This is a genomic window from Streptomyces rhizoryzae, assembly GCF_023155275.1.
GTDB lineage: Bacteria > Actinomycetota > Actinomycetes > Streptomycetales > Streptomycetaceae > Streptomyces > Streptomyces rhizoryzae.
Map to the genome: position 1 here is coordinate 1 of NZ_JALMUV010000029.1, position 56,607 is coordinate 56,607.

Consider the following 56,607-nt stretch of genomic DNA (forward strand, 5'->3'; position numbering starts at 1 on the left):
CCCACCCACAAGGAGTGGGCGCGGCCACCGCAACCCCCCACGGCGCCCAGCGACGACGACGTGGGGCGACCCCCAACACCCCACCCCGCCGGCACGGCGCGCAACCCCAACGAGACCGGGCCCGGCGGAACACCCGCCAAGAGAAACCACCACGCGGGAAGCGCTTCACTCCGTGAGGCCGGCCACCAACTCGTCGGCCGCCCCGTAAGGGTCCAGCTCGCCCGCCACGATGCGTTCGGCCAGTGCGTCGAGGTGGCGGTCGCCGGAGAGGTCGCCGATGCGGGAGCGCAGGGTGGTGACGGCGATCGTCTCGACCTCGCGGGCGGCGCGGGCCAGCCGGCGGCGGCCCAGCACGCCGTGCTCCTCCATCCAGGCGCGGTGCTTCTCCAGCGCTTCGACGACCTCGTCGACGCCCTCCCCGCGGGCCGCCACGGTCTTCACGATCGGCGGCCGCCAGTCGCCGGGCGAGCGCGCCTCGCCCAGGCCGAGCATGTGGTTCAGCTCGCGCGCGGTGGCGTCCGCGCCGTCCCGGTCGGCCTTGTTGACCACGTAGACGTCGCCGATCTCCAGGATCCCGGCCTTGGCGGCCTGGATGCCGTCGCCCATCCCGGGGGCCAGCAGCACCACGCTGGTGTCCGCCTGCGAGGCGATCTCCACCTCGGACTGGCCGACGCCCACGGTCTCCACCAGGACCACCTCGCAGCCGGCCGCGTCCAGGACGCGGATCGCCTGCGGGGCGGCCCAGGCGAGCCCGCCCAGATGGCCGCGGGTGGCCATCGAGCGGATGTAGACGCCGGGGTCGGAGGCGTGCTCGCTCATCCGGACCCGGTCGCCGAGCAGCGCGCCGCCGGAGAACGGCGAGGACGGGTCGACGGCGAGCACGCCGACCCGCTTGCCGGCCTTGCGGTACGCGGTGACCAGGGCGGAGGTGGTGGTGGACTTCCCGACACCGGGCGAGCCGGTCAGCCCGACCACGTAGGCGTTGCCGGTGAGCGGCGCCAGCGCCGCCATCACTTCGCGCAGCTCCGGCGCCGCTCCCTCGACGAGGGAGATCAGCCGGGCCACCGCCCTCGGCCGGCCCTGCCGGGCCTGTTCCACCAGCTGGGGGACGTCCACCATCGCGCTCGGCTCCTTCGCCTCGATCGACTGACTCGCTCGTACCGCCGCCGTACCCGCCGAGCGGTTACCTGCCCGGTACGCGGATGATCAGCGCATCGCCCTGGCCGCCGCCCCCGCACAGCGCCGCCGCGCCGGTGCCGCCGCCGCGGCGCCGCAGCTCCAGCGCGAGGTGCAGCACGATACGGGCGCCGGACATGCCGATCGGGTGGCCGAGCGCGATGGCCCCGCCGTTGACATTCACCTTTTCCGGGGAAACCCCGAGGTCCTTCATTGACTGCACGGCGACCGCCGCGAACGCCTCGTTGATCTCGATCAGATCGAGGTCCTCGACGCCCAGGCCGTCCTTGGCCAGGGCGTGCCGGATGGCGTTGGACGGCTGCGACTGGAGGGAGTTGTCGGGGCCGGCGACGTTGCCGTGCGCGCCGATCTCGGCGATCCAGGACAGGCCCAGTTCCTCCGCCTTGGCCCTGCTCATCACGACCACCGCGGCGGCGCCGTCGGAGATCTGCGAGGAGCTGCCGGCGGTGATCGTGCCGTCCTTGGCGAAGGCCGGCCGCAGCCTGCCGAGGGTCTCGGCGGTGGTCTCCCCGCGGATGCCCTCGTCCTGGCTGAAGATCACCGGATCGCCCTTGCGCTGCGGGATCTCCACGGGGGTGATCTCGGCCTCGAACAGGCCGTTCTTCTGGGCGGCGGCGGCCCGCTGGTGGGAGCGCGCGGCGACCTCGTCCTGCTCGGCGCGGCCGATGCCCAGGCGGGTGTTGTGCTTCTCGGTCGACTCGCCCATGGCGATGTTCTCGAACGCGTCGGTGAGGCCGTCGTGCGCCATCGCGTCGAGCATCTCCACCGCGCCGTACTTGAAGCCCTCGCGGGACTTGGGCAGCAGGTGCGGGGCGTTGGTCATGGACTCCTGGCCGCCGGCGACGATGACGTCGAACTCGCCGGCGCGGATCAGCTGGTCGGCCAGCGCGATGGCGTCCAGGCCGGAGAGGCAGACCTTGTTGACGGTCAGCGCGGGGACGTTCATGGGGATGCCGGCCTTGACCGCGGCCTGGCGCGCCGGGATCTGGCCGGCGCCGGCCTGGAGCACCTGGCCCATGATCACGTACTGCACCTGGTCGCCGCCGATCCCCGCGCGGTCCAGTGCCGCCTTGATGGCCACACCGCCCAGGTCGGCCCCGGAGAAGCTGCGCAGCGATCCCAGGAGCCGGCCCATGGGGGTGCGCGCTCCGGCCACGATGACAGAGGTGGTGCCGTTCCTGCCGTTCGATGCAGACATAGGGTGCGGCCTTCCTTTGCAGGGAAGTTAACGAGGGTTCCCGTCAATGTACTGAGGGGTAGTCGCCGGGTCACCGGCAAGCGGGTGTGATCGCGCGCACGTTGCGTAACCAGCCGTGCGAGGGGTGCACTGGAGCCATGCTGACGCGAATCGACCACATCGGAATCGCCTGTCACGACCTGGACCGGACCGTCGAGTTCTACCGTGCCACGTACGGCTTCGAGGTGTTCCACACCGAGGTCAACGAGGAGCAGGGGGTCCGCGAGGCGATGCTCAAAATCAATGGGACGTCCGACGGCGGCGCCTCCTACCTCCAGCTGCTGGAGCCGATCCGGGAGGACTCCGCGGTCGGGAAATGGCTGGCGAAGAACGGTGAGGGCGTGCACCACATCGCCTTCGGCACCGCCGACGTCGACGGCGACGCGGAGGCCATCCGCGGCAAGGGCGTCCGGGTGCTCTACGACGAGCCGCGGCGGGGCTCGATGGGGTCGCGGATCACCTTCCTGCACCCCAAGGACTGCCACGGTGTGCTGACCGAACTCGTCACCGCGGCGCCCCCGGAGGCGACTGACCACTGACCTTCCCCTCCCCCGGCCGGTAGAGTGCAGCCTCGGCCGGGGTACGGGAGTGGGGCCGGTCCATACTCTGCCGATGATCTGACACCATTTCTTCGGAAGGGTCAGCTCCGAGGGGTGTGAGTCCGGTGCGCCGTACGGCGTGCGGGGCCCGCGCCGCAGGGTCCGGAGCCGGCCGCCGCCATGACCAGGGGACGGATGGGACCGCGCAGTGCGGGGCAACGAGCGCCAGGAGCGTCAGTGGGCTGAGACCGACCACCTCTCGCAGTTCGAGGCCGAGATGGAGCGGCTGAAGACCGAGCGGGACAAGGCCGTCCAGCACGCCGATGACCTCGGTTACCAGGTCGAGGTGTTGCGCGCCAAGCTCCACGAGGCGCGCCGCAACCTCGCGTCCCGGCCTGCCTACGACAACCTCAGTCACCAGGCCGAACAGCTGCTGCGCAACGCGCAGATCCAGGCCGACCAGCTCCGCTCGGACGCCGAGCGGGAGCTGCGCGAGGCGCGGGCGCAGACCCAGCGGCTGCTCCAGGAGGCGGCCGAGCGGCAGGCCCGGATGGACGCCGAGCTGCACGCCGAGGCGGTCAGCCGGCGGCAGCGGCTCGACGAGGAGCTGAACGAGCGCCGCCAGACGGTCGAGTCGCACGTCAACGAGAACGTGGCGTGGGCGGAGCAGCTGCGGGCGCGGACCGAGTCGCAGGCCCGGCGGCTGATGGAGGAGTCCCGGGCGGAGGCCGAGCAGGTCCTCGCGGCGGCCCGGGCCGAGGCCCAGCGGCTGGCGGACCGGGCGCGGGAGCGGCTGGGCACGGCGGCCGAGGAGGCGCGGGCGGAAGCCGAATCCATCCTGCGCCGGGCGCGTACGGACGCCGAGCGGCTGCTGAACGCCGCGTCGAGCCAGGCGCAGGAGGCCACCGACCAGGCGGAGCAGCTGCGTTCGGCGGCCGGCGCCGAGTCGGAGGACGCCCGCCGGCAGGCCGCGGAGCTGACCCGGACCGCCGAGGCGCGGGTGCAGGAGGCCGATACGGCGCTGCGCGAGGCGCGGGCCAAGGCCGAGAAGCTGGTCGAGGAGGCGCAGCAGTCCGCGGCGAAGCGGCTGTCGGCCGCGGAGTCGGAGAACGAGCAGCGCACCCGTACGGCGAAGGCGGAGGTCGCGCGGCTGGTCGCGGAGGCGACCAAGGAGGCCGAGGCGCTGCGGGCGGAGGCCGAGCAGCTGCGGGCGGATGCCCGGGCGGAGTCCGAGCGGCTGGTGGCCACGGCGCAGGAGGCGGCCCGGTCGAAGGCCGCGGAGGACTCGGCGGCGCAGCTGGCGAAGGCGGCGCGGGCCGCCGAGGAGATGATGACCAAGGCGTCCGAGGACGCCAAGGCCGTCACCAAGGCCGCCGCCGAGGAGGCGGAGCGGCTGCGCCGGGAGGCCGAGGCCGAGGCGGACCGGCTGCGCGAGCAGGCGCACGACACCGCCGAGCAGCTCAAGGGCGCGGCGAAGAACGACACCAAGGAGTACCGCGCCAAGACCGCCGAACTCCAGGAGGAGGCGCGGCGGCTGCGCGGTGAGGCCGAGCAGCTGCGGGCGGACGCGGTCGCCGAGGGCGAGCGGATCCGCAGTGAGGCGCGCCGGGAGGCCGTCCAGCAGATCGAGGAGGCGGCCGGGACCGCCGAGGAGCTGCTGGCGAAGGCGAAGTCCGATGCCGAGGAGACCCGTTCGGGCGCGGTCGCGGAGAGCGAGCGGGTGCGGACGGAGGCCATCGAGCGGGCCGCCGCGCTGCGCCGGCAGGCCGAGGAGGCGCTGGAGCGGGCCCGTGCCGAGGCCGAGCAGCTGCTGCTGGAGGGCACGCAGGCCGCCGAGGAGCTGACCGGCGAGGCGGAGCGGAGCGCGGCGGCGCTGCGCGCGGAGGCCGAGGAGGCCGCCGAGGAGCGGCGCGCGGAGGCCCAGGCGGAGCTGGACCGGCTGCGCGGCGAGGCCGAGGAGAAGCTGGCGGCGGCCGAGGAGGCGCTGCGCGAGGCCCGCGCGGAGGCCGAGCGGCTGCGCCGGGAGACGCAGGAGGAGGCGGCCCGCCTCAAGGCCGAGGCGGCGGAGCGGCGGCGCGCCCTCCAGCAGCAGGCCGAGGAGGAGGCCGAGCGGCTGCGGGCGGAGGCGGCCCAGGACGCCTCGGCGGCGCGGGCCGAGGCCGAGTCCGCGTCGGCGCGGCTGCGCGCCGACGCCGCCGCGGAGGCCGAGCGGCTCAAGGCGGAGGCGCAGGAGACCGCGGACCGGGTGCGGGCCGAGGCGGCGGCGGCCGCCGAGCGGACGGGCACCGAGGCCGCCCAGGCGCTGGCCGAGGCGCAGGAGGAGGCCGCGCGGCGCCGCCGGGAGGCCGAGCAGCTGCTGGGCGAGGCGCGCGAGGAGGCCCACCAGGAGCGGACCGCCGCGCGGGAGCAGAGCGAGGAGCTGCTGGCGTCGGCCCGTACGCGGGTCAGCGAGGCGCAGGAGGAGGCCGACCGGCTGGTCGAGGAGGCGGACCGGCGGGCGGCCGAGCTGGTGGCGGCGGCCGAGCAGACCGCACAGCAGGTGCGGGACGCGGTCGCCGGGCTGCACGAGCAGGCCGGCGAGGAGATCGCCGGGCTGCGTTCGGCGGCCGAGCACGCCGCGGAGCGCACGCGGACCGAGGCCCAGGAGGAGGCCGACCGGGTCCGCGCGGACGCCTACGCCGAGCGGGAGCGGGCGTCGGAGGACGCGGCCCGGATGCGCCAGGAGGCCCAGGAGAACACCGAGGCGGCCGCGGCGCTGGCCGAGCGGACGATGGCGGAGGCCGTCGAGGAGGGCGACCGGCTGCGGTCGGAGGCGGCCGGCGTGCTGGACGAGGCGCGGCGGGACGCCAACACCGCGCGGACGGAGGCTGCCGAGCAGGCCGACCGGCTGGTCGGCGAGGCCACCGCGGAGGCCGAGAAGCTCCTCGCGGACGCCACCGCGAAGGCCGAGAAGCTGGTCGGCGACGCCACGGCGAAGGCCCAGCAGCTGCGGACCGACGCCTCGGACGCGCTGGCGTCGGCCGAGCAGGACGCGGCGCGGACCCGCGCGCAGGCGCGGGACGACGCCAACCGCATCCGGTCGGAGGCGGCCGAGCAGACCGACCGGCTGCTCACCGAGGCCCGTGCGGAGGCCGAACGGATCGTCACCGAGGCGGCCGAGCTGACGTCTTCGGCGCAGGACGACGCGGACCGCACCGTCCGGGAGGGCCAGGAGGCCGCGGAGCGGCTGCGCGCGGAGGGCGAGCAGACCGCGCAGCGGATGGTGGCGGAGGCCACCGAGGCGGCGGAGCGGCTGCGGGCCGAGGCGGCCGAGGTCCTGGAGAACGCCCGGGCGGACGCCGAGCGGACCGCCGACGAGGCGCGCAAGGCGGCGAACAAGACCCGCGCGGACGCCGCGGCGCAGGCCGACGAGCTGGTGGCCGAGGCGGCCGGCGAGGCGGAGCGGCTGCGTTCGGAGGCCGCGGAGCGGACCGCGGAGGCCGAGCGGGACGCGGACCGCACCCGCGCCGACGCCCGGGAGCAGGCGGACCGGATGGTGGCGACGGCCACCGCGGAGGCCGACCGGCTGCGGGCCGAGGCGGCGGAGACCGTCACCGCGGCGCAGGAGCACGCCAACCGCACCCGGACGGAGTCGGCGCAGGTCAAGGAGGACGCCGAGGCGGCCGCCGAGCGGACGCGGACCGAGGCGCAGGAGGAGGCCGACCGGCTGCTGGACGAGGCCCGCAAGGACGCGGCCAAGCGGCGCGGGGACGCCGCGGAGCAGGCGGACCAGCTGATCGCCAAGGCGCAGGAGGAGGCGCTGAAGACGGCGACCGGCGCCGAGGAGCAGGCCGACACGATGGTCGGGGCGGCCCGGAAGGAGGCCGACCGGATCGTCCGGGAGGCCACCGCGGAGGGCAACGCGCGGGTGGAGAAGGCCCGTACGGACGCCGACACGCTGCTGGGCGAGGCCCGGCGGGACGCCACCGCCATAAGGGACCGGGCGGAGGAGCTGCGGGTCCGGGTCGAGACCGAGGTCGAGGAGCTGCACGAGCGGGCCCGCCGGGAGTCGTCGGAGGCGATGAAGAACGCCGGCGAGCGGGTCGACAAGCTGATCGCGCAGGCCACCGCGCAGCAGGTGGAGGCCGAGGAGAAGGCCGACAAGCTGATGGCGGACGCCAACAGCGAGGCGAGCAAGGTGCGGATCGCCGCGGTGAAGAAGGCCGAGGGCCTGATCAAGGAGGCCGAGAACAAGAAGGCCGCCGCGGTGCGGGACGCGGAGAAGATGCGTACCGAGGCGAAGGAGGAGGCCGCCCGGATCGTGGCGGAGGGCCGGCGCGAGCTGGAGGTGCTGGCGCGCCGCCGGGAGGACATCAACGCCGAGATCTCCCGGGTGCAGGACGTCCTGGAGGCGCTGGAGTCGTTCGAGGTGCCCGCGCAGGGCGGGGAGGCCAAGGGCGGGGCGGTGAAGGCCGCCGCGGGCGCCGGGACAACTCGTTCGAGTGGCAAGCCGTCTGAGGGGTAGCCACTCAAATGAGGGGTCATTCTCCACTTCAAACGCGCAATGACTCGATGACACGCCGTTAAGACCCCTAGGATTCTCCTTATCACCTCACCGGTCTCTTTCGACAGGAACCCCATGAGCGACACTTCCTCCCCCTTCGGCTTCGAGCTCGTGCGGCGTGGGTACGACCGCGGTCAGGTGGATGACCGCATCACGAAACTGGTCGCCGACCGCGACAGCGCGCTGGCCCGCATCACCTCGCTGGAGAAGCGCATCGAGGAGCTGCACCTCGAAACGCAGAACGCCCAGGCTCAGGTCACTGACGCCGAGCCGTCCTACGCGGGCCTCGGAGCGCGCGTGGAGAAGATCCTCCGCCTCGCGGAGGAGGAGGCCAAGGAGCTGCGTGAGGAGGCCCGCCGGGCCGCCGAGCAGCACCGCGAGCTGGCCGAGTCGGCGGCCCAGCAGGTCCGGAACGACGCCGAGCAGTTCGCCGTCGACCGCAAGGCCAAGGCCGAGGACGAGGGCTCCCGGATCGTCGAGAAGGCCAAGGGCGAGGCGGCCACGCTGCGCGCCGAAGCGCAGAAGGACGCCCAGTCCAAGCGCGAGGAGGCGGACGCCCTCTTCGAGGAGACCCGCGCCAAGGCCGCGCAGGCCGCCGCGGACTTCGAGACCAACCTCGCCAAGCGCCGCGAGCAGTCGGAGCGCGACCTGGCCTCGCGTCAGGCGAAGGCGGAGAAGCGGCTGGCGGAGATCGAGCACCGGGCCGAGCAGCTGCGCCTGGAGGCGGAGAAGCTGCGCACGGACGCCGAGCGCCGGGCCCGCCAGACGGTGGAGACCGCGCAGCGCCAGGCCGAGGACATCGTGGCGGACGCCAACGCCAAGGCCGACCGGATCCGCAGCGAATCGGAGCGCGAGCTGGCGGCGCTCACCAACCGCCGCGACTCGATCAACGCGCAGCTGACCAACGTCCGCGAGATGCTGGCGACGCTGACCGGCGCGGCGGTGGCCGCGGCCGGTGCGCCCGGCGACGACGAGTCGGTCTCCCGCGGGGTGCCCGCGCAGCAGAGCCGCTGAGGCAGCCGCCGGACGTTCCGCGCTCCGCCCGTGCCGGGGCCGGGGTGGTCCTCCGGGCGGCCCCGCCCCGGTGGCGGTGCGGTCCGGGCGCGCCTAGCGTTTCGGACATGATCGAGCTCAGGGAGCTGACCAAGCATTACGGGGACACGGTGGCGGTGGACCGGCTGACGTTCACCGTGCGGCCGGGCGTCGTCACCGGTTTTCTGGGCCCCAACGGTGCGGGGAAGTCCACCACCATGCGGATGGTGCTCGGTCTGGACAATCCGACGGCCGGCTCGGTGCGGATCGACGGCCGGCACTACCGGCAGCTGCGGAATCCGCTGACGTATGTCGGGGCGCTGCTGGACGCCAAGGCGATGCACGGTGGCCGGCGCGCCGACCACCATCTGCTGTGCCTGGCGCAGAGCAACGGCATTCCGCGGTCCCGGGTCGCCGAGGTGCTGGACCTGGTGGGGCTGACGTCGGTGGCCCGGAAGCGGACGAAGGGGTTCTCGCTCGGGATGGGGCAGCGGCTGGGCATCGCCGCGGCGCTGCTCGGCGACCCGCGGATCCTGATGTTCGACGAGCCGGTCAACGGGCTGGACCCGGAGGGCATCCACTGGATCCGCAACCTGATGAAGAACCTCGCGTCCCAGGGCCGGACCGTCTTCGTCTCCTCGCACCTGATGAGCGAAATGGCGCTGACCGCCGACCACTTGGTGGTGATCGGGCAGGGCCGGCTGCTGGCGGACACCTCGATGGCGGAGTTCATCCGCGAGAACTCGCGGTCGTACGTGCGGGTGCGGTCCCCGGAGCGGGAGCGGCTGCTGGACGTGCTGAACGGCGCGGGGGTGCGGGCGGCGGCCGGACGGGACGGGGCGCTGGAGGTCGACGGGGTGCCCGCCGAGCGGCTGGGCGAACTGGCCGCCGAGCACCGGCTGGTGCTGCACGAACTGAGCCCGCAGCAGGCGTCGTTGGAGGAGGCGTTCATGCAGCTCACGGCCGGGGCGGTGGAGTACCACGCGCGGCCCGGCGGGCCGGCCGCGGTGCCGGGCGGTCCGCCGCCGCGGCCGGCGGTCCCGGAAGGCGCGCTGTCCGGCGGCCCGGCACCGGGCGGCTGGGGCGCGGACTGGCAGCAGCGGAAGAGGAGCTGACGGATGGCTGTCGTCGGGCAGGTCCTGCGGTCGGAGTGGACCAAGATCCGGTCGGTGCGGTCCACGGTGTGGACGCTGGCCACCGCGGTGGTGGTGACGGTCGCGGTGGGGGTGCTGATCTGCACCCTGGCCCGGAAGGACTTCGGGTCGATGCCGGACGAGCGGCGGCTGGCCTTCGACCCCACCAACACCAGCTTCGCCGGGATGGGTCTGGGCCAGCTGGCGATGATCGTCTTCGGGGTGCTGGTGGTGACGAACGAGTACAGCACCGGGATGATCCGCACCTCGCTGGCCGCCGTACCGCAGCGCGGGGTGTTCCTCTTCTGCAAGCTGCTGGTGGCCACCGCGCTGGTCTTCGCGGTCGGCCTGGCGACCAGCTTCGCGGCGTTCTTCGCGGGGCAGGCGGCGCTGGGTGCGCACCGGGCGCACCTCGGTGATCCGGGGGTGCTGCGGGCGGTGGTCGGCGGCGGGCTCTACATGACGATGATCGCGCTGTTCTCGATGGCGGTGGCCGCGATGCTGCGCAGTCCGATGCTGTCGCTGGGCATCCTGATGCCGTTCTTCTTCCTGATCTCCAACATCCTCGGGAACGTCTCGGCGACCCGGAAGGTCGGCCGCTACCTCCCCGACCAGGCCGGCTCGAAGATCATGCAGGTGGTGGCGCCGGTCAACGACGAGACGCCGTACGGCCCGTGGGGCGGCTTCGCCATCATGGCGGCCTGGACGGCGGCGGCGTTGGTCGGCGGCTATGTGCTGCTGAACAAGCGCGACGCCTGACCCCGCGGCGGTTTTTGACGGGAACCGTCAACGTGCGGATAGCCTCGTTACCCTCACGGGGGCACGAGGGCGCCTGGTGCCCCGACCATCGTGCGAGGGGCGGAGAATGATCGAGGCAGTCGGCCTGACCAAGCGCTACGGGCCCAGGACGGCCGTGCAGAATCTGTCGTTCCAGGTGCGCCCCGGCACGGTCACCGGCTTCCTGGGGCCCAACGGCTCCGGCAAGTCGACGACGATGCGGATGATCCTGGGGCTGGACTCCCCCACCGCGGGCCGGGCCACCATCGGCGGCCGCCCGTTCCGCCCGAACCCCCACGCCGCGCGCCAGGTGGGCGCGCTGCTGGACGCCAAGGCGGTGCACGGCGGCCGGAGCGCGCGGGCGCATCTGCTGTCGCTGGCGCAGCTGGCGGGGCTCCCGGCCCGGCGGGTGGACGAGGTGCTGGCCATGGTCGGCCTCCAGGACGTCGCCCACCGCCGGGCGAAGGGCTTCTCGCTCGGGATGGGGCAGCGGCTGGGGATCGCCGCGGCGCTGCTCGGCGATCCCCAGGTGCTGCTCTTCGACGAGCCGGTCAACGGCCTGGACCCCGAGGGCATCCTGTGGGTCCGCAACCTCATGAAGCAGCTGGCCGCCGAGGGGCGGACGGTCTTCGTCTCCTCGCACCTGATGAGCGAGATGGCGCTGACGGCCGAGCACCTGATCGTCATCGGGCGCGGGCAGCTGCTCGCGGACATGCCGGTCAAGGACTTCATCTCGGCCCACTCCGCGGACTTCGCGCGGGTGCGGACGCCGGACGGTGCGGCGGAGCAGCGGGAGAAGCTGGCCGCGGCGATCGCCGAGGCGGGCGGCGCGGCGGCGCCGGAGCCGGACGGCGCGCTGCGGGTGACCGGGCTGCCGCTGCCGCGGATCAGCGACCTCGCGCACACCGCCGGCGTCCGGCTGTGGGAGCTGTCGCCGCACCAGGCGTCGCTGGAGGAGGCGTACATGCGGATGACGCAGGGCGCCGTCGACTACCGCGCCGCGGCCGCCGGTCCGGCCGGTCCCCCGGCGCCCGGCGGGTACGGGCCGCAGGGCGCGGTGCCGCCGGGGTACGCGCCGGGCCCGCCGCCCGGGGTGCCCGCGCCGCCGCCGAACCCGTACGCCCAGCCGGACCCCGCCGGGCAGCCCGGTCCGTACGCGCCGCCCCAGGGCCACCCGTACGGGACCCCCGGGCCGTACGGCGCGCCCCAGCCGTACGGGCCGCCCCAGCCGTACGGCCAGCAGCCGCCCGCCGCCCCCGCCGACCCGACCGTGCCGCACCCCCAGGACGTCCGATGACCAGCCCTCAGCAACCGCAGCCCCAGCAGCCGCAGTCCCGGCCGGAGCCGCAGCCGGAGCCCGCCGCTCCCCGGAGCGCGGCGCAGCCGCTGCCGCCCGCCGCCCCCGCGCCGGCCGGCCCCCCGCCCACCGCCGGACCGATGCCGCCGGCCGCGCCGCAGCCGCCCGCGGTCGGCGAGGCGGGCACGATGATGCTCCAGGCGCAGCCGCCCGCCCCGGCCGGGGAGGCCGGCACGATGATGCTCCAGGCGCAGCCGCCGGCCGGCGGCCACCCCGAGCCGCGGCCGCTGGCGGCGCACGGTCCGGGCAAGGAGCCCGGGACGATGATGCTGACCGTCCCGCCGGCCGCGCACCCCCAGCCGCCGCACCAGCCCCCGGCCCCGCCCCAGCAGCCGCCCCCGCCGCCGCAGCAGCAGCCGGCCGCCGCCAACGGGCAGGCGGGCGCGCCCGGTTACGTCTCGCCCCTGCCGCTCCGCCCGCCCCACCTCGGCCATGCGCTGGCCGCCGAGTGGACCAAGATCCGTTCGGTGCGCTCGACGCTGTGGACGCTGGGCGTGATGCTGCTGCTGATCCTTGGCATCGGGCTGCTGACGACCCTGGTGCTGGGCTCCGAGCGGAAGGTCGCACCGCTGCTCGCGATCGGCTTCGTCGGGGTGCTGCTGGGCAGCCTGTGCGTGATCACGCTGGGCGTGCTGTCGATCACCTCCGAGTACGGCACCGGCCTGATCCGCACGACGCTGATCACGTGCCCCGGCCGGGCCCGGGTGCTGACCGCCAAGGCCGTCGTCTTCTTCGGCCTGGCGCTGGTGCTGACCACGCTCGCCACCACCGTGGTCGCGCTCCTCAACTACGCGCTGCTCAACGGCCCGGAGCCGACCGCCGACCAGTGGCTGCGCAGCACGCTCGGCGCCGGTCTGTACGTCGCGCTGCTGGGTCTGCTGGCGCTGTCGGTGGGTGCGCTGCTGCGCCACTCGGCGGGCGCCCTGAGTCTGATGACGGGCCTGGTGCTGATGCCGATGCTGCTGGCGCTGTTCCTCCAGGGCGCGGCGCTGCGGGACGTCCAGCACGCGATGATCGCGTACTCGGTGCCCAACGCCCTCGCGGCGCTGTACGACATCCCGTTCCTGGCGTCCGGCCCGTCGGGGTGGGAGCCGGTGCTGATCCTGGCCGGGGTGACCGCGGTGGCGCTGGGCGGCGCCTACGCGGCGCTGCACCAGCGGGACGTGTGACCGCCGGGCGCCGCCGCCCTCTTCGTGCCGCGCTCAGTACCGGGGCGCGTTCCGGGACCGCTGGAGCCGTGCGCTCCGGCGGTTCCGTGCGCTCCAGCAGGCTTTGTGCCAGTGCCGGCGGTCGTCGACGCCGCCGTGCCGCGGCCAGGTGACGACGTGCGGGACGCCCGGCGGGATCTCCTGGTCGCAGCCGGGGCAGCGGTAGTGCTTGGCCGCGCCGGCGGCACCGACCGGGCGGACCACCCAGTCCTCCCCGCGCCACTCCTCGGTGGTCTCCAGACCGTAGCGGCCCGGCCCCGCGTGGTCGGCGGGATTCGCACCGCGCTGGCGGTTTCGACGCGGGGACACAAGCACACCTCGGCAGGTCGACGGAGCGGAGCGCTCGGGGGAGGGCTGTCACCAGCGTACGCGGCGCGGTCAGGGACAAACGCCTGCCGTCACGTTTCTGCGATGATCTGGAAATTTCGCGTCAGGCCGTGCCCTGGGCAGTTGTCGCACGTTGTTGCCGGGTGAGGGGGGACGCGTCGGCTGCAAGGAGGCAGAGAGCGATGCGCGTTGGGGCTTTCATCCTGGCGGCCCAGTTCCCCGGTCAGGGGCAGGGGGAGGCACTGCACCGCGCGGTGCGCTCCGCGGAGGTGGCGGAGCAGGCCGGACTCCATGAAGTCTGGCTGGCCGAGCACCACTTCGTCCCGTACGGCGTGTGCCCGCAGGCGGCGACGCTGGCCGCGCTGCTGCTGGGCCGGACGCGGCGGATCGGGGTGGGCACGGCGGTGAGTGTGCTGCCGACCCAGCATCCGGTCGCGCTCGGCGAGCAGGCGGCGCTGCTGCACCTGACGTCGGAGGGGCGGTTCACGCTCGGCGTCGGCCGCGGCGGCCCCTGGGTGGATCTGGAGGTCTTCGGCTCCGGTCTGGCGGCGTACGACCGCGGCTTCCCCGAGGCGCTCGACCTGCTGCTGCGCTGGCTGCGCGAGCCGCGGGTCGGGGCGCGGGGCGAGCGCTACGCCTTCCGGGAGGTGGCGGTGGTGCCGCGGGCGGCCGAGGCGCTGGCCGATCCGGACGACCCGCGCGGGCTGACGGCGGGCCCGCCGGTGGTGGTGGCGTGCACCTCGCCCGCGTCGGTCCGGCTGGCCGCCGCGCGCGGGCTGCCGATGCTGCTGGGCATGCACTGCGGCGACGAGGAGAAGGCGGAGATGGTCGCGCTGTGGCGGTCCGCGGCGCTGGCGGCCGGCCGGGACCCCGGCGAGGTCGCGGCGGCGGAGCACGTCTCGGCGGGCGTGGTGCAGATCGCCGACGACCGGGACGCGGCGGTGGAGACGCTGACCAAGGCGATGCCCGGCTGGCTGCGGCAGGGGCTGGGCGCGCATGTGACCGTCGACGGCCGCTACCGCACGATGCGCGATCCGCTGGCGTACACCGAGCTGCTGTGCGCGCTGCATCCGGTGGGGCCGCCGGAGCTGTGCGCGGACCGGCTGGCGGCGACGTCGGAGCGCACCGGCATCCGGCGGTTCGCGCTGCTGGTGGAGGGCTCCGGGGATCTGGCGGCCACCGAGGAGAACGTCCGGCGGCTGGGCGCGGAGGTCCTGCCGCAGCTGGGGTGACCCCGCCGGAGTGGGCGGCGGGGTCGCGCGGGGTCCGGCACGGCTGGTCGGTGGTGCTGCCGCCGGCGCGCGGACCCCGGGGGTGGTGGCCCCGGCGGACGGCTCAGCGGCAGCAACTCCGATCAGCAGTCGCGGAGTACGGGCGACTGGTTCAGCAACTGGCCGCGTACGGAGGTGAAACGGGCCAACCGCTCGTCGGCGGCCGGGTCGTGCGGGAAGACCGCGACCCGGTGGCAGTTCTGGAAGGCGAGGCGCACACCGAAGTGCCGCTCCAGCGAGCCGCGGATGGCGTCACTCGCCAGTGCGCGCAGCAGCTGGCCGCGCGCCTGCTCGTCCGGCGGCGGCGTCTGGTTGTCGGCGAACTCCCCGCCGTCCACCTTCAGCCGCTCCACCAGAGAGCTGATCATCCCCCACGCATAGGGCAGGGACGTCCGGACGCAGTCGACAAACGCGGCTTCGTCGACCTCGCCTCGCTCGGCCTGTTCGAGGAGGGCCGGTGAGACGTCGAGCGACATGAGGTTCTCCTCTCGCGGCCCCGCCGGGACGGACGGGGCCTGACGGGATGGGACAAGGAGGAATTCGCGACAGAGCGTGTTCGCCTCACGACCCCCCGCGTCAACGGTATGCCGCGCGGGGGGCGGGCACCAGGAGATTGGAAAGACAACCGGCCAAGCACGGGCGCCGGGGGTGCGGGGGTTTCCCCCGTAAAGGGAGCCCGCGCCCGGCACGAATCGCGCCGACGGCCCCGGTTCGAGTAGCGTGGCGGACCATGCGTCTCGTCATCGCCCGCTGCTCCGTGGACTACGCGGGGCGGCTCACCGCCCATCTCCCCTCCGCCCCCCGCCTCATCCTGGTGAAGGCGGACGGCTCCGTCTCCATTCACGCGGACGACCGGGCCTACAAACCCCTCAACTGGATGTCCCCGCCCTGTTCCCTGAAGGAGGGCGACGGCAGCGTCTGGACGGTGGAGAACAAGGGCGGCGAGAAGCTCATCATCACCCTGGAGGAGATCCTGCACGACTCCTCGCACGAGCTGGGCGTGGACCCCGGGCTCATCAAGGACGGGGTGGAGGCCCACCTCCAGGAGCTGCTCGCCGACCGGATCGAGACACTGGGCCAGGGCTACTCGCTGATTCGGCGTGAATACCCCACCGCCATCGGGCCGGTGGATATCTTGTGCCGGGACGCCGACGGCCAGACCGTCGCCGTGGAGATCAAGCGGCGCGGGGAGATCGACGGGGTGGAGCAGCTCACCCGCTATCTCGAACTCCTCAACCGCGATCCGCACCTGGCCCCGGTCAAGGGCGTCTTCGCAGCTCAGGAGATCAAGCCGCAGGCGCGGGTGCTGGCCACCGACCGCGGTATCGGCTGTGTGGTGCTGGACTACGACGCGCTGCGCGGCATCGAGGACGACAAGCTGCGGCTGTTCTGACCCCGCCGCCCGACCGCGGCACGACGGCCCGGTGCGCACCCGTCCGCCGCTTCGGCGGCCGGTGCGTACCGGGCCGTTGTGCTGGGGTGCCGGTGCCCCGTGTGCCGGGTGTGGCACACGGGGCGTGCGGGTCAGGCGGCGGGGCTGCCCTGGCCGGACGCCGGCTGGCCGGATGACGGCGCCGTGGAGTCCTGGCCGGTCCCGGTGGAGCCGGTGCCGGCGTTCGGGGCCACCGCGGAGCTGGATCCGGACGGGCTGCCGCCGGAGGACGAGCCCCCGGAGGACGCACCGCCCGTCGAGGAACCGCCCGAGGAGGTGCCGCCGGAGGAGGTCCCGCCGGAGGTCGGGGTCTGGCCGGTCGGCGAGCCGGTCGGGCCGGTGGGCTGCGGGTCGGTCGGCGTCCCGCTGGGCCCGGTGGGCTGCGGGTCGGGGGTGCCGGTCGGGGTCTTGGTGGGGTGGGTCGGGTGGCCGGTGGGCGAACCGGGCCCGCCGGTCGGCTGCCCGGTCGGGCCGGCGGTGGTGCCCGGGGTGGTGGGGGCGCCGGTGGTGCCGGGGGCGGACGGCGAGGTGGTGGGCCGGTGGCCCGGGGTGCCGGGGGTGCCGGGCCGGGTGCTGCCGGATCCGGTGGGCGGCAGGCCCGGGGTGCCGGACTCCAGCGCCGGGTCCTGGGTGTCGTCGCCGGGGGCCGGGGACCGGTCACTGGTGACCTTGTCGTCGTGCGGGGTGGAGCCGTCGGCGGTCATCCCGAGGGTGACGGCGGTGCCGACCACGGCGGCCAGCAGCACCCCGGCGCCGGCCGCGATGAGGTTGCGGCGGCCGGCCCGGCGGATCCCGCCCCGCAGGCCCCCGGCGGCCGAACCCGCCGAGGTGCCGGCCCCGGCCTTCGCACCGGCGGCCGCAGCCTTCGTACCGGCGGCCGCAGCCTTCGCACCGGCGGCCGCGGCGGCCTTGGCGGCCGGGACCGCCGCGGTGGCAGCGGTGGCGCCGAGGGCCGCGGCGGGCCGGGCGGTGACCGTCGTGGACGGACCTTCCGGGCGGGTGACGGCGGGCAGCTTCGTGGTCGGGACGGCGTCCGGCGACGGGCCGCCGGCGTCCGCCGCGTCCGGCGTCCCCGGGCCGGCCGGGGCCGGCGCGACGGAGGCCAGCATCGTGGTCGGTGCGTTGGCCGAGGCGGCCCGGGCGCGGTCGATGACCAGGGCGAGGGCCCGGCGTCCGGCGACCGCGCCGTCCCGGTCGGAGAGCACCCCGCGCAGCCCGATGGACGCCTCCAGCTCGGCGCGCGCCCGGTCGACCTGGCCGCCGCACAGCGCCAGCACCCCGAGGTCGTGGTGGAAGTACGCCTCCTCGGCGACCTCACCGGCCAGCCGGGCGGCCTCCTGGCCGTGCCGCAGGCTGCGCTCCCAGGCGCTCCAGTGCAGCGCCGCGGCGAACGCGGGCGCGGCGGTGCGGGCCAGCAGCACCGCGGCGGCCGGGTGGCCGTCCGCGCGGCTGCCGGTCAGCACGCCCATCGCGGCCAGCACCGCGTCGGACTCGGCGGCGGCCCGCTCGGGGGTGACCGAGGGGTGCCCGGCCCACCAGGCGTAGTGCTGGGCGGCGGTGTGCGCCCGCTCGGCGGCGTCGTCGCCGTACCCGGCGGCGGTCAGCTGGTCCCGGACGGTGCCGGCGAGCCGGTAGTGGCCGCCGGCCGGGCTGATCAGTCCGCAGCCGAGCAGTTCGCCGAGGGCGGCGTCGGCGTGGGTGTCCTGGGTGAGGGCGGGCAGGTGCGTCTGGTGCGGGACCTCGCCGCCGAGGGCGACCGCGAAGCGGAGCGCCTCCCGGGCGGCGGCGCCGAGCCGGGCGGCGAGCAGCGGGGCGGGCGCGGCGGCCGCGCCGAGGTCCGGCAGCGCCTCCGCGGTGTCCCCGTCCGCACCCTCGGGCGCGTCCGCGCCGTCCTCGGGGAAGAGCCCGTAGCCGTCGTCGAGGGCGCCCGGCGCGGTGCGGGCCCGGTCGCGCTGCCGGAGCAGGGCGGCGGCCTGGACGAACCGCAGCGGCAGGCCCTCGGACTCGAACCACAGGTCGGCGGCCCAGGACTTCTCGTCCTTGGTGAGCGGGCGCTCCACGGCGCGCTCCAGCAGCCGCACCCCGGCATCCCGGCTGATCCCGCCGACGAAGACCTCCTCGACGTGCGCGTCGGCGCTGGGGGCCGGGACGTCGGGGGTGGCAGCGAGGAGGAAGGCACACTCGGGGGTGGCGTCGAGAAGTTCGTCCAGCGCGGCGCCGCCGAACTCCAGGTCGTCCAGGACGACGACCGCGCCGACGCCGCCGAGCAGGCGCAGCAGCTCGGGCCGGTCGGGGCGGTGCTGCGGGGCGCGGTAGACCGCGGCGAACAGCGCGTACAGGACGTCGGTGACGCTGCGGTGGTAGCCGGAGAGCCGGACCACGCCGTCCGGGGCGAGGTCGGCGACCTGGCCGGCGACCTCGTCCAGCAGCCGGGTGCGGCCGGAGCCGGCCGGGCCGGTGACGCGGACCGAGCGGCCGCGGCTGAGCAGCCGGACGAGCCGGGTGGTGTCCTCCGCGCGCTCTTCGAGGGGGAGTTCGTGGCCGGCGAAGGAGAGCGGGCCGGCCGGCGCCGGGGGCCGGCCGGCGCGGGCCGCGGCGGCGCGCTCCTGCGGGTCGCGCTTCTCCGGGCGGGCCGGGCGCTCCCCGGGCGGGCAGGGCTGTATCTCGCAGCCGTCGACGGGGTTGACGGTGACGAGGTAGTCGCCGGAGACCAGCCGGACGACGCGGGCGAGCCCGCCGGATCCGCCCTGCCGGCCGGCGGACCCGGCGGCCGGCGGCCCGGCCGGCCCGCCCTGCTCGCCGAGTTCCTCGGGTCCCCGCTGGGTGTTCGGGTCCATGCTGCAAGCTCCCAGATGTGCGTGGCGTCGGTGCTTCCGGCCGTCCGCACTCCCCCGGCTCCGGCGGATCTCCTCAGCCGTCGCGTCTGGTCCGGTGCCCCGCCGCGGATGATGGCATACGGCGGGGAACCGAACCATAGACCGCTCCCCGCGGCGGGGCACCGGCGGGGTGGCACCTTGACGGAAACCCACCGGAACGGGGGAGATATCCGATCTACGGCATTCCTCCCGATCCATCCGGGGCCCGGCACGCCCCGCACGCACCCCGCCGCGCCCCGGGCGCCCCGCCGCGGCCCCGCGCACTCCACCGGGGCCCGCGGCGCTCCGCACGGCCCGCGCACCCGGCTTCCGCTCTCACACCCGGGGCAGCGACTCCGCCTCGATGCCGCCCTCGATCGCGAGGATGCGGTGGAGCCGGGTGGCGACCAGCAGGCGCTGCATCTGCGGGGGCACCCCGCGCAGCACCAGCCTGCGGTTGTTCCGGCCGGCCCGGCGGTGCGCGCCCATGATCACGCCGAGGCCGGTGGCGTCCCACGAGTCCAGCTCGGTCAGGTCCAGCACCAGATCACCGCGGCCGGAGTCCACCGCGGTGTGCAGGGCCGTACGGGCGTCCGCCGCGCTGCGGACGTCGAGGCGGCCCCCGACGACCAGCTCGACGTGGTCGCCCCTGATGTGCATATGCGCTCCCCGATGTCATGGGTTGTGATGCATTGTCGTATACCGATCTGACTGCCTCTCATACGGCGAAGTTGCCGTCTGTAAGCGAACCGATACCGAAATCACCCGGTGGGGTGACCCGCCGGAGTACCGCGCTGACGCGGCATCAGTGGGCGTAGAAGCCCTGCCCGCTCTTGCGGCCGATGTCACCCGCGTCGACCATGCGGCGCATGATCTCCGGCGGGGCGAACTTCTCGTCCTGGGACTCGGTGTAGATGTTGTCGGTGGCGTGCAGCAGGATGTCCACGCCGGTCAGGTCGGCGGTGGCCAGCGGCCCCATGGCGTGGCCGAAGCCCAGCTTGCAGGCGGTGTCGATGTCCTCGGCGGTGGCGACCCCGGACTCGTAGAGCTTGGCGGCCTCCACCACCAGGGCGGAGATCAGCCGGGTGGTGACGAAGCCGGCCACGTCGCGGTTGACCACGACGCAGGTCTTGCCGACCGACTCGGCGAACTCCCGGGCGGCGGCGAGGGTTTCGTCGCTGGTCTTGTAGCCGCGGACCAGCTCGCACAGCTGCATCAGCGGCACCGGCGAGAAGAAGTGCGTGCCCACCACCCGCTCGGGCCGGGAGGTGGCCGCGGCGATCTTGGTGATCGGGATCGCCGAGGTGTTGGAGGCGAGCACCGCCTCGTCCTTGACGAGCTTGTCCAGCGTCTGGAAGATCTCCCGCTTGACCTCGATCTTCTCGAAGACCGCCTCCACGACGAGGTCCGCGTCGGCGACGGCGTCCAGGTCGGTGGTGGTGGTGATGCGGGCCAGCGCCTGCTCCGCGGCGGACGCCTCCAGCTTGCCCTTGGCGACGAACTTCTCGTACGAGGACGCGATACCGCCCTTGCCACGGGCCAGCGCCTCGTCCGTGACGTCCCGGAGCACGACGTCCCAGCCCGCCTGGGCCGAGACCTGTGCGATACCGGAACCCATGAGTCCGGCGCCGATGACGGCAAGCTTCTTTGCCACTGCTGTCCCCTCACACCCTGTGCATTTGACGGTCGTGAGCGACGTTAGCGGTCGGCGGCGCCGGATTGGCGGCTAAGAGATACGCGTCACTCCGGCCTGTCGGCGGCCCTCCGGCCGCCCGACGAGGCCGTTCGGGCCGGGGCGCACCGGCCCATGACGGACATCACACCGCTGCCGCCCGCGGGGCCGTCAGCCGACCGCCCGCACCGCGTAGTTGAGGACCTTCTCGCTCAGCAGCTCCTCCATGTCATCCAGCAGGGCGAGCGCCTCGCGGGAGACCGCGCCGGGCTCGCGGCCGGCCATCATCTCCTGCGCGATGACGGCCATCAGGGTCTGGTGGACCCAGTTGATCTGGCCGGCCATCAGACGGGGCTCCGGGTCGCCCGGGCCGGCGCCGGCCTCCTGGCGGAGGGTGCCCTCCAGGTCGTCGTACTGCTCCTGCTGGAGGCGCCACAGGCGGGCCTGGAGGACCGCCGAGCCGTGGATGACCCGCATGAAGCGCTCGTAGCCCTCGATGAGGCCGACCTTCGGCGAGACGCAGGTCACCTCGTCGCGCAGTTCGCGCAGCACCGCGGCGGCCGCCGACTCCCCCTCCGCCCGGGCCCGTACGAAGCGGGAGAGCCGGTCGACCATGCCCTTGCTCCGGTCGAAGAAGAGGTCCTCCTTGGCCGGGAAGTAGTTGTAGACGGTGTTGACCGAGACGTCCGCGGCCTGCGCGATCTCCGCGATGGTCACCGCGTCGAAGCCGCGCTCCAGGAACAGCCCGGTGGCCACGTCCGAGATGTACTGGCGGGTCTGCCGCTTCTTCCGCTCCCTGAGCCCCTCTGCCATGGCCTCACCCTACCTCTCGTTGGGCCCTCTGAAATTTTGGGGGCGTTGCAATTTTTCAGTGTCTCTGTTTTTCTGTGGCCATGCCCGCTCTCAGCACGTCCGGCCTGGCCCGGACCTTCATGACGAAAAACGGCCCCGTCGAAGCCGTCCGCGGCATCGACCTCACCGTCGAACGCGGCGAGATCCTCGGTTTCCTCGGCCCCAACGGCGCCGGCAAGACCACCACCCTGCGGATGCTCACCACGCTGCTCGCCCCCACCGGCGGCAGCGCCACCGTCGCCGGCCGCGACCTGATCCGCGACCCGGCGGGGGTGCGCCTCGCCACCGGCTACGTCGCCCAGTCCGGCGGCGTCGACCCCCACCTGTCGGTCCACGAGGAACTGGTCACCCAGGGCCGCCTGTACCGCCTGACCAAGCACCGGGCCCGGGAGCGGGCCGAGGAGTTGGCGGACGCGCTCGGCCTGACCGGGCTGCTGGCCCGCCGGACCGCCACGCTCTCCGGGGGCCAGCGGCGCCGGCTGGACCTCGCCATGGGCCTGACCCACCGCCCGCAGGTCCTCTTCCTCGACGAACCGACCACCGGCCTCGACCCCGGCAGCCGTGCCGACCTGTGGGAGCTGGTCCGCACCCTGCGCGACACCGAGGGCACCACCGTCCTGCTGACCACCCACTACCTCGACGAGGCGGACGCACTGGCCGACCGGCTGGTCATCGTCGACCGGGGCGTGGTGGCCGCGGAAGGCACCCCGGACGCCCTCAAACGCACCCACGCCGGCTCCCCCGGCGCGTCCCTCCAGGACGCCTTCCTCGCCGTCACCGGCCGCACCCCCGCACCGCGGGACACCGCCCCGCTCGCCGTCTAGGAGACCCATGTCCCCGCTGCTCACCGACACCGCACTGGTCTTCGGCCGCTACGCGCGGCAGACCCTGCGCTCCCGCCTCCAGATGCTCTTCGGCGTCCTGATGCCGCTGCTCTACCTGGTCTTCTTCGGCCCACTGCTGACGCGCCTGCCGCTGGCCGCGCCGGGCAGCTCCTGGCAGGTACTGGTCCCCGGCCTGCTGCTCCAACTCGCCCTGTTCGGCGCCTCGTTCTGCGGTTTCGGCATCATCGTCGAGAAGCAGTACGGCGTGGTGGAACGGATGCGGGTCACGCCCGTCAGCCGGCTCGCGCTGCTGCTGGGGCGGGTGCTGCGGGACGCGCTGCTCTTCGTCTTCCAGGCGGTGCTGCTGGTGCTGGCCGCGCTGGTGATGGGGCTGCGCGCACCGCTGGGCGGCATCCTCGCCGGCTTCGCCTTCGTCGCCGTCCTGGCCGCCGCCCTGGCCTCGCTGTCGTACGCGCTGGCCATGCGGGTGCGGCTGCCGCAGGAGTTCGGCCCGGTGATCAACGCCGTCACCATGCCGTCGATGCTGCTGTCCGGGCTGATGCTGCCGATGGCCCTGGCCCCCGGCTGGCTCGACGCGCTGTCCCACGTCATGCCGCTGCGCTACCTCGTCGACGCGGTGCGGGCCGCGTTCACCGGCGACTACGGCTCCCCGGCGGTGCTGCGCGGCGCGCTGGTCGCGGCCGGTTTCACGGCCCTGGCGATGGCGCTGGGGGCCCGCGCCTTCCGGCGGGCCGCGGCGTAGTCTCGCCCGTATGGTGAATCTGACCCGCATCTACACCCGTACCGGAGACAAGGGCACCACCGCGCTCGGCGACATGAGCCGGACCGCCAAGACCGACCGCCGGATCGCGGCCTACGCGGACGCCAACGAGGCCAACGCCGCGATCGGTGTCGCGCTGGCGCTGGGCTCGCTGCCCGAGGAGGTCGCCGCGGTGCTGCTGCGGGTGCAGAACGACCTCTTCGACGTCGGCGCCGACCTGTCGACGCCCGTGGTGGCGGACCCGGAGTTCCCGCCGCTGCGGGTCGAGCAGTCCTACATCGACAAGCTGGAGGCGGACTGCGACCGCTTCCTCGCCGGCCTGGAGAAGCTCCGCAGCTTCATCCTCCCCGGCGGCACACCCGGCGCCGCCCTGCTCCACCAGGCGTGCACCGTCGTCCGCCGCGCCGAGCGCTCCACCTGGGCGGCCATGGAGGAGCACGGCGAGACCATGAACCCGCTCACCGCCACGTACCTCAACCGCCTCTCCGACCTCCTGTTCATCCTCGCCCGGACGGCGAACAAGGAGGTCGGCGACGTCCTGTGGGTCCCGGGCGGCGAGCGCTGACCGGGGCCGGCCCGCCCGGACTCAGCGCAGCGACTTCTCGCCGGGCCGGGCCGCCGCCTCCTCCTCCTGGGGCGCGGTCCGGCCACCGGGGTCCTTCTTCTGCCAGATCAGGTACGTCAGCGCGATCACCCCGTGGATCATCACGATCTTCAGGCTCATCTGCTGCCAGCTGCGCAGCGAACTGGTGTCCCCGTCCGTCCCGACGTACCAGATCGCGCACTGGAGCAGCGCCGAGCCCACCGCGGCCATCACCACGGTGCGCACCCACAGCTTGAGTTCGTGCACGAAGCGCGCCATGCCGTACCGCTTGGCCGGGCGCGGGCCGCCGGCGAAGCGGTGCGCGAAGTGCCCGTCGAACCACTTGATCGTGTAGTGGCCGTAGGCGACGGTGTAGCCGATGTAGAGGGCGGCCAGGCCGTGCTTCCAGTCCGCGGCGGCCCCGTTCTTCAGGTCGATCGCGGTGACGATCAGCAGCGCCAGCTCCAGCAGCGGCTCCAGCAGCAGGACCGCCGCACCGGTCTTCGGCATCCGCGCCAGATAGCGCAGCGCCAGACCGGCGACCAGCAGCACCCAGAAGCCGACCTCGCAGGCGATGATCAGCGTGACGACCACGGCATGTCTCCTTTCCCGCCGCCCGGCGTCCGGGACGGCCCCGGGCTCCGGCCGCGCCGGACGAACGTTTCCAGCCTCCCAGCCGCCACCGCCCGCGGCCTCGTCACCGGCGACGATCCGGAGCTGCATCTTTCGATGTAGCCGCCGGTCACGGCCGGAGGAGGCGGGCCCGGGGCGGTCGGCCGGCCGCGGCGTAGCCGGTTGCCCCGAGGTGGCGGCACCCGGCGCCGGCGCCGTGTTTGATGGAGGGGTGACCGCCCCCTCCCCCACCGCGCCCGGCCGGCCGCACCGCCTCGACGTCCTCATCGCCGGCGGCGGGCTGTCCGTGGGAGTGCTGCTGTGGGCGCTGGGCCTGCACGGCGGTCCGCCGCTGTTCGGCCTGCCCGGGCCGCTGACCCTGCTGGCGCTCACCATCATGGCGGCCGCGGAACTGCTGCGCCGCACCGCCCCGTTGACCGCGCTGGCCCTCGCGCTGCCGGCGCTCGTCCTGGACATCTGCACCGGCACCCTGGTGGCGACCGTCCTGATGTTCACCGACGTCGTCTACGCGGCGGTGCTCTACGGACCGCCGTCCGCGGCCCGCCGGCTCCCGGTGCACTCCGCGCTGGTCACGGTGCTGGCCACCGTCGTCACCGCGGCGGTCTGGCACAGCCCGCAGGTGGTGCTGGTCGGCATCGGCATCGCACTGATCACCATGGCCCCGGCCTGGACCGGCGTGATCACCCGCAACCACCGGGACGCCGCGCAGACCGCCCGGCTGCGCGCCGAACAGACCGCGCTGCTGGCCGAGATGGACCGCACCCAGGCCGTCGCCGGCGAACGTGCCCGGATGGCCCGCGAACTGCACGACCTGGTCGCCAACCACCTGTCCGCGATCGCCATCCACGCCACCGCCGCGCAGACCATCGACGACCCGCCCGCGACCCGCGCCGCGCTCGGCGTCATCCGGGAGAACAGCGTCCAGGGCCTGGCCGAAATGCGCCGCCTCATCGGCCTGCTGCGCGACCCGGAAGCCACCGCGGGCGAGGAACCGGCCGCCACCCCGACCCTGGACGGCCTGGAGGCCCTGGTCGAACAGGCCCGGGCCAACGGCGCCGCCAGCGGCCTGTCGTTCACCCTGGACGACGCCCGGCGTCCGGCCGGGCCGGGCGAGCCGAAACCACCCGCCCCGGTCGGCCTGGCCGCGTACCGCATCGTCCAGGAGTCGCTGACCAACGCCCTCAAGCACGCCGCGCCCGGCGAGGTCCTGGTACGGATCGCCGACGCGCCGGGCGGGGCGCTCACCGTCACCGTCCGCAGCCCGTACGCCGACCGGCCGGGGCCGCGCGCGCCCGGCTCCGGCGCCGGACTGGTCGGCATGCGGGAGCGGATCGCCCTGCTGGGCGGGGAGTTCGAGGCCGGCCCGGCAGGCGGGCCGGACGGAAGAGTCTGGCTGGTCCGGGCAGCGCTGCCCGCGACCGGGGAGGAAGAACAACGATGACAGGTGCCGCCGCGCAGCCGATCCGGGTCCTCGTCGCCGAGGACCAGTCCGCCGTACGGGCCGGGCTGGTCCTCATCCTGCGCTCGGCGCCCGACATCGAGGTGGTGGGGGAGGCGGTGGACGGCGAGGAGGCCGTCCGCCTGGCCGGCGCATTGCGCCCGGACCTGGTCCTGATGGACATCCAGATGCCGCGCCTGGACGGAGTCTCGGCGACCCGCCGGATCACCGAGGGGGAGCTGGCCGACGTCCTGGTGCTGACCACTTTCGACCTGGACGAGTACGTCTTCGGCGCGCTGCGCGCGGGCGCCGCCGGCTTCCTGCTCAAGGACAGCGACGCGGCCTCGCTGCTGACCGCGGTGCGGACGGTGGCGGCCGGCGAGGGGCTGATCGCGCCGGCGGTGACCCGGCGGCTGATCGCCGAGTTCGCCCGGCCCCGCCCGGCGGCCCGGCCGCCCCGCGACCGCACCGCCCCCGACCCGTCGGTCCTGGACGCCCTGACCCCCCGGGAACGGGAGGTGCTCGGCTGCCTGGGCCAGGGTCTGTCGAACGCCGATATCGCCCTGCGCCTGGCGATGGCGGAGGCCACCGTGAAGACCCACGTCAGCCGGCTGCTGGCCAAGCTGGAACTGCGCAGCCGCGTACAGGCGGCCGTCCTGGCACAGGAGTTGGGGGTCGACGGCCCGTAAGGGGGGGTCGAACGGATGCCGTAGGGGTCCAAAGCGCCCCCTTCGGGGCCTCAACGAGCGGCGGGCGGCCGCTGTTCCCGGAACCGCCCGCCACCGGCCCGCCCCGCGCCGGCCACCACCGACCGACTCCGGCGAGCCGGGGACGTTTCCGGCCACCGCCCGACCGGCTCCGGCACACTCCGACCGCCGGTGTCCGCGCCCCGACGAGGTCAGGCCACGTTGACGCGCTGCCCCGGAGGGGCCGCCTCCAGCCAAGCCAGGAAGCCGGTGAGGGCGTCCTCGCTCATCGCCAGTTCGACGCGGATGCCGTCGTGGCCGCAGGCCAGCACGATGGAGTCGGAGAGCAGGGCGAGTTCCTCCTCGCCCTGGGGGGTGCGGCGCTCCAGCACTTCGATGGCGGAGCGCTCCAGCAGGCGGCGGGGCCGGGGCGCGTACGAGAACACCCGGAACCACTCGATCCGGTCGCCGTTGTACCGCGCCACGCCGTAGATCCAGCCCTTGCCGCTGGGCTCGTCCTCCGGCACGTTCCAGCGCAGGCTGCAGTCGAAGGTGCCGCCGGACCGCTGGATGAGCCGCCGCCTCAGTCCGAAGACGAACAGCCCCAGCAGCACCAGCAGCACGACCGCGCCGCTCACGAGCAGAGCGAGGACCATCTCGACCGACCTCCTCGCCTCGGTGGGGTACCCCCGGACGCGAGCCCGGGGCGGGGAAACGCACCTGCATTGCCTCAGCCGCGGACCGCTCCGGAAGTCCGGGCGGCCCGCGGCTGAGGATCGATCTCGTCGGTGACGGGGCTCAGTGAACGCCCGCCACCGCACGCAGCCGGACATCGGCGCGGCGCTCGGCGGCCGCGTCGGCCTCCGACTTCGCCCGCTCCAGTGCCCGCTCCGCGCGCTGGACATCGATCTCGTCCGACAGTTCGGCGATCTCCGCGAGCAGAGACAGCTTGTTGTCGGCGAACGAGATGAAGCCGCCGTGCACCGCGGCGACGACGGTGCCGTCGCCGCTCTCGCCGGTCGTACGGATCGTCACCGGGCCCGACTGCAGCACGCCGAGCAGCGGCTGGTGTCCGGGCATGACGCCGATGTCGCCCGACGAGGTGCGCGCGACGACCAGGCTGGCCTCGCCGGACCAGACCTGCCGGTCCGCGGCGACCAACTCGACGTGCAGCTCAGCCACGATGGCTCCTCGGGTCTCCACCTGCCGGGTACGGCAGATGCTGGGTCAAATACTAGTGGTCGTACGGGCCGGGGACGGCCAGGGCCGCCCCCGGTCCGGGAGCACGGGTCAGGAGACGCCAAGCTCCTTGGCGTTCTTCTTGAGGTCCTCGAGACCACCGCACATGAAGAACGCCTGCTCCGGGAAGTGGTCGAACTCGCCGTCGGCGATCGCGTTGAAGGCCGCGATCGACTCGTCCAGCGGCACGTCCGAGCCGTCGACACCGGTGAACTGCTTCGCCACGTGGGTGTTCTGCGACAGGAAGCGCTCGATCCGGCGGGCGCGGTAGACCGTGAGCCGGTCCTCCTCGCTGAGCTCGTCCATACCCAGGATGGAGATGATGTCCTGGAGGTCCTTGTACTTCTGCAGGATCGACTTCACGCGCGAGGCGCAGTCGTAGTGGTCCTGCGAGATGTAGCGCGGGTCCAGGATCCGGGACGTCGAGTCCAGCGGGTCGACCGCCGGGTAGATGCCCTTCTCCGAGATCGGACGCGACAGAACGGTGGTCGCGTCCAGGTGGGCGAAGGTGGTCGCCGGGGCCGGGTCGGTCAGGTCGTCCGCGGGGACGTAGATCGCCTGCATCGAGGTGATCGAGTGACCGCGGGTCGAGGTGATGCGCTCCTGGAGCAGACCCATCTCGTCGGCGAGGTTCGGCTGGTAACCCACCGCGGACGGCATGCGGCCGAGCAGGGTGGAGACCTCGGAACCGGCCTGGGTGAAGCGGAAGATGTTGTCGATGAAGAACAGCACGTCCTGCTTCTGGACGTCGCGGAAGTACTCGGCCATGGTCAGGCCGGCCAGCGCGACGCGCAGACGGGTGCCCGGGGGCTCGTCCATCTGACCGAAGACCAGAGCGGTCTTGTCGATGACGCCCGAGTCGGTCATCTCCTCGATGAGGTCGTTGCCCTCACGGGTGCGCTCACCGACACCGGCGAACACGGAGACACCGTCGTGGTTGTTGGCGACACGGTAGATCATCTCCTGGATGAGCACCGTCTTGCCGACGCCGGCGCCGCCGAACAGGCCGATCTTGCCGCCCTTGACGTACGGGGTCAGCAGGTCGATGACCTTGATGCCGGTCTCGAACATCTCGGTCTTCGACTCGAGCTGGTCGAAGGACGGGGCCTTGCGGTGGATCGCCCAGCGCTCGGTGACCTCGGAGGTCGCCTCCGGCTTGTTGAGGATCTCGCCGAGGGTGTTGAACACCTTGCCCTTGGTGACGTCGCCGACGGGCACCATGATGCCGTTGCCGGTGTCGGTCACCGGGGCCTGGCGGACCAGGCCGTCGGTGGGCTGCATGGAGATGGCCCGGACCAGGCCCTCGCCCAGGTGCTGCGCGACCTCCAGGGTCAGCGTCTTCGTCTTGCCCTTCTCGGCGGGGTCGATGACCTCGACGGTGAGGGCGTTGTAGATGTCCGGCATCGCGTCGACGGGGAACTCCACGTCGACGACCGGGCCGATGACCCGCGAGACGCGGCCGGAGGCCACGCCGGCAGGAGCGGTCGGCTCAACAGTGGTGGTCATAGTTGTCAGTCACTCCCCGCGGTCGCGTCGGCCAGCGCGGCACTGCCACCGACGATCTCGCTGATTTCCTGGGTGATTTCGGCCTGGCGGGCCGCGTTGGCAAGCCGCGAGAGCGACTTGATGAGCTCTTCCGCGTTGTCGGTCGCCGACTTCATCGCGCGCCGGGTGGCGGCGTGCTTGGAGGCGGCGGCCTGGAGCAGCGCGTTGTAGATCCGCGACTCCACGTACCGCGGCAGCAGGGCGTCGAGGACGTCCTCCGCCGACGGCTCGAAGTCGAAGAGCGGGAGGATCTCGCCCGTCGCCTTCCCGCCGGACTCCGCGCCCTCCGCCGTGTCCAGGGACAGCGGCAGCAGGCGGTCGTCCACTGCGGTCTGCGTCATCATCGAGATGAACTCGGTGAAGACGATGTGGAGTTCGTCCACGCCGCCGTCGGCGGTGTCCTTCTGGACGGCCTCGATCAGCGGTGCGGCGATCCGCTTGGCGTCGGCGTAGGTCGGGTTGTCGGTGAAGCCCGTCCACGACTCCACGACCTTGCGCTCGCGGAAGCTGTAGTAGGACACCCCCTTGCGGCCGACGATGTAGGCGTCGACCTCCTTGCCCTCGGCCTTGAGCCGCGCGGTGAGCTGGTCCGCGGCCTTGATGACGTTGGAGGAGTAGGCGCCGGCCAGACCGCGGTCGCTCGTGATGAGCAGCAGCGCGGCGCGGGTCGGCTTCTCCGCCTCGGTCGTCAGCGGGTGCTGGGTGTTCGAACCCGTGGCAACCGCGGTCACCGCGCGGGTCAGTTCACCGGCGTACGGTGTCGATGCCGCCACCTGGCGCTGCGCCTTGACGACGCGCGAGGCGGCGATCATCTCCATCGCCCTGGTGATCTTCTTGGTCGCGGAGACGGAGCGGATGCGACGCTTGTAGACCCGGAGCGTGGCTCCCATGGATCAGGTCCCTTCCGTCGTCACTTGGCGGTGGCCGGGGTGTCCTCGCCGAGCAGCTTGCCGTCCGAGGTCTCGAACTGCCGCTTGAAGGCGTCGACGGCGTCCGAGATGGCACCGATGGTGTCATCGGACATCTTGGCGCCCTCGCGGATGCTGGTCAGCAGGTCCTTCTTCTCCCGGTGGAGGTGGTCCAGGAGCTCCCGCTCGAAGCGGCGGATGTCCTGCACCGGCACGTCGTCCATCTTGCCGTTGGTGCCGGCCCAGATGGAGACGACCTGGTCCTCGGTGGCCATCGGGGCGTACTGCTCCTGCTTGAGCAGCTCGGTCATCCGCTTGCCGCGCTCCAGCTGCTGCTTGGAGGCCGCGTCCAGGTCGGAACCGAAGGCGGCGAACGCCTCCAGCTCGCGGTACTGGGCGAGGTCGACGCGGAGCCGGCCGGACACCTGGCGGATGGCCTTGTGCTGGGCCGAGCCACCGACGCGGGAGACCGAGATACCGACGTTCAGCGCCGGACGCTGGTTGGCGTTGAACAGGTCCGACTCCAGGAAGCACTGGCCGTCGGTGATGGAGATGACGTTGGTCGGGATGAACGCCGAGACGTCGTTGGCCTTGGTCTCGACGATCGGCAGACCCGTCATCGAACCGGCGCCCATGTCGTCGGAGAGCTTGGCGCAGCGCTCCAGCAGACGCGAGTGCAGGTAGAAGACGTCGCCCGGGTACGCCTCACGGCCCGGCGGGCGGCGCAGCAGCAGGGACACGGCGCGGTAGGCGTCGGCCTGCTTCGAGAGGTCGTCGAAGACGATCAGGACGTGCTTGCCCTGGTACATCCAGTGCTGGCCGATGGCCGAGCCGGTGTAGGGCGCGAGGTACTTGAAGCCCGCCGGGTCGGACGCCGGGGCGGCGACGATGGTGGTGTACTCCAGGGCGCCGGCCTCCTCCAGCGCGCCGCGGACGGACGCGATGGTGGAGCCCTTCTGGCCGATGGCGACGTAGATGCAGCGGACCTGCTTCTTGGGGTCGCCGGAGCGCCAGTTGTCGCGCTGGTTGATGATCGTGTCGACGGCCAGCGCGGTCTTGCCGGTCTGGCGGTCGCCGATGATCAGCTGACGCTGGCCGCGGCCGATCGGGACCATGGAGTCGACGGCCTTGTAGCCGGTCTCCATGGGCTCGTGGACCGACTTGCGGACCATGACGCCGGGAGCCTGAAGCTCCAGGGCGCGGCGGCCCTCGGTCTCGATCTCGCCGAGACCGTCGATCGGGTTGCCCAGCGGGTCGACGACGCGGCCGAGGTAGCCCTCGCCCACGGCGACCGAGAGCACCTCACCGGTGCGCTGCACCGGCTGGCCCTGCTCGATGCCGCTGAACTCACCGAGGATGACCGCACCGATCTCGCGCTCTTCCAGGTTCAGCGCGAGACCGAGCGTGCCGTCCTCGAACTTCAGCAGTTCGTTCGCCATCGTCGAGGGAAGGCCCTCGACCTTCGCGATGCCGTCGCCGGCCTCGCTGACCGTCCCGACCTCTTCGCGCGAGGCCGCGTCCGGCTTGTACGCCTGGACGAAGTTCTCCAGTGCGTCCCGGATCTCCTCCGGCCGGATCGTGAGCTCCGCCATCTGGGTTCCCTGCTCTCCTTGTTGGGCCCGAAGTTACGTGCGGGCGTTCCGGGGGCGTCTCCCCCGGGGTTTCCGCTTACGGCCCAACTCGGGCCGCCGTCATGCTTGTGCTGTTCTCCGGGGCGTCGTCCGGACCACGGCCGGACCTTCGAGGTCCGGCGGGTCCGGGTTCCGGCCGCCGGGTGTGCAGCTCTTGAGTTGGTGGCTGGGTCAGCCGGCCATCCGCCGGCCCGCCTCGTCGAGGCGCTCGGCGATGGTCCCGTTGATGACCTCGTCGCCGATCCGGACCTGGACGCCGCCGAGGACCGCGGGGTCCACGTCGAGGTTCAGGTGGATCTGCCGGCCGTACAGCTTGGCCAGTGCGGCGCCGAGGCGCTGCCGCTGTCCGTCGCTGAGCGGTACCGCGGAGGTGACCACCGCGACCATGCGGTCCCGGCGGGCCGCCGCCAGCTTGGAGAGGGCGTCGAGCCCTGCCTCCAGGCTACGGCCCCGCGGCTGTGCGACAAGGCGGATCACCAGCCGCTCGGTGACCGGGTTGGCCCGGCCGCCCAGCAGCGTGCGCAGCAGGTCCGTCTTGGCGGACACCGCCGCGTTCCGGTCCGTCAGCGCCCGGCGGAGCTCGCCGCTGCCCGCGATGATCCGGCCGAACCGGAACAGCTCGTCCTCGACGTCGTCCAGGCGGCCGTCCCGCTGCGCCGCCACGAGGTCGGCGCTGTAGGCCAGCTCCTCCAGCGCGTCCGGCAGGTCGCGGGAGCGCGACCAGCGGGCCCGGACCATGCCGGTCACCAGGTCGAGGGTGCTCCCGCCGACCTGGCCGCCGAGCAGCCGCCCGGCCAGCTCGGCCCGCGCCTCGCCGGGCTGCGCCGGGTCGGTGAGGACCCGACGCAACGAGACCTCGCGGTCGAGCAGAGCGGTGACGGCAGCCAGCTCCTCGGCGAGCGTCGCGGCGTCGACGGAGGTGCTGTCCGTCAGCGCGTTGAACCGCTCGCGTGCGGAGGCGAGTGCCTCGCGGCTCGCTCCATTCATCGGCCGGCCTCAGCCTTCGTCGCGTCCGACTCCGCCTTGGCCTCGAGCTCGTCGAGGAAGCGGTCGATGGTCCGGCTCTGCCGCGCGTGGTCCTCCAGGGACTCGCCGACGAGCTTGCCGGCCAGGTCGGTGGCGAGCTTGCCCACGTCCTGGCGCAGCGACTGGGCGGCCGCCTTGCGGTCCGCCGCGATCTGGGCGTGGCCGGCGGCGATGATCTCCTCACGCTGCCGCTGGCCCTCGGCGCGCATCTCGGCGATGAGCGTCGCGCCCTGCTCCTGCGCCTCCTGACGCAGGCGCGCGGCCTCGTGGCGGGCGTCGGCGAGCTGGGCCCGGTAGTCCGCGAGAACCTGCTGGGCCTCGGCCTGAGTCGCCTCGGCATCCTCGATCCGGCCTTCGATCTGCGCCCGGCGCTCGTCCAGAACCTTGTTGATGTTCGGGAGGAGCTTCTTGGCGAGGAAGCCGAAGACGATGAAGAAAGCGATCAGGCCGATGACCAGCTCCGGAATCGGCGGGATCAGGGGGTTCTCGGGAACCTCCGCCGCCAAGTTCAGGGCGTTCACATCAGTGCCTTCCGTCTGAATGGATAGTCGATGCGGCTTCGGTTTACTTGTAGACGAAGCCCATGACGATGCCGATCAGGGCGAGCGCCTCACAGAAGGCGAAACCCATCATCTGGTTGGTGCGGATCAGGCCGGCGGCCTCGGGCTGGCGGGCCAGGGCCTGGGTGCCGTTACCGAAGATGATGCCGACGCCGACGCCGGGGCCGATGGCGGCGAGGCCGTAACCGATCGCGGCGACGTTGCCGACCACCGTGGTCTTGGCGGAGTCGCCGGCGGCGGCGAGGTGGTTGACCATCTCGAGAGCAGCGGACATGCCGTTACTTCCTTCTCGTTTCACGTACCGGTGGGGGTTGGCCACCGGACAGCTGTTGGGTGGGAGGCGAGGGTGCTCAGTGGTGCTCGGCGAGCGCGCCCTGGACGTAATTGCAGGCCAGGAGGACGAAGATGTACGCCTGGATGGCCTGGATGAACAGCTCGAAGGCCGTCATCAGGATGGTCATGAGGAACGAGGCGCCGGCGTAGGCGAAGCCGATGCCGTTCAGCAGGTACCAGCTCGCGACGGTGAACATCACGATCAGCAGGTGGCCCGCGAACATGTTCGCGAAGAGTCGGACCGCGTGGGTGAACGGCCGGATGATCAGGTTCGAGAGGAGCTCGATGACCATCAGCAGCGGCAGGACCCAGCCGAGCGACTTGTCATAGCCGGTGAAGTTCTTGAAGGCGCCGACGAAGCCGTGCTTCTTGAAGGTGAGGAAGACCCACAGGATGTAGACGAGCGCGGCGAGGCCGGCCGGGAAGGCGATGATGCCGGTCACCGGGAACTGGGCGACCGGGATGATCGACCAGAGGTTCATGATCCACACGAAGAAGAACAGCGAGACCATGAAGGGGACGTACTTGTCGCCCTCCTTCTTCCCCAGCGCGTCGTAGACGAGCCCGCGGCGCACGAAGTCATACCCCGCCTCGCCGATCATCTGGAGCTTTCCGGGAACGACCTTGGCCCGGCCGAATGCAGCCCAGAAGAACCACACCACGACGACCGTGCTGAGCAGAGCCAGCAGCATCGGCTTGTTGAACTCGAAGCCGCCGATGGTGAAGAGCGGCTCGAAGACGAAGTTATGAAGCCCGGGAGCATCAAAGCCGCACCCGGAAAAGATGTGGCAGTCGGTCTCGAAGGCGAGCATCGTTTCAGCACTCACCGCGAGCTCCTTCAGCGTGGCGCATGGGTACGGCAACCTCGTTGTGTCGGCGCGGCGTTGAACCACGGAGCGGCACTGGACTGGTGTTACGGATTAGGGGGCGGCTGGTCGGCGCGGGGCCGGACCGGATCACAGGCATCGGCCGCGAGAACGTCCCGTTCCTTCTCGGAGACTTCGGGAGCTCAGCCGCCTGCGCCATCTGCGCCGCAGTTGGCACCGGACGATAGCAGGCCCGCATGAGGCCGTTTATCTCGGCCCTACGTGTCACGTCGGTGACCCCGCCGTCTCCGCCGCCTTGGCCTCCGCGGAGTCGGGATCCACGTACAGGATCTTCGCCTTCATATGGCCGCGCGTCTGGGCGGCGATCCATACGAGCGTGGTGGCGAGCAGCGTGAACGCAAATGCCTTGGTGTCGAAGAGCGTTGTGTCCTTGAAGGCGATGAGGAACACCAACACGAACAGAATCTGCACGGTGTACAGCAGCAGGCCCATCATCTGGAACAGCTGCGGAAGCTTCTTCGCGGTCTGCTGGAGGACGACGAGTCCGGCCCCCATCACCAGCACCACCAGCGCGGTGCCGACGACGGCACCGATCGCCCCCGTCGCGCCCGCGACGACACCGCTCACGGCGACGGCGAGGGCGCCGGCGGCAAGGGTGGGCACGACGGCGTGGAGGAGTAGTCGGGCGTCATTCGACTGCATGGTGGCGCTCCGGCAATGGGTGGGGGTGTGTCGTCAGGGACGAGCGTAGACCCGGCCCGAGGATGAACCTGGGGCCAATGGACCGTCGCACTACGGTCCTTCGGCTCTGTCACCGGGTTTCGTGAACGGTATCACAAACTATTTGATGAGGTCTTTACCTGGTTCGTGTGGATCCTGTCACACGTGAGAGTGAAGCCGCACATAGGTGCACTGACGGCCTGCGGATTGTCTGGTATGGGGTCAACGATCCCGATTCTCGGCACCCTTGCGGGCGACCGCGGGACGCCTCAGTGATGACTCCCCGCCTTGCGGCGGTCCACGAAGCGTGACCGGTCGCCGATCGCGGTGGCACCGTGGATCCCGGCCGGAACCGCCGTCCGGCGCTCCTCCCCCGGCTCGCCGCCGGCCTCCACGGACGGCCCGCCGGCCGCCGGTTCGCGGACCACCCGGCGGTACCGCGGCGGCACCAGCCGCTGGGCCCACAGCGGGGCGCGCGGGGTGAACCGCGGCAGCAGGAGCAGCACCAGGCCCACCGCGCTGAGCAGCACGATGCCCAGGACGATCCACATGCTGGCGTCGTTCGCCGAGTACGCCACCGCGCCGAACGCGATCAGCGCCGACCAGAAGTACATGATCAGTACCGCGCGGCTGTGGGAATGGCCGATCTCCAACAGCCGGTGGTGCAGGTGCCCGCGGTCCGCGGCGAACGGCGACTGGCCCTGCCAGGTCCGCCGCACAATGGCCAGAAACAGGTCGGCGACCGGCACCGCGATGATCGTCAGCGGCAGCAGCAGCGGGATGTAGACCGGCACCATCGCGTGGGTCGCCTCACGCAGACCGCCCGCCTTCTGGTTGAGCAGGTCGGGGTCGACCTGACCGGTCAGCGAGACCGCCCCGGCCGCCATCACCAGGCCGATCAGCATGGAACCGGAGTCGCCCATGAAGATCCGCGCCGGGTGCATGTTGTGCGGCAGGAAGCCCAGGCACATGCCCATCAGGACGACCGAGAACAGGGTGGCGGGCGCCGCCGCCTCGATGCCGTAACCGAACCAGAGCCGGTACGTGTACATGAAGAACGCGGCCGCGGCGATGCAGACCATGCCGGAGGCCAGGCCGTCCAGGCCGTCGACGAAGTTCACCGCGTTGATGGTGATCACGACCAGCGCGACGGTCAGCAGCGTGCCCTGCATCGGGGTCAGCGCGACCGTGCCGATACCGGGGACCGGCAGGTAGAGGATCGTCAGGCCCTGGAGGACCATGACGCCCGCGGCGATCATCTGGCCGCCCAGCTTGACCAGCGCGTCCACGCCCCACTTGTCGTCCAGGACGCCGAGGATCCAGATCAGTGCGGCGCCGGAGAGCAGGGCCCGCGGCTCGTTCGTCTCGAAGACGCTCTTGAGGTTGGTCAGGTGCCCGGCCACCAGCAGCCCCGCGCACAGCCCGCCGAACATCGCGATGCCGCCCAGCCGCGGCGTCGGCTCGCGGTGCACGTCACGCGCGCGGATCTCCGGCATCGCACCGGCCGCGATCGCGAACTTCCGCACCGGACCGGTCAGCAGGTAGGTCACCGCGGCAGTGACGCACAGCGTCAGCAGGTATTCACGCACGGGCTGCCCCATCGAGATAGCTGGCCATCACAGCCCCACACCTTATGCGTGTCCGGCCCCGGGCCGTGAACACAGGGGAATACGGAGGAGGACGCGGTCACCGCGCGGACGGTTCCGGGACCGCCCGCGCCGGGGCGGAAATCAGCCCTGTTCCGGGTAGGGCGGGAACCGGCCGACCAGCCCGGCGACCGCCGCGCGCACCGACCCGTCCTCCCGCAGCGCCGCCCCGATCAGCTCGGCGATCCGGTGCATCTCGGCCACCCCCATCCCCTGGGTGGTCACCGCGGCGGTGCCCAGCCGGATGCCGGTCGGCCAGCCGCCGCCCGCCCCCGGGGCCGCGGCGCGCGGCAGCGCGCAGGTGTCCAGGACGATCCCGGCGGCCGCCAGCCGGCCGCGCGCGGTGCGCGCCTCCACGCCCAGCGGCCCGGTGTCCGCGGTGATCAGGTGGGTGTCGGTGCCGCCGGTGGTGACGGCCAGGCCCTCCGCGGCCAGCGCCCCGGCCAGCGCCCGGGCGTTGGCGACGACCTGCTGGGCGTAGGCGCGGAACGCCGGGGTGGCGGCCTCCGCGAAGGCCACCGCCTTGGCGGCGACCGCGTTCATCTGGGCGCCGCCCTGGGTGAACGGGAACACCGCCCGGTCGATCCGCTCGGCCAGCCGCGCCCGGCACAGGAGCATCCCGCCGCGCGGCCCGCGCAGCACCTTGTGGGTGGTCGCGCACACCACGTCGGCGTACGGCACCGGGCTGGGCGCCGCGCCGCCGGCGATCAGCCCCATGGGGTGCGCCACATCGGCGATCAGGTACGCGCCGGTCTCGTCGGCGATGTCGCGGAACGCGGCGTAGTCGAGGTGGCGCGGATAGGAGATCGAGCCGCAGACCAGCGCCTTGGGCCGCCGGGCCCGGGCCAGCGCGCGCAGCGCGTCGTAGTCCACCAGTCCGGTCGCGGCGTCGACGCCGTAGCCGGCGAAGTCGAACCAGCGGCCGGAGAAGTTGGCCGGTGAGCCGTGGGTGAGGTGGCCGCCGTGCGGCAGGGACATGGCCAGCACGGTGTCCCCCGGGCGCAGCAGCGCGGCGTAGGCGGCCAGGACGGCCGAAGACCCCGAGTGGGACTGGACGTTGGCGTGCTCGGCGCCGAACAGGGCCTTGGCGCGCTCCACCGCGATCCGCTCGGCGAGGTCGACGATCTCGCAGCCGCCGTGGTGCCGGGCGCCCGGGTAGCCCTCGGCGTACTTGTTGCCGAGCGGGGAGCCGAGGGCGGCCAGGACCGCGGGCGAGGCGAAGTTCTCGGCGGCGATGAGCTGGAGGCCCTCGCTCTGCCGGGCGCTCTCCGCGAGCAGCACCCCGGCGATCTCGGGGTCCTCGTGCAGCAGCGCGGCGAAGTCCGGTGAGCCGGGCGGGCGGGTGACCTCGTCGCGGGCGGCGGTGCGCGCCCGCTCCTGGGCGGTCTCGGCCGCGGCGGCGGCCCGGGGCCCGGCGGCCTGGGCGCGGCCGGCCGGGGACGTGCGGCGGGATGACGCGGTGGTGGCGGGCATCGCTGGCTCCGGGCCTCGTACGGGACCAGGGCACGTCGCACGTGCCCCCGGGGACCGTCCGGCCCTGCGTACCGGGCAGGCCCCACTGCCAATGTAGGCGCGGCCCGCGGAGCGTGCGCGACGTGCCGGCGCCAATCGGGGGGCCCGGGCCGGCCCCGCGGCCGCCACGGGGCCCTCCAGGGGCGTTCCCAGGGCCTTCGGGCCGGTCGCCGGGGCCCGGCCCGTCCGGTGCCGCCCCGGCGCTCCACCGGCCCTTACGCGGGCGCGGGGACGCCGGTGAGCGCGGTGACGACCGGGTCGAGCGCGCTGTTGATCTCCTCGCCGATGGAGCGGAAGAACGTGATCGGCGCACCGTAGGGGTCGTAGACCTCGTCGGACTCCGGGTTGGGGGCCAGCAGCCAGCCGCGCAGCGCGGCGGCCGCGCCGACCAGCGCCCGGGCCCGCTCGACCAGTCCGCCGTCGGGCAGGTCCGGGTCGGGCTCCGGGAGGGTGGCCGGGTCTATCGCCCGCACCAGGCGGTTGAACTCCTTCAGCGTGAAGGTCCGCAGCCCGGCGGAGTGGCCCATGGAGATGACCTGGGCGCGGTGGTCGCGGGTGGCGGTGAGGACCAGGTCGGCCCGGATGACGTGCTCGTCGAGCAGCTCGCGGCCGATGAAGCCGGCCGGGTCCGCGCCGTAGTCGGCCAGCACCGTCGCCGCGTGCGCCTCCATGGGAGCGCCCTCATGGCCCCAGGTGCCCGCGCTCTCCACCAGCAGGCCGCAGCCGCGGACCGCCTGCACCGAGCCCAGCCGCTCCTGGAGGGCGTGGCGGTGCAGCCGTTCGGTGATCGGCGAGCGGCAGACGTTGCCGGTGCTGACGTGGAGGATCCGGAAACAGGGCGCGGGGTCCGCCGGGGCGGAGAGGGGGACGCCGCCCGGGCCCGCTATGCCACGCCCCGGGGGCGGCATCAATTGGCCACCTCGAGCTCGGGTACGACCTTGCGGAGCTCCTCCGCGCTCAGCGCGCCCTCGCGCAGCAGCACCGGAACCGCGCCGGTGACGTCCACGATCGAGGAGGGCACCGCGGCGGGCGTCGGGCCGCCGTCGAGGTAGACCGAGACCGAGTCGCCGAGCATCTCCTGGGCCGCGTCGCAGTCCTGCGGCGAGGGGTGGCCGGTGAGGTTGGCGCTGGAGACCGCCATCGGGCCGAACTCGTTGAGCAGTTCGATGGCGACCGGGTGCAGCGGCATCCGGACCGCGACCGTGCCGCGGGTCTCGCCCAGGTCCCAGGTCAGCGACGGCTGGTGCTTGGCGACCAGGGTCAGCGCCCCCGGCCAGAACGCGTCGACCAGCTCCCACGCCTGCTCGGAGAACTCGGTGACCAGGCCGTGCAGGGTGTTGGGGGAACCGACCAGGACCGGGGAGGGCATCCCCCGGCCGCGGCCCTTGGCCTCCAGCAGGTCGCCGACCGCCTCCGGGCTGAAGGCGTCCGCGCCGATGCCGTAGACGGTGTCGGTCGGCAGCACGACCAGCTCGCCGCGGCGGACGGCCGAGGCGGCCTCACGCAGGCCGGTCGCGCGGTCGGTCGCGTCGCTGCAGTCGTATCGCCGTGCCATTAGCGGTCCTCCTCGTGCGGAACGGTTACGCGGAACGAATACTGCCGGTGCGTCGGTGGCACCGGGCGCCGGGGCGGGCGGTTCATGGCGTCGCCCGCCGCGCGGTGGCGAAACGGGGCCGGTTGTTGAGGTCGGGGTGGTCGGCCGCGTCCGCCCAGCCCTGCTCCTCGCTAAAGATCCACGGCACCTGCCCGCCCTGGGTGTCGGCGTGCTCGACGACGACCACGCCACCGGGCCGCAGCAGGCGGTGCGCGGTCCGCTCGATGCCCCGGATGGTGTCCAGGCCGTCCTCGCCCGAGAACAGCGCCAGCTCCGGGTCGTGGTCGCGGGCTTCCGGCGCCACGTGCTCCCACTCGGTGAGCGGGATGTACGGCGGATTGGAGATCACCAGGTCGACCTGCCCGTCCAGTTCGGGAAGCGCGGAGAGCGCGTCGCCGTGGTGGAGAACGACGCGGGACCCCTCGACGTTCTGGCGGGCGTACCCCAGGGCGTCCTCGGACAGCTCCACGGCATGCACCCGGGACCGCGGCACCTCCTGCGCCAGGGCCAGGGCGATCGCCCCGGAGCCGGTGCACAGGTCGACGATCAGCGGTTCGACGACGTCCATGGCGCGCACCGCGTCTATGGCCCAGCCGACCACCGACTCGGTCTCCGGGCGGGGGACGAACACCCCTGGCCCGACGGCGAGTTCGAGGTAGCGGAAGAACGCCCGGCCGGTGATGTGCTGGAGGGGTTCGCGCGCCTCGCGGCGCGCGATGGCCTCCCAGTAGCGGGCGTCGAAGTCCGCGTCGGGCACGGTGTGCAGCTGGCTGCGCTTGACGCCGTGCACGTGCGCGGCCAGTTCCTCGGCGTCGAAGCGCGGTGAGGGCACGCCGGCGTCGGCCAGCCGCTGGGTGGCCTGGGCCACCTCGGCGAGCAGCAGGTTCACGGGGGTCCTCCAGCCGTGCGGACGGGTTGTGCGGTCTTACTGGGCGGCGGCGAGCTTGGCCGCCGCGTCGGCGTCGACGCACGCCTGGATGACCGGGTCCAGCTCGCCGTCGAGCACCTGGTCGAGGTTGTACGCCTTGAAGCCGACCCGGTGGTCCGAGATGCGGTTCTCGGGGAAGTTGTAGGTGCGGATGCGCTCGGAGCGGTCGACCGTGCGCACCTGGCTGCGCCGGGCGTCGGACGCCTCCCGCTCGGCCTCCTCCTGGGCCGCGGCCAGCAGCCGGGAGCGGAGGATGCGCAGCGCCTGCTCCTTGTTCTGGAGCTGGCTCTTCTCGTTCTGGCAGGAGACCACGATGCCGGTGGGCAGGTGGGTGATGCGGACCGCGGAGTCGGTGGTGTTGACGGACTGGCCGCCGGGCCCGGAGGAGCGGTAGACGTCGATCCGCAGGTCGCCTGCGTTGATCTCCACCTCGACCTCCTCGGCCTCGGGGGTGACCAGCACGCCGGCCGCGGAGGTGTGGATCCGGCCCTGGGACTCGGTGGCGGGCACCCGCTGGACGCGGTGCACCCCGCCCTCGTACTTCAGCCGCGCCCAGACGCCCTGGCCGGGCTCGGTGCCGCCCTTGGTCTTCACCGCGACCTGGACGTCCTTGTAGCCGCCGAGGTCGGACTCGTTGGCGTCGAGGATCTCGGTCTTCCAGCCGACCCGCTCCGCGTAGCGCAGGTACATCCGCAGCAGGTCGCCGGCGAACAGCGCGGACTCCTCGCCGCCCTCGCCGGCCTTGACCTCCAGGATGACGTCCTTGTCGTCGCTGGGGTCGCGCGGGACGAGCAGCAGGCGCAGCTTCTCGGTCAGCTCCTCGCGGCGGGCGTCGAGCTCCTTGACCTCGTCGGCGAAGTCCGGGTCGTCCGCGGCCAGTTCGCGGGCGGTCTCGATGTCGTCGCCGGTCCGCTTCCACGCGCGGTACGTGGTGATGATCGGGGTCAGTTCGGCGTAGCGCTTGTGGAGCCGCATGGCCTCGCGCTGGTCCGCGTGGACCGCGGGGTCGGCCAGCCGCTTCTCGAGGCCGGCGTGCTCGCCGACCAGTTCCTCGACCGCCTCGAACATCGTGTGTTCCTCTGCTGACTGCTGGTGTGGCTTCCCGGGGCCGCGGGGCCCCGTTGCCGCGGTGCGGCGGGCCGTCCCCGGCCGGGCGGACCAAGGGTACGGACGACAAAGACGCCGGTCCGGTCCCCCCTGTCCGGGGGCGACCGGAGACCGGCGCCTTGCGGGTCGCTACTTCTTGGCGGCCTTGGCGTTCTTGCCGAAGCGGGCCTCGAAGCGGGCCACGCGGCCGCCCGTGTCCAGGATCTTCTGCTTGCCGGTGTAGAACGGGTGGCACTCGGAGCAGATGTCGGCACGGATGGTGCCGCCGGCCACGGTGCTACGGGTGGTGAACGACGCGCCGCAGGTGCAGCTGACCTGGGTCTCGACGTACTCCGGGTGGATGTCGCGCTTCAAGGGATTCTCCTAGGTTCGGGAGTGCACCGGGTCGTGGCGCGTTTTGCGTCACGTGAACCGGGGCCGACGATCCAGTCTGCCAGGACTGGCCGTATCTCCCAAAACCGGGGTACGGCCACCGGTATTCCCCGGTCCTTGCCGGGCGGCCGCGGCTACTTGACGTAGTGGGCCGTGCCGCCCTTGTCACCTGCGGAGCCCTTGGTGGCCGACGCGGGGATGGCGCGGTCGTTGCGCAGCGCGTCCCAGACGGTGCGGCTCTGTGCGGCCAGCGGCAGCACCCGGTCGGGGTTGGCCGGGTCGTAGGCGACCGGCAGGGTGACCATGTGGATGCTGTCCGAGGGGATCCCGCCGAGCTCCTTGCCCAGGCCGGTCAGCGCGGTGACCGAGTTGAGGTCGGTGTCGGTGGTGACGGCCTTGGTCGCGGTGTCGGCGATGTCGTAGAGCTTGGCCGGGTTGGAGAGCACGCCGACGCTGCGGACCTGCTTCATCAGCGCCTTGACGAAGGTCTGCTGGAGCTGGATGCGGCCCAGGTCGCTGCCGTCGCCGCCGGGGACGCCGTGCCGGGTGCGCACCAGGCCGAGGGCGTCCTCGCCGTTGAGGGTGTGGGTGCCGGGCGTCAGGTGCAGGTGGCTGTAGCGGTCGTTGATCGGCTTGGTGGTGGTGATCTCGACCCCGCCGAGCGCGTCGATGAGCTTCTTGAAGCCGGTGAAGTCGACCTCCAGGAAGTGGTCCATGCGGATCCCGCTCATCGACTCCACGGTCTTGACCGCGCAGGCCGGGCCGCCGACCTCGAAGGCGGTGTTGAACATCACCCGGCGCTGCCCGGGGACGTTGCGGCCGTTCGCGGTGCAGTCGGGCCGGGTGATCAGGGTGTCCCGGGGGATGCTGACGACGCTGGCCTTCCGGTGGCCCTGGTAGACGTGCACGACCATCGCGGTGTCGGAGCGGGCGCCGCCCTCGTCCCGGCCGTAGGAGGCGTTCTTGCCGGCCCGGGAGTCGGAGCCCATGACGAGGATGTCCATCGAGCCGTTGTCGATGTTCTTCGGCCGGTCGCGGCCGAGCGCGGCGTTGATGTCGACGCCCTTGAGGTTGCCGTTGAACTTGAAGTAGAGGTACCCCAGGCCCGCGCCGCCCAGCAGGACCGCGCTGACCAGCGCGCACAGCGTGGTGGTCAGGATCCGGCGGCGCCGGGGCGGGGACTTGCGCCGGCGGCCGGTGGGGCGTATCGCACGGCCGCGGCTGCCGTCCTGCCGTGCGCTCCGGTCGCTTGGCGCCATCTGCTCCTCAGCCCTTCGTCGGTCGACTGCTCCTCGCCGTCACCTGTGCCGTAGGCGGTTGATTGCCCAATCAGACGGGAGGCCGACCGGAAGGGTTGCACAGGGCGTTATGAGCGTTTTCTTAGAAAGACTCCCGCCCCGGCGCCGGCGCGGCCCCCGTTTCACCACTCTCACCAGGCATTTCGCCGCACCGAACGCTCCGCCGGAAACTGCGTACGCAGTACGAATCTGTGCGGAACGTCTCAAGCGGGACGCGGCGCGACGGCGGAACGGCCGGGCCCCCTCGTCCGCGGGGGACGAGGGGGCCCGGCCGTTCCGGCGCGCGGCCGCGGGCGTCAGTCGTTGCCGTTGCCCGTGGTCGGCGTCGTCTTCTGGATCTGGAGCAGGAACTCCGCGTTGGACTTCGTCTGCTTCATCTTGTCCAGCAGCAGCTCGATGGCCTGCTGCTGGTCCAGCGCGTGCAGCACCCGGCGCAGCTTCCAGACGATGGACAGCTCCTCGCTGCCCATGAGGATCTCCTCCTTGCGGGTGCTGGACGCGTCCACGTCCACCGCGGGGAAGATGCGCTTGTCGGAGAGCTTGCGATCGAGCTTGAGCTCCAGGTTGCCGGTGCCCTTGAACTCCTCGAAGATCACCTCGTCCATCCGGGAGCCGGTCTCGACCAGCGCGGTGGCCAGGATGGTCAGCGAACCGCCGTCCTCGATGTTCCGCGCGGCACCGAAGAAGCGCTTCGGCGGGTAGAGCGCGGTCGAGTCGACACCACCGGACAGGATGCGGCCGGAGGCGGGCGCCGCGAGGTTGTACGCGCGGCCCAGGCGGGTGATGGAGTCCAGCAGCACGACCACGTCGTGACCCAGCTCGACGAGGCGCTTGGCGCGCTCGATGGCCAGCTCGGCGACGGTGGTGTGGTCCTCGGCCGGGCGGTCGAAGGTCGAGGAGATGACCTCGCCCTTGACCGACCGCTGCATGTCGGTGACCTCTTCGGGACGCTCGTCGACGAGGACGACCATCAGGTGGCACTCGGGGTTGTTGCGGGTGATCGAGTTGGCGATCGCCTGCATGATCATGGTCTTGCCGGTCTTCGGCGGCGCCACGATCAGACCGCGCTGGCCCTTGCCGATCGGGGTGATCAGGTCGATGATCCGGGTCGTCAGCCCGCCCGACTCACCCTCCAGGCGCAGCCGCTCCTGCGGGTAAAGGGGCGTCAGCTTCCCGAACTCGGCGCGCTGGCGGCCCTGTTCGGGCGCCATGCTGTTGACGCTGTCCAGCCGCACCAGGGCGTTGAACTTCTCGCGCCGCTCGCCGTCCTTGGGCTGGCGGACCGCGCCGGTGACGTGGTCGCCCTTGCGCAGGCCGTTCTTGCGGACCTGGGCGAGCGAGACGTACACGTCGTTCGGCCCGGGGAGGTAGCCGGAGGTCCGGATGAACGCGTAGTTGTCGAGGATGTCGAGGATGCCCGCGACGGGGATCAGCACGTCGTCCTCGGACAGCTGCGGCTCGTTGGCGAACTCCTCGCGGCCGCGGCGGCCCCGGCGGTCGCGGTAGCGCCCGCGCCGGCCGCGCCGGCCGCCGTCGAAGTCCTCGTCGTCGCCGTCCCGGCGGTCGCGCTGGCGGTTGCCGCCCTGACCGCCGCCGTCGCCGGCGTCGCTCTTGCGGCGGTCCCCCCGGTCGCGGTCCCGCTCCCGGTCCCGGTCGCGGTCCCGCCGGCCGCGCTCGCCCTTCTGGCCGCGCTCCTGGCGGTCACCGCGCTCCTGGCGCTCGCCGCCCTTGGCGGACCGGCCGTCGCCGGCGTCCTGCGCGGCGGTCTCGGTACGGGCCTCGGTCTTGACCGCGGTGGCGGCCTCGGCCTTGGTCTCGCCCTCGGGGCTGCCCGCGGGGGCGGTGGCCCGGCGCCGGCGGCGCTCACCGGCCGGGGCCTCGTCGGTGGGGGCACCTCCCTGGTCGAGCGAAGCCGAGACCTTGGGGGACGGCTGGCCGGGGATGTCGATCTGCTGCTGGGCCCCGGCCTTCTCCCCGGTCTTGACCGCCTTGGCGGCCTTCTCGGTCTTGGCCGCCGGCTCGGCCTCCTCGCCGGTACGGGCCTTGGAGGTCGTACGGCGCTTGGGCTTGGTCTCGGTGTCGGCGGGCGCGTCGGCCTTGGCAGCGGTTCCGGAGCCGGCTGCCTGCCTCTCCTTGATGACCTCGATCAGCTGGCTCTTGCGCATCCGCGCGGTGCCCTTGATACCGAGGCCGGAGGCAACCTGCTGCAGCTCCGCCAGGACCATGCCCTCAAGGCCGGTGCCGGAACGGCGGCGCCGCGTGGTGGCAGGCGCGGCGGGAGCGTCCGTGGCGGGCGTGGTGGCACTGCCATCGGTGCGCGCGCCCATCAGATCGGTGGTGTCGCTCACGAAGGGTCCTTCCCTGGAGCGGGCGTCGGCCTGTCTGGCTCGGCGACCGGTTGTGCTGTCCGGCTGGGTCCTTGGTCTTGCGGACCGGGCCGGGGCGGTGGTCCCGCCGGATACGGCGGAAAGATCAATTCAGGGCTCCGGCGTGAAGATGTTGAGGTGTGGCTGGTGTCGTCACGCCGATTCCGGAGCTTTGCTCACTCCTGCTCAGGACAAAAGCTCCAAGCAGTTTGGGAGGCTCCCGGAAGAAAGTGGTCCCGATGGGGGACCCGAAGCACCGCGCCAGACTGGCGTCGGGTACTGACTTGAGGTTAACACTACCGGATCCAACAAACATTCCCCCTCTCCAAGACCGGCAATCGTTGATCACTCCGTGTGATCACCCGGCGAGCGGCAGCACACACGTGCCGACCGCGTCGAGGGTCAGCCGGTTGGCCGCCCACCCCTCTCCCGCCAGCGCCGCGACCTTGTCGGCCGTGGCCTCTTCCACCAGCGCGAGCACCGTGGGGCCCGCACCGGAGATGACCGCGGGGACGCCGTCCGCGCGCAGTCGGTTCACCAGGCCCACGCTCTCCGGCATCGCGGGGGCGCGGTAGTCCTGGTGAAGTCGGTCCTCGGTCGCGGCGAGCAGCAGCTCGGGGCGCCTGGTCAGGGCCTCGACGAGCAGTGCGGCGCGGCCGGCGTTGGCCGCCGCGTCCCCGTGCGGGACGGTGCGCGGCAGCAGCCCGCGGGCGGTCTCGGTCAGTACCGGCTTCCCCGGGACGAAGACCACCGGAACGACGGAAGGGGCCGGTTCCATCCGGATCGCCCGCGCGGTGCCGGTGTCCGTCCAGGCGAGCGTGAAACCGCCGAGCAGGCAGGCGGCGACGTTGTCGGGGTGGCCCTCGATCTCGTTGGCCAGCTCCAGCAGCGCGGCGTCGTCGAGCTTCTGCTCGCCGCCTATCGTCACGGCGCGGGCGGCGACGATCCCGGCGCAGATGGCGGCCGAGGAGGAGCCCAGGCCGCGGCCGTGCGGGATGCGGTTGGCGCAGACGATCTCCAGGCCGCGCGGCTGCCCCCCGAGCACGTCGAAGGCGGCGCGCATGGCCCGTACGAGCAGGTGGCTCTCGTCGCGCGGCAGCGTGTCGGCCCCCTCGCCGGCGATGTCGACGTGCAGGCCGGAGTCGGCGACCCGTACCACGACGTCGTCGTACAGGCCCAGGGAAAGACCCAGGGCATCGAAGCCGGGACCGAGATTGGCGCTGGTAGCGGGGGTGCGCACCCGGACGGCGGCGGCGCGGAACGCGGGACCGGCCATCGCTCGATGACTCTCCTTGATTGATGCTGCGGTACTGCCCCCGAGCACAGCTCCGCGGCGCCGAGGCGCCCGGACGGCTCGTGGGGTCTGTTCTGACCTGCCCTGCGCGCCACTGCGTTATGCCGTGGGGAGGGGAGTTGGGTGCCAGCCTATCGAAGGAAGGTTCTGTCGCGACATAGGGCGCACAGGAGGCGCACGATGCGTGTCGCGCGCCATGCCGTGCCCCGACGCCGCCTTTGCAGCGTTTGCTGCGTTTGCTGCGTTTGCAGCCCGCGCGGGTGCCGCCCCGCGTCGGCGGGAGCGCCCGGCGCGGGGGATGACGGGCGGCCGGCCGGCCCGTCATCCCCGTCGCGTCGCGGCAGGTCCGGGGGGTGCCCGGACCGGTCAGCCGAGGCCGAGCCGCTCGGCGGCGGCGTCCGCGTCGACCGGGACCGTGACCGGCTGCGGGGCACCGGCCACCGCCCAGTCCGGGTCCTTGAGGCCGTTGCCGGTGACGGTGCAGACGATCCGCTGGCCCGGATCGACCTTGCCCTCCTGCGCGGCCTTGAGCAGACCGGCGACCGAGGCGGCCGACGCGGGCTCCACGAAGACACCCTCCTTGGCCGCCAACAGGCGGTAGGCGGCCAGGATTTGACGGTCCGTCACCTCATCGATGAGGCCGCCGGACTCGTCCCGGGCGCGCTCGGCGAACTCCCACGAGGCGGGGTTGCCGATCCGGATCGCGGTGGCGATGGTGTGCGGGTCCTTCACGACCTCGCCGCGCACGATCGGGGCGCTGCCGGACGCCTGGAAGCCCCACATCCGCGGGGTGCGGGCGGCGAGGCCGTCGGCCGCGTACTCGCGGTAGCCCTTCCAGTAGGCGGTGATGTTGCCGGCGTTGCCGACGGGCAGCACATGGATGTCCGGGGCGTCGCCGAGCATGTCGACGATCTCGAAGGCGGCGGTCTTCTGGCCCTCGATGCGCACCGGGTTGACGGAGTTCACAAGTGCGACCGGGTACTTCTCGGAGAGGCCGCGGGCCAGCGTCAGGCAGTCGTCGAAATTTCCGTCGACCTGGAGGATCTTGGCGCCGTGCACCAGCGCCTGGCCCATCTTGCCGAGCGCGATCTTGCCCTGCGGGACCAGCACCGCGCAGACCATCTGGGCCCGGACCGCGTAGGCGGCGGCCGAGGCGGAGGTGTTGCCGGTGGAGGCGCAGATGACGGCCTTGGCGCCCTCCTCCTTGGCGCGGGTGATGGCCATCGTCATCCCGCGGTCCTTGAACGACCCGGTGGGGTTGGCACCCTCGACCTTGAGGTGCACCTCGCAGCCCGTGAGCTCGGACAGCACCTGGGCCGGCACCAGCGGCGTACCGCCCTCCCGGAGGGTGACGGCCTCGGTGGTGTCGCTGACCGGCAGCCGGTCGCGGTACTCCTCGATGATTCCGCGCCACTGACCGTTCGCGGTGGTCACGGTGGAATTGGCAGACATGGGTTCCTTTACTCCCCTTCGACCCGCATGATGCTGACGACACCGCGGACGGTGTCCAGCTCGCGCAGCGCCCCGACCGTCGAGGACAGGGCCGCGTCGGTCGCCCGGTGGGTGACGACGACGAGGTCCGCCTCTCCGTCCTTGCCCTGCTGGCGGACCGTATCGATCGATACGCCGTGTTCGGCGAAGACCGTCGCGACCTGTGCCAGAACGCCCGGCTTGTCGGCCACGTCGAGACTGATGTGGTAGCGGGTGACGACCTCACCCATCGGGCTCACGGGCAGCGCGGTGTACGCCGACTCCCCCGGCCCGGTGGCTCCGGCGAGCTTGTTGCGGCAGACCGCGACGAGGTCGCCGAGGACCGCGGAGGCGGTCGGCGAGCCGCCCGCCCCGGGCCCGTAGAACATCAGCTGGCCGGCCGCGTCGGCCTCCACGAAGACCGCGTTGTACGCCTCGCGGACGGAGGCCAGCGGATGCGACAGCGGGATCATCGCCGGGTGCACCCGCGCGGTCACCGAGCCGCCGTCCGCGGCCCGCTCACAGATCGCCAGCAGCTTGACGGTGCACCCCATCCGCTTGGCGGAGGCGATGTCGGCCGCGGTGACCTCGGTGATGCCCTCGCGGTGCACGTCGTCGATGGTGACCCGGGTGTGGAAGGCGATCCCGGCCAGGATCGCGGCCTTGGCGGCGGCGTCGAAGCCCTCGACGTCGGCGGTCGGGTCGGCCTCGGCGTAGCCCAGCGCGGTGGCCTCGTCCAGCGCCTCGCTGTAGCCGGCGCCGGTGGTGTCCATCTTGTCGAGGATGAAGTTCGTGGTGCCGTTGACGATGCCGAGGACGCGGTTGACCTTGTCGCCGGCCAGCGACTCGCGCAGCGGGCGCACCAGCGGGATCGCACCGGCGACCGCCGCCTCGTAGTACAGGTCGGCGCCGTGCTTCTCGGCCGCCGCGTGCAGCGCGGCACCGTCGGCCGCGACCAGCGCCTTGTTGGCCGACACCACGCTGGCGCCGTGCTCGAAAGCGGTGGTGATCAGGGCGCGGGCCGGTTCGATCCCGCCGATCACCTCGATGACGACGTCGATGTCACCGCGTTTGACCAGCGCGGTCGCGTCGGTGGTGATCAGCTCGGCCGGGACGCCGGCCCGCACCCGCTCCGGGCGGCGGACGGCGATCCCGGCGAGCTCCACGGGCGCCCCGATGCGGGCGGCGAGGTCGTCGGCGTGCGTCGTCATGATGCGCGCCACCTCTGAGCCGACCACACCACAGCCCAGCAGCGCCACCTTCAGCGGACGCGTACGCATCATTCGACCTCGTCTTTTCTTCGTTCCAGCGGTTTCATGCTCGGTCACGCACCAGTTTCCTGGTCGTGGTCCAGTCTCACGCACCGGATGACGGTTTCCGCCGTTCGTCCGGATGCCGAGACATTTATTTCATCCGGGGCCCGCTCCCGGCGATCCGCCCCTACCCGACATCCAACCGCAGGAGATCTTCCTCCGTCTCCCGCCGGACGATCACCCGGGCCGCACCGTCGGCGACCGCCACCACCGGCGGCCGCAGCGCGTGGTTGTAGTTGCTCGCCATGGACCGGCAGTACGCACCGGTGGCCGGCACCGCCAGCAGGTCACCGGGCGCCGTATCGGCGGGCAGGAAGGCGTCCCGGACGACGATGTCGCCGCTCTCGCAGTGCTTGCCGACCACCCGCGACAGCATCGGCTCGGCCTGCGACATCCGGGAGGCCAGCACCACGCTGTACTCCGCGTCGTAGAGCGCCGTGCGGATGTTGTCCGACATCCCGCCGTCCACCGAGACGTACGTCCGCAGGCCCTCCAGCTCCTTGACCGTACCGACCTCGTAGAGCGTGAAGGCCGTCGGCCCCACGATCGCCCGCCCCGGCTCGACCGACAGCCGCGGCACGCCCAGCCCGGCGGCCTCGCACTCCTTGCCGACGATCTCCCGCAGCGCCCGGGCGATCTCGTGCGGCTCACGCGGATCGTCGTCCGAGGTGTACGCGATGCCCAGGCCGCCGCCGAGGTCGATCTCCGGCAGCTCGATGCCGTGCTCGTCCCGCACCTCGGCCAGCAGCTGCACCACCCGCCGCGCGGAGACCTCGAAACCGGCCATGTCGAAGATCTGCGAGCCGATGTGGCTGTGCACGCCGATGAGTTCGAGCCCGTCCAGCTTCAGCGCGCGCCGCACCGCCTCGGCGGCCTGGCCGCCGGCCAGCGCGATGCCGAACTTCTGGTCCTCGTGCGCGGTGGCGATGAACTCGTGGGTGTGCGCCTCGACACCCACCGTCACCCGGATCTGCACCCGCTGCCGCTTGCCCAGCCGCTCCGCGATGTGCGCGACCCGCACGATCTCCTGGAACGAGTCGAGCACGATCCGCCCGACGCCGGCCTCGACGGCCCGGGTGATCTCCTCGGTGCTCTTGTTGTTGCCGTGCAGCGCGATCCGCTCCGCGGGCATCCCCGCGTCCAGCGCCGTCGCCAGCTCACCCCCCGAGCACACGTCGAGGTTGAGGCCCTCCTCGTGCAGCCACCGCACGATGGCCCGGGACAGGAACGCCTTGCCCGCGTAGAAGACGTCGGCGTCCGGCCCGAACGCGTCCTTCCAGGACCGGCAGCGCGCCCGGAAGTCCTCCTCGTCCAGGAAGTACGCCGGCGTGCCGAACTCCTCGGCGAGCGCGGTCACGGCCAGCCCGCCGACCGTCACCGCACCGTCGGCGTCACGCCGGACGGTGCGGGACCAGACGCGCGGGTCAAGGGAGTTGAGGTCGGCGGGCGGCGCGGTGTAGTGCCCCTCGGGCAGTACGTCGCCATGCCGGGGCCCTGCGGGATGCGCGGAACGGCTCATAACGGAAACGGTCCCCTCAAGATCGTTCAGAGGTGGTCATCAGGGCGGCGGCCGGCGGCGCGGTCCCGGCCCGGCCGCGGCGAAAGCGGCCGCTGGCGCGGGCCCCGGGCCTGACCGGCACACCATCGGGATCACACATGGTCAGGAGCAGAGATGCCGAGCAGGTGCAGGCCGTTCCCCAGCACCGTCCCGGTGGCCTCGGCAAGGGCCACCCGCGCGCGGTGCACGGCCAAGGGTTTGCACTCGCCGGCGGGCAGCGGCGGGAACTCCTCCTGCCACCGCAGATACGCGTCCGCGGTGGCCTCCAGATGCCGCACCACCCGATCCGGCGCCCACCGCCGCCCCGCGGCCGCCACGGCCGTCGGATACGTCGCGAGACACGTCTCCAGCGCCTGGAGCACGGGAGGGACGGGCTGCGCGCCCTCGTCGCCGGCGGAGGCCACCACCTGGCCGGGCTCACCGGTGACGGTCACTCCTCGGCCCGGCTCACCGCCGGTCGCCACCACCTCGCCCGGCTCGCCGGTGAAGCCCAGCTCGCCGGCGTTCCGCACCATGGCGCGGGTGCGGGCGTAGGCGTACTGCACCCGGAACCGCGGATTGTCCTCGTGCTGCACAGGGCGCTCGGGCACCCGCACCGGATCGGCCGCCGCGGGCTTCAGCAGCACCCACCGCGCCTCGTCGGCGCCCAGCTTCACGACCAGCCCGGCCAGCCCGCCGTCGTCCTCCACCGCGTCCACCGCGTCGCCGCCCCGCCCCAGGCGCGCCATCACCTCACCCGCGACGCGCTCGCGCGCCCGGGCCCACTCCCCCGCGTACCTGGCCGGCCCGGCGGGCCGGCCCGGCCCCTCCGCACCCGCCTCCGGCTCCCCGTACCGCGCGCCGCGCGCCAGTACGTCCGCCACGAGCCCGGCCGTCGCGCCCGCGCCCAGGTGGAAGTTGAGGAATCCGGGCCCGGCGATCTCGACCCGGGCGATCCCGGCACTGCCGGCCAGCCGCCGGCGCAAGATCTCGGCCACCTCACGCGCCGGCAGCCCCGCCTGCCCGGCGAGCTGGAGCGCGACATTGGAGGCGTACTCCCCGCACCCGGGCCGGGGCGCCGGCCGCACCACGATCCGCGCGGGCACGGCCACGGACAGCTCCCGTTCCGCAACGGCACCGCGCACGGAGCGCAGGACGGTACGGGACAGCTCGGCCGGGGTCACACCCCCAGCGTAGGCGAGAGGGACCACCCCCACGCGCACCGATTCCGCCCTGTGGACACCGCCCCGCCGACCCCCGCCGGCCGCCTCCCCGAAACCCCTTTCGCCCCCACCCCGTCACCCCGCAAACCCCACGGCAAGACCCCGCCCCCCACCGCAAACCCCACGGCCCGCGCCCACCCCGCACAAACCCGAAAACGCCCCTGCCCGCGCCCGGAACCCGACGGGTGACGCACAGCACAATGCGCCCCCGCCGCGACCGACCGAGCACTGCACCAAGCGACCGAACGGACCACTGACCGGCTGACCGGGGCCGGCTGACCGACTGACCGGCTGACCGGCTGACCGGGGCCGGCTGACCGACTGACCGGCGGGACGATCGGGCCTCCGCCCGTCCCCTTTCGCCCGTTCACCCTTCGCCGGTCCGCCCTTCGCCGGTCCGCCCGCTCGACCGGTGGGCCGGCTGCCCCCCTCCCGCCTCCGGCCCACCGCCGAGCTCGGCCCCCGTGGCCCCGGGCCTCACGGAAGGGACTGCCCCGCCCCCCCTGGAGCCCCGCCCCTCCCTAGAGCCCCGGGGAGCCCTAGAGCCCCGGGGAGCCCTGCGGGCCGGGCTCCCGCTGGCGCCCCTCCCGCACCAGCATCCCCACCGTGCGCACCAGCTCCATCGGCTCGAACGGCTTGGCCAGAAAGGCGTCGATGCCCACCGACTCCCCGTCGTCCACGCTCTCCGTACAGGCGCTGACGATGGCGATCGGGATGTCCCGGGTCCGCGGATCGGACCGCAGCCGCGCCGCGGTGTGCAGCCCACCCAGCCGCGGCATGGCGACGTCCAGCGTCACCACGTCGGGTCTGACCTGGTGGATGACGTCCAGACACTCGGCACCATCAGCCGCGGTCACGACCTCGAAGCCCTCCAGCTCAAGGTTGACCCTGATCAACTGCCGGATCACCTTGTTGTCATCGACCACAAGGATCCGACCGGACAAGCCAGGCACACCATGAGACTAGGTGCCCACCTGCGGCTGCGTCCCGGTTTTGCCCACTTCCGCCCCCGTGCGAGGGACCTTTCCCCGACCGCCTCCGGCCCACCCTCCCCATGCGGTAAGGGCGCCCTTCCTTCCCCCTCCGGCCCCACCCCGGCACCCGGCTCCGCGGCCGGCCCCCGAAGTGTTCATGAGCACCCCATCGGAGCTGGTAGTGTTCTACTCGTCGCCGCAACGAGCGGCCGACAAAGCCCCCGTAGCTCAGGGGATAGAGCAACGGCCTCCGGAGCCGTGTGCGCAGGTTCGAATCCTGCCGGGGGCACCTCAGTGAAGGTGTCGAAGATCCCTTGACTGGCGAGATGCCGGTCAGGGGATCTTTTGCTTTGGGCACGGGGTGGCTGCTGGGGCCGGCGTGGTGGGCCGGGCGTCGTGCGCGGGCAGGGCGGGTGTCGGTTTCGGCCGGGGGCGTTGCCCGGTGGGGGGTGCTCCCCTACGCTGCTCGGCAGTACGAACACCACCGCTGCGTCCGGGCGTTGTCCGGCGTGGCACCTCCTATGGCCGTCCCCTGGGGATCTTGGGGCCGGCCATAGCTGTTTTCGTGTCTGGGGGAGCCTCTTGTACCTGTGTTACCTCGATGAGTCCGGGACCGGTCAGACGTTCAATCCGGCGGTGTCCGACTCGGTTCCGGTCATGGTCGTCGGCGGGTTCACGGTGCCGGAGGAGCAGATGGCGGCACTGGTCGAGGACTTCATCGGGCTGAAGAAGAGGTTTCTGCCGGAATTGCGTGCGCTTCCGTCCGTGACGCAGGTGATCCACCACGAGATCAAGGGCGAGACGCTCCGCAGGCGGTTCCGCCGGGAGCCACGCAATCCGAAGCGCATGGCGCATGGGTTCCTGGACAAGCTGCTCACGATCCTCGAACGGCGCGAGTGCACCGTCCTGGCCCGGATCTGGGTCAAGCAGGACGGGGTGAGAAATGACGAGGCCGCGATGTACGCCGCATCGGTGAGCACGCTGTGCGCCACGTTCGAGCACTATCTGGCCGAGCGGTCGGACAGTGGAATCGCGGTGCTCGACAGCCGGAATCCCCACGACAACATGGGCAATGTGCACTGTGTGACCACACAGCGGTTCGGCGCAGGCGGTGACCCGCTGCCGCATCTGCCCGAGTCGCCGGTGTTCGGGCACAGCAATACGCATGTCGGGCTGCAGATCGCCGATCTCCTGGTGTCGGCGGTGCTGGCCCCGGCGGCGGCCGTGACGTACGCGGGCGACCTCGGCGACGTCAACGTGCACTGCCACCCGGGGTACGCCAAGGTACGCGAACGGCACTGCCCGCGGCTGGGCAAGCTGCAGCACCGATACCGGACGGCGGCCGGCAAGTGGGCGGGAGGAGTGGTCGTTTCGGATGCCCGCGGCCGGCAATCGGGCCGGAAGCTGTTCGCCCCGGTGGCGGTGGAGGGCGTGGGCGGCGGCCTGATGCACGGAGTTCCCGGTCAGGTGGCGCCGCGCGATCTCGCGCCGGTGGCGGTGGTTCCGCCGGAGCCTTCTTCCGTGCCGTAGCGCGAATTGAGAAGGAGCAGGATTAGGAGCAGGAGAAAGCGTCCTTGGTGGTCGGAATTCTGATCAGGGTGGGAAATTCCTTGTCGCTCCATTGATCAATCCCGAGTCCTGGGCGCAACTCGGCATCAACAGGCTTCCGGGGACTCGCCCCGGACGCGTCTTCCGCCACCCTATGGAGTGCACGCGTGCTTTCCCTCCGGTCCGGCGGCCCTTGCGCGCCGCCCGTCTTCGCACTGCCAGTGATCGACAGCGACCGGATGCACCGGCCGGCACCGCACCGGCGGGCCACCCTCGCCCCGCCCGCTGCCCCCTTTCCTCATCCGCGACCTGTCCGAAGCATGGGGAAACGTTCCTGCCCTGGTAACGCCCCTTGTGCTGCGACGCAGGTATCCGAAGGGAACCGCAGTGCTGTCCGATCCCGCTGTCCTCGCGGCCTGCTCGGCCGCTGCCGTGGTGGCGTGCTGCGCGCTGCTGGTCGCCGGCAAGACCGCCGGTGACGCCTTGCGCGGCAGCCGCTCCGCCGACCGCTCGCAGATTCTCCGTTCGCTCGCCGATGCCTCCCGTTATCCGCTGACGCCCTGGCGGCGCCGCAGGTAGCCCTGCCCGGCTCCGGGAGGGGCACCGCGGCGGTGCCCCTCCCGGAGCCGGAACGAACCGCCGATAACCGCAGAGTTAGAGTTGAGACGCATCATGCAAGCGGCCCGCCGGGCTTCCGCTCCTGAGACGGATCCGCCGTCCAGGTACTCGAAGGACATGCCCCCACCCGCTCCAGCGATTTCGTGCTGCCTGGGGGCTTTTCTTGCTTGTTCGTGAATCCGTCGCGCGGGTCGCCGCGCGTAATGGCGAGGGAATGCTGGAGCGACAGCTGGCCGAGCAGTTCGCGCACGTGCACGGCTACCGCCCGGGGGAATCCGAGGTCCGGTCGTGGCGGCGCAGTATTCCGGCCCTGACCGACACCCTGCTCGACGCCGGGCTCGGGGAGGTCGAGATGCTGATCGAGTACGGGCTTCCGCTCACCAGTAAGCGGGCGGACGTGGTGCTCGCCGGGGTGCATCCGGACACCGGGGGACCGTCGTACGTCGTCGTGGAACTGAAGCAGTGGAGCGAGGCGTATTCCGACGAGGACGACGAGCCCGCGCTGTGCCGGGTCGACGCGTACCCCCGCCCCGTGCTGAATCCGATAGAGCAAGTCCGCGGCTACTGCGCGTACTTGGTGTCGTTCAACGGCACGCTGGCGCGGAATCCGGAGCAGATCGCCGGCGTCGCCTATCTCCACA

General features: G+C 72.7%; 51 protein-coding genes and 1 tRNA gene (1 of these 52 only partly in view). 18 read left to right on the forward strand and 34 right to left on the reverse strand.

The window, feature by feature from the left end; genetic code table 11:
* Positions 1-165: 165 nt before the first annotated feature.
* Positions 166-1,119, reverse strand: a complete 954-nt coding sequence (gene meaB, locus MUU72_RS21955; RefSeq protein WP_248015064.1) for a methylmalonyl Co-A mutase-associated GTPase MeaB — start codon at positions 1,117-1,119, stop codon at positions 166-168.
* 64 nt (positions 1,120-1,183) lie between these two features.
* On the reverse strand, positions 1,184-2,395 hold the full coding sequence (locus MUU72_RS21960) for an acetyl-CoA C-acetyltransferase (RefSeq protein WP_248015065.1): 1,212 nt from the start codon (positions 2,393-2,395) through the stop codon (positions 1,184-1,186).
* 137 nt (positions 2,396-2,532) lie between these two features.
* On the opposite strand from MUU72_RS21960, the gene mce reads away from it, so the two are divergent.
* The 7 genes from mce (at position 2,533) to MUU72_RS21995 (ending at position 12,984) form a co-directional block, all read left to right on the forward strand.
* Complete coding sequence (mce, locus tag MUU72_RS21965; RefSeq protein ID WP_248015066.1) at positions 2,533-2,973, forward strand: methylmalonyl-CoA epimerase; 441 nt, start codon at positions 2,533-2,535, stop codon at positions 2,971-2,973.
* A gap of 208 nt (positions 2,974-3,181) precedes the next feature.
* On the forward strand, positions 3,182-7,477 hold the full coding sequence (gene scy / locus MUU72_RS21970) for a polarized growth protein Scy (protein WP_248015067.1): 4,296 nt from the start codon (positions 3,182-3,184) through the stop codon (positions 7,475-7,477).
* Between the two features lie 114 nt (positions 7,478-7,591).
* Positions 7,592-8,530 (forward strand): coiled-coil domain-containing protein, encoded by a 939-nt coding sequence (locus MUU72_RS21975; protein WP_248015068.1) that lies wholly within the window; start codon positions 7,592-7,594, stop codon positions 8,528-8,530.
* Between the two features lie 107 nt (positions 8,531-8,637).
* On the forward strand, positions 8,638-9,663 hold the full coding sequence (locus MUU72_RS21980; RefSeq protein WP_248015069.1) for an ABC transporter ATP-binding protein: 1,026 nt from the start codon (positions 8,638-8,640) through the stop codon (positions 9,661-9,663).
* 3 nt (positions 9,664-9,666) lie between these two features.
* Entirely contained in the window at positions 9,667-10,440 is a 774-nt protein-coding gene (locus MUU72_RS21985) for an ABC transporter permease (protein WP_248015070.1), read from the forward strand.
* Between the two features lie 106 nt (positions 10,441-10,546).
* Positions 10,547-11,755 (forward strand): ABC transporter ATP-binding protein, encoded by a 1,209-nt coding sequence (locus MUU72_RS21990; protein WP_248015071.1) that lies wholly within the window; start codon positions 10,547-10,549, stop codon positions 11,753-11,755.
* Positions 11,752-12,984 carry an ABC-2 transporter permease gene (locus tag MUU72_RS21995; protein ID WP_308403847.1) on the forward strand — a complete coding sequence of 411 codons (1,233 nt, stop codon included), beginning with the start codon at positions 11,752-11,754 and terminating at the stop codon, positions 12,982-12,984. The genes MUU72_RS21990 and MUU72_RS21995 overlap by 4 nt, the downstream gene beginning before the upstream one ends.
* A 33-nt stretch (positions 12,985-13,017) precedes the next feature.
* Here the strand turns inward: MUU72_RS21995 and MUU72_RS22000 are convergent, their stop codons facing one another.
* Positions 13,018-13,332, reverse strand: coding sequence for an Rv1322 family protein (locus MUU72_RS22000; RefSeq protein WP_248015072.1), 315 nt, complete (start codon positions 13,330-13,332; stop codon positions 13,018-13,020).
* 200 nt (positions 13,333-13,532) lie between these two features.
* Here MUU72_RS22000 and MUU72_RS22005 point away from each other — a divergent pair, with 200 nt between their 5' ends.
* Complete coding sequence (locus tag MUU72_RS22005) at positions 13,533-14,582, forward strand: LLM class flavin-dependent oxidoreductase (RefSeq protein WP_248015073.1); 1,050 nt, start codon at positions 13,533-13,535, stop codon at positions 14,580-14,582.
* 122 nt (positions 14,583-14,704) lie between these two features.
* On the opposite strand, the gene MUU72_RS22010 is transcribed toward MUU72_RS22005, so the two are convergent.
* Entirely contained in the window at positions 14,705-15,097 is a 393-nt protein-coding gene (locus tag MUU72_RS22010; protein ID WP_248015074.1) for an SCO5389 family protein, read from the reverse strand.
* Between the two features lie 254 nt (positions 15,098-15,351).
* Between MUU72_RS22010 and nucS the strand changes: the two genes are divergently transcribed.
* Positions 15,352-16,014, forward strand: coding sequence for an endonuclease NucS (gene nucS / locus MUU72_RS22015; protein ID WP_248015075.1), 663 nt, complete (start codon positions 15,352-15,354; stop codon positions 16,012-16,014).
* 131 nt (positions 16,015-16,145) lie between these two features.
* Here nucS and MUU72_RS22020 read toward each other — a convergent pair whose 3' ends face one another.
* From MUU72_RS22020 to MUU72_RS22035, 4 genes are all read right to left on the reverse strand, one after another.
* Positions 16,146-18,890 carry an ATP-binding protein gene (locus MUU72_RS22020; protein WP_248015076.1) on the reverse strand — a complete coding sequence of 915 codons (2,745 nt, stop codon included), beginning with the start codon at positions 18,888-18,890 and terminating at the stop codon, positions 16,146-16,148.
* A gap of 354 nt (positions 18,891-19,244) precedes the next feature.
* Positions 19,245-19,568 (reverse strand): STAS domain-containing protein, encoded by a 324-nt coding sequence (locus MUU72_RS22025; protein ID WP_248015077.1) that lies wholly within the window; start codon positions 19,566-19,568, stop codon positions 19,245-19,247.
* A 145-nt stretch (positions 19,569-19,713) separates the two neighbouring features.
* Positions 19,714-20,562 (reverse strand): 3-hydroxyacyl-CoA dehydrogenase family protein, encoded by an 849-nt coding sequence (locus MUU72_RS22030; protein WP_248015078.1) that lies wholly within the window; start codon positions 20,560-20,562, stop codon positions 19,714-19,716.
* Positions 20,563-20,751: 189 nt separating this feature from the next.
* A complete protein-coding gene (locus tag MUU72_RS22035) occupies positions 20,752-21,393 on the reverse strand; it encodes a TetR/AcrR family transcriptional regulator (RefSeq protein ID WP_248015079.1) in 642 nt (213 codons plus the stop codon).
* A gap of 80 nt (positions 21,394-21,473) precedes the next feature.
* Between MUU72_RS22035 and MUU72_RS22040 the strand changes: the two genes are divergently transcribed.
* The 3 genes from MUU72_RS22040 to MUU72_RS22050 are packed head-to-tail and all read left to right on the forward strand — an operon-like array spanning position 21,474 to position 23,602.
* Positions 21,474-22,256, forward strand: coding sequence for an ABC transporter ATP-binding protein (locus MUU72_RS22040; RefSeq protein WP_248015080.1), 783 nt, complete (start codon positions 21,474-21,476; stop codon positions 22,254-22,256).
* Between the two features lie 7 nt (positions 22,257-22,263).
* The gene (locus MUU72_RS22045; RefSeq protein ID WP_248015081.1) at positions 22,264-23,019 is read left to right on the forward strand and encodes an ABC transporter permease; all 756 of its coding nucleotides are present in this window, start codon (positions 22,264-22,266) and stop codon (positions 23,017-23,019) included.
* A gap of 10 nt (positions 23,020-23,029) precedes the next feature.
* Positions 23,030-23,602 carry a cob(I)yrinic acid a,c-diamide adenosyltransferase gene (locus tag MUU72_RS22050; RefSeq protein WP_248015082.1) on the forward strand — a complete coding sequence of 191 codons (573 nt, stop codon included), beginning with the start codon at positions 23,030-23,032 and terminating at the stop codon, positions 23,600-23,602.
* 21 nt (positions 23,603-23,623) lie between these two features.
* Here the strand turns inward: MUU72_RS22050 and MUU72_RS22055 are convergent, their stop codons facing one another.
* Positions 23,624-24,214, reverse strand: coding sequence for a hypothetical protein (locus MUU72_RS22055; protein WP_248015083.1), 591 nt, complete (start codon positions 24,212-24,214; stop codon positions 23,624-23,626).
* A 250-nt stretch (positions 24,215-24,464) separates the two neighbouring features.
* Here MUU72_RS22055 and MUU72_RS22060 point away from each other — a divergent pair, with 250 nt between their 5' ends.
* Positions 24,465-25,694, forward strand: a complete 1,230-nt coding sequence (locus MUU72_RS22060) for a sensor histidine kinase (RefSeq protein ID WP_248015084.1) — start codon at positions 24,465-24,467, stop codon at positions 25,692-25,694.
* Positions 25,691-26,380 carry a response regulator gene (locus MUU72_RS22065; RefSeq protein WP_248015085.1) on the forward strand — a complete coding sequence of 230 codons (690 nt, stop codon included), beginning with the start codon at positions 25,691-25,693 and terminating at the stop codon, positions 26,378-26,380. The genes MUU72_RS22060 and MUU72_RS22065 overlap by 4 nt, the downstream gene beginning before the upstream one ends.
* A gap of 209 nt (positions 26,381-26,589) precedes the next feature.
* Here MUU72_RS22065 and MUU72_RS22070 read toward each other — a convergent pair whose 3' ends face one another.
* From MUU72_RS22070 to MUU72_RS22190, 25 genes are all read right to left on the reverse strand, one after another.
* Complete coding sequence (locus MUU72_RS22070; protein ID WP_248015086.1) at positions 26,590-27,033, reverse strand: DUF2550 domain-containing protein; 444 nt, start codon at positions 27,031-27,033, stop codon at positions 26,590-26,592.
* A gap of 142 nt (positions 27,034-27,175) precedes the next feature.
* Entirely contained in the window at positions 27,176-27,559 is a 384-nt protein-coding gene (locus MUU72_RS22075) for a F0F1 ATP synthase subunit epsilon (protein WP_066984149.1), read from the reverse strand.
* Between the two features lie 108 nt (positions 27,560-27,667).
* Positions 27,668-29,122 (reverse strand): F0F1 ATP synthase subunit beta, encoded by a 1,455-nt coding sequence (atpD, locus tag MUU72_RS22080; RefSeq protein ID WP_248015087.1) that lies wholly within the window; start codon positions 29,120-29,122, stop codon positions 27,668-27,670.
* A 5-nt stretch (positions 29,123-29,127) separates the two neighbouring features.
* A complete protein-coding gene (locus MUU72_RS22085) occupies positions 29,128-30,051 on the reverse strand; it encodes a F0F1 ATP synthase subunit gamma (RefSeq protein WP_248015088.1) in 924 nt (307 codons plus the stop codon).
* A 20-nt stretch (positions 30,052-30,071) separates the two neighbouring features.
* The gene (gene atpA / locus MUU72_RS22090; RefSeq protein ID WP_248015089.1) at positions 30,072-31,661 is read right to left on the reverse strand and encodes a F0F1 ATP synthase subunit alpha; all 1,590 of its coding nucleotides are present in this window, start codon (positions 31,659-31,661) and stop codon (positions 30,072-30,074) included.
* 210 nt (positions 31,662-31,871) lie between these two features.
* Positions 31,872-32,687 (reverse strand): F0F1 ATP synthase subunit delta, encoded by an 816-nt coding sequence (locus MUU72_RS22095; RefSeq protein ID WP_248015090.1) that lies wholly within the window; start codon positions 32,685-32,687, stop codon positions 31,872-31,874.
* A complete protein-coding gene (locus MUU72_RS22100; RefSeq protein ID WP_248015091.1) occupies positions 32,684-33,247 on the reverse strand; it encodes a F0F1 ATP synthase subunit B in 564 nt (187 codons plus the stop codon). Before MUU72_RS22100 ends, MUU72_RS22095 begins: the two co-directional genes overlap by 4 nt.
* Before the next feature lie 43 nt (positions 33,248-33,290).
* A complete protein-coding gene (gene atpE, locus MUU72_RS22105) occupies positions 33,291-33,560 on the reverse strand; it encodes an ATP synthase F0 subunit C (RefSeq protein ID WP_248015092.1) in 270 nt (89 codons plus the stop codon).
* Positions 33,561-33,636: 76 nt separating this feature from the next.
* Positions 33,637-34,431: a F0F1 ATP synthase subunit A gene (gene atpB, locus MUU72_RS22110; RefSeq protein ID WP_248015141.1), complete on the reverse strand. Its 795-nt coding sequence runs from the start codon at positions 34,429-34,431 to the stop codon at positions 33,637-33,639.
* Between the two features lie 279 nt (positions 34,432-34,710).
* A complete protein-coding gene (locus tag MUU72_RS22115; RefSeq protein ID WP_248015093.1) occupies positions 34,711-35,148 on the reverse strand; it encodes a Cg1360 family ATP-synthase-associated protein in 438 nt (145 codons plus the stop codon).
* A 287-nt stretch (positions 35,149-35,435) separates the two neighbouring features.
* Complete coding sequence (locus MUU72_RS22120; protein WP_248015094.1) at positions 35,436-36,767, reverse strand: MraY family glycosyltransferase; 1,332 nt, start codon at positions 36,765-36,767, stop codon at positions 35,436-35,438.
* A 129-nt stretch (positions 36,768-36,896) separates the two neighbouring features.
* Positions 36,897-38,285, reverse strand: a complete 1,389-nt coding sequence (glyA, locus tag MUU72_RS22125; protein WP_248015095.1) for a serine hydroxymethyltransferase — start codon at positions 38,283-38,285, stop codon at positions 36,897-36,899.
* 254 nt (positions 38,286-38,539) lie between these two features.
* Complete coding sequence (locus MUU72_RS22130) at positions 38,540-39,232, reverse strand: arsenate reductase/protein-tyrosine-phosphatase family protein (protein ID WP_248015096.1); 693 nt, start codon at positions 39,230-39,232, stop codon at positions 38,540-38,542.
* A complete protein-coding gene (locus MUU72_RS22135) occupies positions 39,232-39,879 on the reverse strand; it encodes an L-threonylcarbamoyladenylate synthase (RefSeq protein WP_248015097.1) in 648 nt (215 codons plus the stop codon). The genes MUU72_RS22130 and MUU72_RS22135 overlap by 1 nt, the downstream gene beginning before the upstream one ends.
* Positions 39,880-39,961: 82 nt before the next feature.
* Positions 39,962-40,807 carry a peptide chain release factor N(5)-glutamine methyltransferase gene (gene prmC / locus MUU72_RS22140; protein ID WP_248015098.1) on the reverse strand — a complete coding sequence of 282 codons (846 nt, stop codon included), beginning with the start codon at positions 40,805-40,807 and terminating at the stop codon, positions 39,962-39,964.
* Positions 40,808-40,843: 36 nt separating this feature from the next.
* Complete coding sequence (gene prfA, locus MUU72_RS22145; RefSeq protein ID WP_248015099.1) at positions 40,844-41,914, reverse strand: peptide chain release factor 1; 1,071 nt, start codon at positions 41,912-41,914, stop codon at positions 40,844-40,846.
* A 168-nt stretch (positions 41,915-42,082) separates the two neighbouring features.
* Positions 42,083-42,307, reverse strand: a complete 225-nt coding sequence (rpmE, locus tag MUU72_RS22150) for a 50S ribosomal protein L31 (protein WP_248015100.1) — start codon at positions 42,305-42,307, stop codon at positions 42,083-42,085.
* A gap of 152 nt (positions 42,308-42,459) precedes the next feature.
* Entirely contained in the window at positions 42,460-43,584 is a 1,125-nt protein-coding gene (locus tag MUU72_RS22155; RefSeq protein ID WP_248015101.1) for an LCP family protein, read from the reverse strand.
* 335 nt (positions 43,585-43,919) lie between these two features.
* Positions 43,920-45,971, reverse strand: a complete 2,052-nt coding sequence (gene rho / locus MUU72_RS22160) for a transcription termination factor Rho (protein ID WP_248015102.1) — start codon at positions 45,969-45,971, stop codon at positions 43,920-43,922.
* A gap of 376 nt (positions 45,972-46,347) precedes the next feature.
* Positions 46,348-47,265, reverse strand: coding sequence for a homoserine kinase (gene thrB, locus MUU72_RS22165; RefSeq protein WP_248015103.1), 918 nt, complete (start codon positions 47,263-47,265; stop codon positions 46,348-46,350).
* A gap of 384 nt (positions 47,266-47,649) precedes the next feature.
* Positions 47,650-48,735 carry a threonine synthase gene (gene thrC, locus MUU72_RS22170; RefSeq protein WP_248015104.1) on the reverse strand — a complete coding sequence of 362 codons (1,086 nt, stop codon included), beginning with the start codon at positions 48,733-48,735 and terminating at the stop codon, positions 47,650-47,652.
* 8 nt (positions 48,736-48,743) lie between these two features.
* On the reverse strand, positions 48,744-50,036 hold the full coding sequence (locus tag MUU72_RS22175) for a homoserine dehydrogenase (protein WP_248015105.1): 1,293 nt from the start codon (positions 50,034-50,036) through the stop codon (positions 48,744-48,746).
* Between the two features lie 157 nt (positions 50,037-50,193).
* Positions 50,194-51,585 carry a diaminopimelate decarboxylase gene (lysA, locus tag MUU72_RS22180; protein ID WP_248015106.1) on the reverse strand — a complete coding sequence of 464 codons (1,392 nt, stop codon included), beginning with the start codon at positions 51,583-51,585 and terminating at the stop codon, positions 50,194-50,196.
* A 131-nt stretch (positions 51,586-51,716) separates the two neighbouring features.
* Positions 51,717-52,787 carry an ArgS-related anticodon-binding protein NrtL gene (gene nrtL, locus MUU72_RS22185; RefSeq protein ID WP_248015107.1) on the reverse strand — a complete coding sequence of 357 codons (1,071 nt, stop codon included), beginning with the start codon at positions 52,785-52,787 and terminating at the stop codon, positions 51,717-51,719.
* 578 nt (positions 52,788-53,365) lie between these two features.
* Positions 53,366-53,779, reverse strand: a complete 414-nt coding sequence (locus MUU72_RS22190; RefSeq protein ID WP_248015108.1) for a response regulator — start codon at positions 53,777-53,779, stop codon at positions 53,366-53,368.
* 238 nt (positions 53,780-54,017) lie between these two features.
* Between MUU72_RS22190 and MUU72_RS22195 the strand changes: the two genes are divergently transcribed.
* From MUU72_RS22195 to MUU72_RS22210, 4 genes are all read left to right on the forward strand, one after another.
* Positions 54,018-54,089 (forward strand) — tRNA-Arg (locus MUU72_RS22195).
* A gap of 293 nt (positions 54,090-54,382) precedes the next feature.
* Positions 54,383-55,330 (forward strand): DUF3800 domain-containing protein, encoded by a 948-nt coding sequence (locus MUU72_RS22200; RefSeq protein WP_282504437.1) that lies wholly within the window; start codon positions 54,383-54,385, stop codon positions 55,328-55,330.
* 405 nt (positions 55,331-55,735) lie between these two features.
* The gene (locus tag MUU72_RS22205; protein WP_248015110.1) at positions 55,736-55,927 is read left to right on the forward strand and encodes a hypothetical protein; all 192 of its coding nucleotides are present in this window, start codon (positions 55,736-55,738) and stop codon (positions 55,925-55,927) included.
* 202 nt (positions 55,928-56,129) lie between these two features.
* On the forward strand, positions 56,130-56,607 hold the start of the coding sequence (locus MUU72_RS22210) for a DNA/RNA helicase domain-containing protein (protein WP_372503237.1). Its footprint extends 1,403 nt past the window's final position; only the first 478 of its 1,881 coding nucleotides appear in the window; the start codon lies at positions 56,130-56,132; its stop codon lies off the right edge, out of view.

What these genes read in the sequence shown, in the direction of transcription:
- meaB (WP_248015064.1), bottom strand. Translation starts at nt 1,119, where the DNA reads ATGGTGGACGTCCCCCAGCTGGTGGAACAGGCCCGGCAGGGCCGGCCG.
- MUU72_RS21960 (WP_248015065.1), bottom strand. Translation starts at nt 2,395, where the DNA reads ATGTCTGCATCGAACGGCAGGAACGGCACCACCTCTGTCATCGTGGCC.
- mce (WP_248015066.1), top strand. Translation starts at nt 2,533, where the DNA reads ATGCTGACGCGAATCGACCACATCGGAATCGCCTGTCACGACCTGGAC.
- MUU72_RS21975 (WP_248015068.1), top strand. Translation starts at nt 7,592, where the DNA reads ATGAGCGACACTTCCTCCCCCTTCGGCTTCGAGCTCGTGCGGCGTGGG.
- MUU72_RS21980 (WP_248015069.1), top strand. Translation starts at nt 8,638, where the DNA reads ATGATCGAGCTCAGGGAGCTGACCAAGCATTACGGGGACACGGTGGCG.
- MUU72_RS21985 (WP_248015070.1), top strand. Translation starts at nt 9,667, where the DNA reads ATGGCTGTCGTCGGGCAGGTCCTGCGGTCGGAGTGGACCAAGATCCGG.
- MUU72_RS21990 (WP_248015071.1), top strand. Translation starts at nt 10,547, where the DNA reads ATGATCGAGGCAGTCGGCCTGACCAAGCGCTACGGGCCCAGGACGGCC.
- MUU72_RS21995 (WP_308403847.1), top strand. Translation starts at nt 11,752, where the DNA reads ATGACCAGCCCTCAGCAACCGCAGCCCCAGCAGCCGCAGTCCCGGCCG.
- MUU72_RS22005 (WP_248015073.1), top strand. Translation starts at nt 13,533, where the DNA reads ATGCGCGTTGGGGCTTTCATCCTGGCGGCCCAGTTCCCCGGTCAGGGG.
- MUU72_RS22010 (WP_248015074.1), bottom strand. Translation starts at nt 15,097, where the DNA reads ATGTCGCTCGACGTCTCACCGGCCCTCCTCGAACAGGCCGAGCGAGGC.
- nucS (WP_248015075.1), top strand. Translation starts at nt 15,352, where the DNA reads ATGCGTCTCGTCATCGCCCGCTGCTCCGTGGACTACGCGGGGCGGCTC.
- MUU72_RS22020 (WP_248015076.1), bottom strand. Translation starts at nt 18,890, where the DNA reads ATGGACCCGAACACCCAGCGGGGACCCGAGGAACTCGGCGAGCAGGGC.
- MUU72_RS22025 (WP_248015077.1), bottom strand. Translation starts at nt 19,568, where the DNA reads ATGCACATCAGGGGCGACCACGTCGAGCTGGTCGTCGGGGGCCGCCTC.
- MUU72_RS22035 (WP_248015079.1), bottom strand. Translation starts at nt 21,393, where the DNA reads ATGGCAGAGGGGCTCAGGGAGCGGAAGAAGCGGCAGACCCGCCAGTAC.
- MUU72_RS22040 (WP_248015080.1), top strand. Translation starts at nt 21,474, where the DNA reads ATGCCCGCTCTCAGCACGTCCGGCCTGGCCCGGACCTTCATGACGAAA.
- MUU72_RS22045 (WP_248015081.1), top strand. Translation starts at nt 22,264, where the DNA reads ATGTCCCCGCTGCTCACCGACACCGCACTGGTCTTCGGCCGCTACGCG.
- MUU72_RS22050 (WP_248015082.1), top strand. Translation starts at nt 23,030, where the DNA reads ATGGTGAATCTGACCCGCATCTACACCCGTACCGGAGACAAGGGCACC.
- MUU72_RS22065 (WP_248015085.1), top strand. Translation starts at nt 25,691, where the DNA reads ATGACAGGTGCCGCCGCGCAGCCGATCCGGGTCCTCGTCGCCGAGGAC.
- MUU72_RS22070 (WP_248015086.1), bottom strand. Translation starts at nt 27,033, where the DNA reads ATGGTCCTCGCTCTGCTCGTGAGCGGCGCGGTCGTGCTGCTGGTGCTG.
- atpD (WP_248015087.1), bottom strand. Translation starts at nt 29,122, where the DNA reads ATGACCACCACTGTTGAGCCGACCGCTCCTGCCGGCGTGGCCTCCGGC.
- MUU72_RS22085 (WP_248015088.1), bottom strand. Translation starts at nt 30,051, where the DNA reads ATGGGAGCCACGCTCCGGGTCTACAAGCGTCGCATCCGCTCCGTCTCC.
- atpA (WP_248015089.1), bottom strand. Translation starts at nt 31,661, where the DNA reads ATGGCGGAGCTCACGATCCGGCCGGAGGAGATCCGGGACGCACTGGAG.
- MUU72_RS22095 (WP_248015090.1), bottom strand. Translation starts at nt 32,687, where the DNA reads ATGAATGGAGCGAGCCGCGAGGCACTCGCCTCCGCACGCGAGCGGTTC.
- atpE (WP_248015092.1), bottom strand. Translation starts at nt 33,560, where the DNA reads ATGTCCGCTGCTCTCGAGATGGTCAACCACCTCGCCGCCGCCGGCGAC.
- atpB (WP_248015141.1), bottom strand. Translation starts at nt 34,431, where the DNA reads ATGCTCGCCTTCGAGACCGACTGCCACATCTTTTCCGGGTGCGGCTTT.
- MUU72_RS22115 (WP_248015093.1), bottom strand. Translation starts at nt 35,148, where the DNA reads ATGCAGTCGAATGACGCCCGACTACTCCTCCACGCCGTCGTGCCCACC.
- MUU72_RS22120 (WP_248015094.1), bottom strand. Translation starts at nt 36,767, where the DNA reads ATGGGGCAGCCCGTGCGTGAATACCTGCTGACGCTGTGCGTCACTGCC.
- glyA (WP_248015095.1), bottom strand. Translation starts at nt 38,285, where the DNA reads ATGCCCGCCACCACCGCGTCATCCCGCCGCACGTCCCCGGCCGGCCGC.
- MUU72_RS22130 (WP_248015096.1), bottom strand. Translation starts at nt 39,232, where the DNA reads ATGCCGCCCCCGGGGCGTGGCATAGCGGGCCCGGGCGGCGTCCCCCTC.
- MUU72_RS22135 (WP_248015097.1), bottom strand. Translation starts at nt 39,879, where the DNA reads ATGGCACGGCGATACGACTGCAGCGACGCGACCGACCGCGCGACCGGC.
- prfA (WP_248015099.1), bottom strand. Translation starts at nt 41,914, where the DNA reads ATGTTCGAGGCGGTCGAGGAACTGGTCGGCGAGCACGCCGGCCTCGAG.
- MUU72_RS22155 (WP_248015101.1), bottom strand. Translation starts at nt 43,584, where the DNA reads ATGGCGCCAAGCGACCGGAGCGCACGGCAGGACGGCAGCCGCGGCCGT.
- thrB (WP_248015103.1), bottom strand. Translation starts at nt 47,265, where the DNA reads ATGGCCGGTCCCGCGTTCCGCGCCGCCGCCGTCCGGGTGCGCACCCCC.
- thrC (WP_248015104.1), bottom strand. Translation starts at nt 48,735, where the DNA reads ATGTCTGCCAATTCCACCGTGACCACCGCGAACGGTCAGTGGCGCGGA.
- MUU72_RS22175 (WP_248015105.1), bottom strand. Translation starts at nt 50,036, where the DNA reads ATGATGCGTACGCGTCCGCTGAAGGTGGCGCTGCTGGGCTGTGGTGTG.
- lysA (WP_248015106.1), bottom strand. Translation starts at nt 51,585, where the DNA reads ATGAGCCGTTCCGCGCATCCCGCAGGGCCCCGGCATGGCGACGTACTG.